This is a genomic window from Pantoea sp. X-Soil-YNGN-844 (genome assembly GCF_059730595.1).
Genome location: NZ_AP036009.1, coordinates 115,343 through 173,013, shown reverse-complemented (window position 1 = coordinate 173,013; position 57,671 = coordinate 115,343). Strand labels below are relative to the sequence as shown.

Sequence of the window (57,671 nt, the reverse complement as noted above, 5' to 3'; positions counted from 1 at the left end):
GGTAGTGCCCGATATTCGTTTTAGTTATGTAATGACAGAAATGCCCAGTCGGCAATCGTAGCCCTTATTTGAGTTGCTGATCATGGTATTTTCATCATGAAAATTTTCTATATATCCATTTATATCAGTATCTTACGAGAATATTTGCTTGGTGAAAATCTGCAGCGAAAATGGGTTTTCATCAAGTATTCTTTTAACTATAAATAGTGGCTTAAACGTTAGTGGAAAGCCTAAGTGGTCACCCTGGCAGTACTCTCTTTTTAGTTATCGACTCTCTTATTGATAATAAAACCTTGCTCCCTCAAAAGAACAGACATCAGCCTTATACATTACCAAACTAACCTTTTCTGACTTTTAAGATCATCGCAATTGAAATCGAAGAATTTCTTTTCTGGCCCTGAGCCGATCTGTCAGCATTGTAAGCTTTGCTAAGAGCCAGGCTAGACATGACTTCTTCGAGAAGGTCTATAAAGGCAAAGCTATAGGATGCGATGCTTTACTCACTTTCTTAATAAATCTGCAAAAGAGAGGAGATGTATCGAGCCAGGCTGGAACCCTACACATCAACTATCGGGCTCTTAGCTTCTGCACGAAAAATGGTTATATGCGTATTGGAGTTACAGCTCCTGTATAGGCAGGACAGAATCTGTCTGTTCCTCTAAGAAATGGTGCTGGTCGTAAGCTTGTCAGAAATTCATATCCTCTTATAACTTTCAATTACGATTTGTTTATAGTCTGTGTGGATGCTTCTCACAGAGTCCTCCAGCATTTGTCACTACATCTGACAGAGATTCTATTCTTATCGCTGACTTACTTTGCTCCTTTTAAAGATGTTTTATTTATACTGTTAGCTTTAGCGGTTTCATAAATACTGTGATGAAATATTGAGCTCTGTGAATGGGGCAGGGGATTGAGAGTAACAAGCCAGATAGTAATGACCAGTAAGACACCGCTTAAGCAGCAAAAGGAAATCCGCATAATTTAAACATCGTCTGTTCGGTTAGTGTAATGGCATGACAATCAACTTTCTTTTTCCCTCGTTATAAACGATCGCCTGCAGTTACCTGATAATGTCACTATGCATAACAGATTTCTTTATGAACTGGGTTCGTCAAGTTGGGGAAAAGTATCAATCGCTACGCTAACTTATCGCTGTCTGAATTCATTCAGGAGCCAGTCGGACTTAATGAGTCGATCTTCAACCTTAAGAAACGTTATTTCTGGGATCATAAGCAGGGTGTTTTCACTATGAAAATATGAAAAAATAACTTATTTATCAAATACATACATTATTAAATTCATGGTGAAAACCTGTTCTTCACTCCTGAAAGTTTACCTAAAGAGCTGGGAGATCTTCGCTCAGAGCTTAAAACCTTTATATCTTTATGGTTATTGGCACATACCCGATTAAATGCTTTGCCTTGTCAGCAACAGATTGCTCCCACACCTAATAACTCGCTCAGAACCTGCTTATAGCATTCTTTATCTCGTATCTGCAGTTGTAAACCCGTTTGACGTCAGCTTTGGTTATCGCTGAATCGTGTCTGTTTTATCCCCGTTATTCACAGGCCAGATCCAATTGGTCGATCCTCAATAGATCAAATTGAGATCCTTAACAGATCCCAACAGGCTCTGAAGCCACGCAGCACAAGGTCTGAAAGGGTGTTGCTATCCACTGTAGCGAGAAGAACAACCACTGAAGAGAGCACAACAACCACTATAGTGAGTAAAGCAACCGCGCTGGCGAGTGCTCAACAACCACTGTAGCGAGTAGATAACACTTTTTCATGTGCATAACCCCCGATTGAGCACATCCGCTGCAGTTTTAGAATCTTTGGCAAGGAAACAAGGTAAAAACGGAGATTCTGATTAACTGGGGGCAGGCTTTTTTAACGGGTTATCCACCGAGCAGATCCAATAACAGATCCACATAAGATCCTTTTTAAGGTCCTTAAAGATCCCTGTGCAGCCTCAGCCCCTGGTATCACTGCGATAAAGAAGGTTAGCTAACCACTGTAGCGAGTAAAACAACCACTGTATCGAGATAAATAACCACTATGGCAAGTAGATTAACCGCTATAGTGAGTGCTAATATCCACTGTATTGAGTAACAGCGGCTCTCGCCTGTTCACATCACGGATCTTCCTAATGCCAAGAAAAGAACCAGATATCCTGAACATAGCTGATGCGTTTAGCGAAACAGATAAGCGTACAGGCGAAGTTGTTACTCTGACGCCCAACAGTAATAACACCGTGCAGCCAGTCGCGTTGATGCGACTTGGCTTGTTTGTTCCAACGCTGAAATCCACAGCGCGCAGTCAGAAAAACCAGATGAATGCGATGGATGTGACTCAGGATCTGAAACAGTTATCTCTGGTCAGATCGGAAGGGTATGACAACATCAAGATTTTGGGTGCCCGGCTGGATATGGATAATGATTTTAAGACCTGGGTCGGGATCATTCGCGCATTCGCCACGCATGAGTGTCTGGGAGACACGGTAACGCTCTCGTTCGTAGAATTTGCAAAACTCTGCGGCATACCTTCTGCGCGCCTCTCATCGAAGCTCAGAAGCCGTCTGGACGCTTCGCTGACGCGGATTGCGTCTAATACCCTGACTTTTACCAGCAAGGGCGGAGAGAATTACACAACGCATCTGGTGCAGTCCGCCAAATACAGCGTCAAAAAGGACACGGTGACCTTACAGGCCGATCCCAAAATCTTTGAGCTGTATCAGTTCGACAGAAAGGTTCTGCTGCAGCTTAAGGCTATTAACGAGCTGGCACGCAAAGAGTCCGCTCAGGCGCTTTATACGTTCATTGAAAGCCTTCCGCCTAAGCCTGCGCCAATATCCATGGCACGCCTGCGTGCAAGGCTTAACCTTACGTCGCGCGTGATCACCCAGAATGCGACAGTCAGGAAAGCGATGGAGCAGTTAAAAGAGATTGGTTATCTCGATTATACCGAGACCCGCCGCGGCTCTTCCGTGTACTTCTGGGTCCATTATCGTCACCCCAAGCTGCGCCCGGCCGAACTGCCGCTCAGCAAGGCAGACCTGATCGATGATGAGATGGACGAGTTTGACGATCTGGACAATGATCCCACTATTATTGATGTCAATCTGCCCGAACCGGTGGGTGAAGATGAAAGCAGTGAACTTGTCATGGTATCGCGCGAGGAAAAAGAGTTACTGAATAAAATCAGGAAACAGAAAAAGCGTTAGTTGCCTGTTCACCACATTGTTCATGGCTCAACAACCCTGCTGCCTGCTAACCACTATAGCGAGAGATGGGCTGTTTAAGGGTATCTGACAGCCCTGACCACTATAGCGAGTAAGACTACTCGCTATAGTGGTTAGTCCTTTCCCGAAAGAGCATCAATATCCACATACGCCTGCCTGAAAAACATCCTGCAATTTGCTGTGTCTTCCATTCCGCCTCCCGGACCCAGAGGGTGCATTAGACTTCACAAAAGATCTGCTTCCTGTAGTGGTTAGCCAGTACGTGGCCTCACTGTAAACGCTGCAATAAGGCGTTATCGTGTTTATCACTCGCTACAGTGGTTAGTCAGGTCTGGTTAACAGAACGCGGATTCTCCTCCCGATGCCATGTGACGTGTTCCGCAGGCGATATTCAGCTCTTCGGCTTCACTCGCTACAGTGGTTATTACCATTCTGGAATGGCTATCTCATCCTGGTTTGCCTCATTCTGCCCAAAAGATTTACACGCTATAGTGGTTTTCTGGTGATTTATTGGCTGATGCGTTCAGATAATGTTCAGGTGACAGACCCGGTTCTTACAACATTCTCGCTACAGTGGTTGTTTTTTTAGATTGAAGGGACGGTATTACTCGCTATAGTGGTTAGCATTATCATTTTACTCTGTCTGTTAAAAATACTCAGTTCGTTAAAGTGAGTGCTTACTATCAATTTATGTCTATCACAGTGCCATGAGAATAAAAAATCAGCATGACGGGGAAGGTATGACAGGCACTCGCTACAGTGGTTGTGTTACAGGATGAGCAGAATGATTTCGTTTACAGAACAAAGCTATTTTAGCGAATAACAGCACAGAACAGGGCAGGGGCTATTATTCTGTTCCTGCTACATGCACATTTTCACATGACCTTTTTACTCGCTACAGTGGTTATCCCCCATGGGAATCGTGCGTGGTGCACTGTTGAGCACAGATAATCTCAGGCTTCTCTTTCTGGATAACTTACTCGATATAGTGGTTATCATCTGAGAACAGAGGTGAGCAGGTACTCGCTACAGTGGTTATCTGAGCGTTTATCGTCTGCCTGAATGATTTATCGGCATAATCCGGATGATTATTGCGCAACATACTGGCTACAGTGGTTGTCATAAACGCTTCTGGCGAACCTTTGCTCGCTATAGTGGATATTTGTCACATTCTATACCCGGATAGTGCAGTTCAGTATCAGATTCACTTCCCATAGTGGTTAACCTGTAAGCGTTACTCGCTATAGTGGTTATCAGGAAATGTATGCCGGAAATGCGTCAGAAACTCATTCAAAAATGCAGTATCGCGTCCAGGATGTTTACAAAAGAAGCTTAGAATGCGCAGATAAATAGAGGGAGGCAGGGGATGCCTGTTAATGATGCTTTTTCCTGAGAGTCGGCAGGGCCATAAATGAAAAAAAGCGGCCGCTCGCTGGCGTACCGCTTTAAGATTATTGAGACCGCGTACGTTACACCGCCTCGCGATATTCCGGCCAGGCGACCGATTGGGCCTCATAGCGGCCCGCAGATGCGAACAGCGTACCCTGGAAATTGATCACGCCTGCAGCTTCCAGCCACATCCACTCTTCTGCCTGTACAATCCCTGCCGCGATAACGGTGATCTCCAGCGCTGAGCAGCACTTGATGATCGCCTGCACCACCGCCTGCTTTGGCCCACTACGATGAACGTCGCGGGTGATACCGGCATCGATACGGATACGGTCGGGCTGAATATGAGTCAGTAATGATAATCCCGCGGAGCCATCTCCAAAATTGTCGATAGACAGGCTGATCCCGAACGCTTTTAACGCGCGTACGGCTTCAGAGAACGCATCCAGCTGTGAAATCACGCCGGTTTCACTCACACCAATAACAACCTGCTCCGGCACCAGACCCGCCTGCTGAATGGCTGCCACAATGTGCTCAACGGCGTCGGGTATGACAACCAGCGTCATTGGCAGCAGACTCACGTAGAGCGTCATACCATCGGGACAGACCAGGCCAGCGTGGGCAAAGGTTTTTTTCACGGTTTCCAGATCGTCAACATAAAGCCGGTCGTCGGAAATTTCACCGGTAAGTGCCGGACGCAGGGTGACAGCTTCAATGGCGGTCACCTTACGTGCCAGCGGATCGACCACCGGCCGGAAGCTCACCCCTTCTGTCTCCGGACGGGACTCCGGCACATTAGTGTGCTCTGAAATAAACTCCCAGTAACCTGGCGGCAGAACCTCGTAGTAGTTTTCTTTCTCGCGTGACTCAACAAAAGTACGCAGGAATTGCAGTGCCCGATCATCATAGGTCAGGCGATATTTAGACGTACCTTTGTCCAGCACCGCCTGTAGCAGTGATGAGCGATCATGTTCGCGCAGATCAAACAGCGACATGCCCGCATTACCAAAACGTCGGGAAGGCGCATAGTCGCGCATTAACTCCACCACATTATGATGCCGGCGATCGGCACAGATTCGCTGATAAACGGCCTGAATGCCCGCTTCCGGGCCTTCAAGTAACTGGAAGAAATGGGTGCCGTTGAATAACAGGATACCGGTTACATCGTGTGTAGTATTGATTTTGCTGGCGTTGTCGACCATTTCCGGAAGGGTTCTGACCGGAAAATCATCTGAAATATGGCTGCGATAGATTATGGTGGTTAGCATGTGCAGCTCCGCTTTACGTGATTGTTGCGGACACGCTATCATTGTTCAAAAAATGTTTCACCTTTACTTGGTTACTTTCGCACAGACTGCATCAGAGCAGGTGGCACTAAGCGAAGCGGCAAATCTGCAGATCTGAATTCAGTCACCGTAACGGTAATAATGCTGCTGGATCTCCGCAGATAAACTCATTTCAGTGCACCATAAATAAGACCGCCATCAGGGCGGCCTTGTGGCTTTAGCGGAAAATTATTCAGCAGCTAAGCAGTGACATGAGCGCAATGTTCAACACCGGTATAGCCCGCAGGTTTAATGACACTCACCACGCAGTTTCCAGTGAAGCCAGTGATCCAGCGCTTCTTCGTTTAGTGGCCTGGAATAGAAGTAGCCCTGAGCCTGATCGCAGCCATATTCCGTCAGGGATGTCACGGCGTCAGGACACTCAACGCCTTCTGCCACCACCGTATAGTCCAGTTCTTTAAGCATGGCGATGATGCTGCGGGCAATAATGCGTGAAGCCGTATCAGAAGAGAGTTCACTGATCAGAGAGCGATCCAGCTTGATAACATCCAGCGGCATACGGCGAAGATAGCTGATATTGCTGTAGCCTGCGCCAAAATCATCAAGTGAAATCGTGAATCCCCGTTCTCTGAGCATCTCCAGTCCGTGAAGGGCGGTGGGGCTTTCCAGGATACGCTCTGTCTCCAGACATTCGATGCCCAGCAGCGAGGTCGGAAGCTTAGCCTTCAGCATTTTGTTTTCCAGCGCGGAAGCAAATCCCACGCATGCAAAATCGCGTACGCTGACGTTGATGGTCAGTGGCAACTGAATACAGTTATTACGCAGTCGTCTGAGACGTTCAACAGCCTGATCGATAATCCAGGCGGTCAGCACCGAGAGCAGATCGGTCTGCTCGGCCAGCGGAATAAAGGCGGCAGGTGAAAGTTCTCCTCTGCTGGGATGTCGCCAGCGGATGAGCGCTTCCAGGCCCACCGGTTTGCCACTCTGCAGGCAAATCTTAGGCTGATAGACCAGATAAAGCCCGATGTTATCGCGCAAAGCGGTTTTCAGATCGGTCATCAGCAGGAAATCTTCTGAGCGCTGTGTTTCCGCCTCAATATCAAAACGCTGAGAGGGCAGCCCGCGCCCGACCGCTTCATTCAGGGCGCTGACCGCGCGGCGTAACACTTCCGACGCTGACATGCTGCCGGCAACAAAGGCCGCCTCACCGGTATGAGGCGTCAGTGCAACTGACAGCCCCTCATCCATGTCTGCACTGATACCTTCCAGGCGACCGGCGACCCAGGCTGCACTCAGTCTGCTATCAGCACGGGTCAGAATGGCAAACCGCCCGGTGGCCACGGTGTAGATCATCTCACCCACTGCCGGGCGCAGACGCAGCGGCAGCAGGGTAGCCATATCCTTCAGCAGGCTTTCAACCGGATTCATTCCCATGGTGCGGGCCAGTTCATAAGCACGTGACATATCGATGCAATCAATCAGCACCAGACGGCGTGGCGTGGTGTCACCAGCCACGGCCAGATATTGCAAATCACGTATCAGACGCTGGCGATTAGGCAATCCGGTCACCGGATCGCAAAAACCAGCTGAATGCCAGGCTTCAAGAAAGGACATGACCAGCGTGGAGAGCAGCGTTAATGTCGTCACCTGCTCAACGGCAAACGCATGCGGCTCGGTGTCGGTAACACAGAGCGTGCCCAGAATAATGCCGTCGCGGGTTTTGAGAGGCACACCGGCATAAAAACGAATAAAAGGTGAGCCGGTGATCAGCGGATGCGTCACGAAACGCGCATCGTGATAGGTATCCGGGACGATCACTGCGCTGTCGCTGTCTACCACATGACGGCAGAGTGAATCCCCACGCGTTGAACGTTGCAGATCAAAGTTATGTGACGCCCGTACGGTCTGGTACTCGTCATCCAGCACCGAGATAAAGCTTCCCGGGATACCCAGGGCCTGACTGGCTAAGCGGACAAATTTTCGCAGAACATCATCGCGACTTTCGTCAGGGTTGCGCAGTGCCTGCAAAGCACGACTTCGGCGTTCATTGTCGCCGTTTAGATTCTTGAGCATGTGTGTGTAACCTCCGCACCGGCTGATTACGGAGCGAAAAAAGAAAACTGTCCTGAGCGAAATTTCATTCGGGCGGCAGGAAATATAGCGTATTTTTTATTTTCATCCTGATGATAAGGGACTATGCGGCAGGTGTCTCTTAATATTTTCTTTAACGCATAAAGGCAATATTTACGATTCGAAAATTTAATCGAAGCGGTGCCTGATTATTTACCTTTTATATTTTCAGCCCGGTGTTTCAGCGCTGTTAAGGTTTATTTTCAGGCAGAAAATCAATAAGCATTCAGGATGGTTACTATTATTTCTAACTCGGTTTTCTGGGAGAACAGTCATGATGCCGGAGGCAGGATCGTTATGCACAGGCTACTCTGCGGGATAACCTCTTCAAACACAACGCAAAAGCCGGGCAGGAACCCGGACCGGCAGAGATGACCTGTCAGCGTGCTCCGGGCTGATGCAGGCCAATCCACCGCAATGCCGGCGTTAACACAGCGTTTCTGTCAGCAATCAGCTTAACGTTTGATGCCATTCAGAGATTGAGCCGGGCGACGTGGGGGCGGGTTCTGTTCCAGCCAGTCACGCACCTGTTCGGTCCGCGCGCCGCTTTCACGGATCGCGCGTGTCAGTCTTTCCTGGGTTGTCCTCAGCTCCTGAGTCCAGTAGGTGATTTGCCACTGTTCGCGAATTTCCACATGCGACAGATCGTCGGGTGAGCGACGCTGGATGGGATTTTTCATTTATTATCCTCCTCTGGTTTCAATGATGCAGCCTGAACAGGAATCTCAGGCTAAACATCTATCCTGATGAAGAAAGCAGCATTGAGGTAGCGGATTAATCCCTGAATGGTTCTTAAGTCAAATAACAGGATAATTCCTGGCGGAAGAAATAAAGCATTCTAAGGAAATAGGAAAAGCGCTGTCAGGACGAAATATGCCGCTTCGCTTACGGGAAAATTTCGCTTAATTGTTGATTCTGAAATTTGACATTTAAGCAAAATAGTCAATTATTCTCTGGTCTTTCGCTCTGAGCGCTTTCAGGCCGCTTCGCTTCAACTGCTGGCGAAGCGCTGTGCTTTTGCGTTTTTAATCATGTTGAAGGAGTCTTTGTTTGGTTAATCGTCCCCCCAAGCCGCCTGTGGTTGTCCAGAGTAATGTGCGTGAACTTCGTCTTGCCGCTGGCCTCTCACAACAGAGCGCCGCTGAGCGTTTTGACCTTAGCCTGAGAGTCTGGCAAACCAAAGAAGCGGCAGGTAATCCGACGCTACTTAGCCAGGGTGAATATGAACTGCTGTTATTACTGGCGGGTTGTCATCCCCATTTCACTCTTGCGCCTCAGAGCAAAAAGTAACGGCTCAGTGAATACCCTGAAATGGTTTTCTGTGATAACCGGCCGTACAGTCACGTTAAAAAAATTCTATTAAGCCACTTGAAAGCGGATAACCGATCCCTATTTTAGCGATGATCGGGAATATCATACCGGTCAGATGAACTTTTGGATGAACCTGTTCAGGAGATTATCACCATGTCAGTACAACAGTTTTCTGTTTTTCCTTCGCTGACGGACTCTGTCTTTTCAGACCGTTTTAACCGTATCGATAAATTGTTCAGCCAGCTGACTGGCGACAATCCGGTGACGTCAGCTCCCGCTTACGATCTGCAGCGGGTTGAGGATAACCAGTACACGCTGACTGTCAGCGTACCCGGCTGGAAAGAGCATGAGCTGGAGATAGAATTACGTGGCGGCCGGCTTTCGGTGGCAGGTCACCGGGATGATGCATCTGGGAAGTCGTCCGGCAAAGCCCGGCAGGAAAACAGCGGCTGGATCCATCGCGGCATTTCCCGGCACGATTTCCAGCTAAGCTTTTCGATTCCGGAGCATATGAAGGTGATCGGTGCCAGTCTGGCAGACGGTTTACTCAGCATTGATTTGATCCAGGAGATACCGGAGAGCGAGAAACCGCGCCGTATCCCGATTGCGATCGGCGGACCACAAACGCTGGAACATCAGTAATGTGAACAGGGCGGAAGCGGCTCAGGCTGTTTCTGCCCTTTTAACTGCTGGCAGGGAAGAAGATCAACCGCGTCAGGCGCTGGCAGACATAGCGCAGACAGGGGTTTGCAATTCGGTATTTGTTCCGGTCAGCATAACGGGATCACCCGCCTCCAGGCTGGCGTGAAATGCCGCCTTCATCGATGCACTGATACCATCGCCACACCACATCAGATGATGCTCAAAGCGTTGAAGCGCTACAGCGGGAACACCGCATGCGGCCGCTGCGACTTCAACCCGAAAGCCCTGTCCGTTGAGCCGTATCGCCTCCATCCAGATCTCGGTTTCATCCGTTACGCTGACCGCTTCAAGAAACAGCGGTACGGTGCTGCGTCGCCGTGCGGCCAGCGACAGGCGATCCCACTGGCCGATGACGGCATTATGAAAACGCTGCTGACGCTGGGCTGCTCCTTCGCTGAGGTCAGAACGCAGCCAGAGGTTAAGCGGCCGCAGATAGCGATTAACATAGTCATCGCCACAGTAGTCGGTATTCATCATCTGCAGTTCACGCTCAACATCTGCGTCCGGATTGTTCGCCAGCAGTTGCAACATGTCCTCTTCCCGGCAGGCCCAGCCGCCGGGCAGCGTGACGCTGGGCCAGTTAAGGGCAGCATGGATATCAAACAGCGTATGGCCTCCTGATGTCATTTCACGAACGCAGAGCGCGCGCGTGAGCTGCTGATCTGAGTAGCCAGCAGGGCCAGGCGGTGTGATCAGCCCGGCCCGGCGCCAGCGACGCAGGGTTTCAGGAAGAACACCGACGAGACCACATATGGTGTCGGTAGAGTGATGAGGCATAGTTGATGTCCGTGAAGCGTAGCGATCCCCCGATCGGGAAAGATGGCCGCAGTATGCGCGCCAGGAATAAATAAATAAAGAAACAATCATTTCCATAATCTGTCTCTGCGACAGGTGCAGAGATGTCAGTGAGTCAATGAACAGATGGAGAGGGAGCTGACAGGCAGGTGCCGGGCGCAGAGACGCCCGGCGATTAAGAACGCTTTACCAGTGGTACTTGTTGGAATCTTCCCACTCTTTCACTTCTTTTTCGGCACGGTCTTTCTCGTAGCCGTAGCGTTCCTGAATTTTACCGACCAGCTGATCGCGCTTCCCTTCTACAACGGTCATATCATCATCCGTAAGATCACCCCATTTTTCCTTGACCTTACCTTTGAACTGCTTCCAGTTGCCGCCAATGCGATCTTCGTTCATGGTGATTCTCCCAATTCCGGTTGTTATCCAGAGACCTGATGAATATCTGTCCTGCCAGAAGGCTGTCAGATGGATCAAGCATGGCACAGCTTTTGCTTTTTGCAGCGAAGCGGTGTGAGCCGCTTCAAACTATAAGCAAAAGGGCAGGTGGGGGAGTGTTTCTGTCGGGCAAATTACGGGTGTCGTGCAGGCCAGCTCACGGCAGGCAGGGCATTAAGGGCAGGGCGGGCAAACAGAAAGCCCTGGTAATAGCGGACCCCGGCACCTTCCAGCCAGAGCCACTCTTCCATTTTCTCGACGCCTTCCGCAATGACTGTGATTTCCAGCGCCTGGCAGCATTTAAGGATGGCCAGCACAATCGCCTGACGCGGGCCGCTGCGATGAATATCGGTTATCAGCTTGCGATCGATCTTAACTTTGTCGGGCTGGAAATCGGCCAGCAGCGACAGGCCGGCAAAACCGGCACCAAAATCATCAAGGGCCAGGCTGATTCCGGCTGCTTTCAGCTGCCGCACAGCAAACTGAAAGGCATCGAAGCGGGAGATGACCTCATCTTCAGTCACCTCAACCACCACCTGCTCAGGGCGCAATCCCTGTTGCCTGATCTGCTGAATGAGATGGTCAACCGCATCGTCGATCACTACCAGCGACATAGGCAGCAGGTTGACGGAGATCGTCTGCTCCCGCAGGCCGAGATGTCTGGCCAGCTGAAACGCGTAGGTTTTAGAATGGAGGTCCGCCTGATAACGCTCACCTTCCGGCAGCTGTGAAAAGTAGTCTGCGGGTGGTGCGCCCTGAAGACCGCGTATCAGAGCTTCGCAGGAGACAATCCGGCGATTCGCTGCGTCTACGATAGGCTGAAGCGCAAATTCACAGCGCTGATCCGCTGCAGGCTGCAGGGGGGGCCGGGCACTGACGGTAAGGGGTGCAGTCAGTGTCCACTCGCTGGCAGGGGCAATCCCGATAAACGTCTCTTTATCTCTGCCTTCGACAAAAGAACGCAGGAACTTCACTACCCGGTCATGTCTGATTCGTTCATCAGTCAGGGTGACCCGTTTAAGCAGGGCTTCCACGACGCTATGTTTCTGATAGTCACGTAAATCAAATAAGGCCATACCGGCATGACCAAAGCGACGTGCAGGGGCATAATCTCGCATCAGTTCAATCAGATTAAAATGCCGCTCATCCCGACTGATACGCTGGAACACCGTGTGAACGTTCTCGACGCTCCCTTCAAGCACCTGAAAAAAGTGCTGCCCGTCATAGAGCAATATTCCGGTGACTTCAGCTTCAGCGTTTTTGATACTGGCGCGCTCCACCAGCGCTTTAAGCTTCTCTGGCGAGACCGAACCCGCAAGCTGGCTACGGTAAATCAGGGTGGAGAGCATAAGCAGACTCACATGGCAGGAAGTTACTTATTAACCATACCACAGAAATATTGATGGTTAAGGGCATAACTGCGGCCAATATATCGTTCTGATTGCGGCATCAAACCGGGCACAGGGCAGGGAAATACTTCAGGCATTAAGCACACACATGTCAGATGGCGTCTCGATAATAAACCGGCGAATAAGCAGAGATAAAAGAAAAGCCCCCGCAAAAGCGGGGGCGAAGAGCGAATATAGCGCATTATTATAACGTCACGACATCCCTGGTGAGGCGCCGGTCATTCGGTTTGTGCCTGATTATTACGCGCTTTATATTCTCCATACCATGTTGTTCTTGCGGGATGATTACGCGGCTAAAAATCAGTTTCTCTGATATTTCAGAAAATTGTCCTGATATTCAATCAACTGGTTTGCGTTTTTAATCATATCAGCGCAGCCATTGAATTATCAGGTTACAAATCCACCACTTTTCCAGTCGTAATCTTAACGTCTTCAGCAGGTTTAACCGGCACGCGTAAACATCACCGGTCTGCAGAGTTAACTGCGTGTCGACATCTGCAGTATCTGAAAAAGTGCCCCCTTTAAAGGGGGGCAAGGGTAGGAGTCAGATCGCTCTGAAACAGAAGTGGATTTCGTTGCAGAGCCATTTAAAGATAGGGCAAAACCGCTGTTATTTCCGCTGCGGTTAACCTTTTTTTTAGTTAGATATCAAATAATTAAAATGCTTACAATATAAAATAATTAGCAGGATCAGTCAGTTAATCAGATATGAAAACGATTACTAAGATTAGGATTAAAGTCCTGATCTGCCTGCGGCTACGGCTATTAATGGCCATAATTCCGGCATCCAAAGCATGTGAATGCAGACTTGACCGCCTGATGGATTAAATATACTGTTCATGCATACAGCACTATTTCAAACAAAAGCCGTTGTGGAGTCTATGTGATGTCACAGGATGATGAGATCTGGCATGCGTTCAGAAACGCGACAAGACAGGATGATGCCGGTCAGTTTACGGTCAGCACCCGGGATTTTGTGGCGGAGCTGCAACAGCGCAACGCACCTCATACACTGCGGGCCGCAAATACCTGGATCGAGATGCATATCACAACCTTCAGTGATATTTCTGTTGAGCCTGGTGAGTGTCGGTTGTTTCAGATGCCTGCGGCGCACAGTTAACACGCGCCGCAGAACGGGAAATAACACCATAGTGCAGGTATTTCAGCCAGGCTGTTCTGGCAGATGCGACTGAATGGCTTCAGAGCCTGGACGAATGACGACCCATATCTGACCGATCCTGATAGTTAGGATTAGCGGGATAGCTCTTCTCGCAGGCCATGCGTGCCAGGTTTAGCGCAACTTTACGCTTTTTAAGCTTTAACTTTGGCAGCCACTCTTTGAACTGCGCCGTCAGCGACGCTGCCTGCTGTTCAGTTGTGACGCGACAGATAAACAGCTTGCTCTTCGTCTGGCGGCTGACATCAATGGCGTAGATTTCAAAGCCAGCACTGCACTCTTCATATTCAACATCTGTAAACTGCATGTGTGGCCAAAGACCGGTTCTGGTTTCAAATGTGGCTAAATCCATGAGAACTACCTTTTTTATTGTAAGCGATATTGCTGCGCGACAGACTTAAGCCTGGTCGGGCCAGTGAGCATAGACCAGAATCAGCATTCCGCCAGTGAATTCCCTGATTTAATCTGGCCCTGACACAAATGGCTAAAATCTCAGAGATGTACCGCCCGTGTTCATCCGGCTACGTTCACACGTATCAGTTAATCTGATGACACGCGCCCATTTCGAATGTTTGTCGCCGGCAACGCCTGTTATTCGCAGCACTGAAGTTGCAGGATCTGTTGCCCTCTCTCATGATGTTGACGTGCCTCTTACCAATAATTATCGTCAGCCATCCTGTTGAATTAGCAGGCTAATCATCAGATCTCAACTGACAGCATCTCAAGCCTGATCCTGACCATCGGGTTGTGTAAACAGCGTGTAAGCAGGCAGGCAGATTTTCGTCAGCATGCGTTATTAAAGGGGAAAGATGAAAGGGGATCACTCACTGAGAACGTCGTGAACTAGTTCATTCTGTTACAGACGCAAGGAAAAATAAAAAAATATATCCTCCACGATTGATTAAAGCCCTGCAGACGAAAGCCGATAAAAACAATCCAGTTCAAACCAGGTTCACACTTATTTTCTTTCCAGGGGACGTTTATGACTATTACACAGCGTCTGGTATTGATTTTCTCACTGCTTGCAATGTCACTGATTGCACTGGTGATTATTTCTTTATCAGTGATTTCGGGCTTTCAATCCCGTTTTGAATACGTACAGATGAATGCGATACCCAGCATTCGTGACCTTAACAAATCGATCAGTGTCACTAATCAGATAGGGATTGCTCTTTATCGCCACCAGAGCACTAACGATGCGACAAAACTCCCTGCTGCGGAAGAGCGCATTGAAAATCTGCTTCAGCAGGTTAAATCACTGAATGATTATTACATGGCGAATGACATCTCCAGTGATGAAGATAAAGCGATGACCGAGCAGGCCTATAAAAATCTGGATGCGGTTCGCAGCGCATTACCGGCATTTCTTGCCGCGTCACGCGCCCATAATGATGCGGTCACGCTTCCGTTACTCCAGAGTGATAATGGTGTAGGGGCTGCTGCCCGTAAAATGGAAGCGGATTTCACCCGTCAGATTCAGCTGAATATTGATATTGGCGAACAGCTCAGGGCTGAGAACAAGCGCATTTATTCGCAAACGCTGTGGGCGATGTCTGGTGGTTCGCTGCTGCTTGTTCTGCTGCTGGCCGGTTTCTCCGCTAAGGTGATCCTCGGCATTAAAAGAAGCCTCTCAGGCATCGTCAACACCATGACACAGGTGAGTCATACGCTTGACCTGACCCATACCGCGGAAGTCAGCAGTAAGGATGAGATCGGCAAAACGGCGATGGCGTTTAACCAGTTGCTGTCACGCGTTTCCGGCACGCTGCTTTCGGTCAGTCACGCCGCGCAATCGGTCAGTGCCGGATCCACGCAGATTGCTGCAGGTAACGAAGATCTTTCCGCGCGTACTGAAGAGCAGGCGGCATCTCTGGAGCAGACAGCAGCCAGCATGGCGACGCTGAGCGAAACGGTTCGTCAGAACTCAGAAGGCGCGCATCAGGCCAGCAGCCTGGCGAATAACGCCAATCACATGTCGATCCAGAATGGCACGTCAGTGAAGCAGATGCTCAACACCATGGATGAAATCCGCGCCAGCTCAGCCAAAATTTCTGAAATCACCGGGCTGATCGAAGGTATCGCTTTCCAGACCAATATCCTGGCACTGAATGCGGCAGTCGAAGCAGCACGTGCAGGTGAACATGGTCGCGGTTTTGCTGTGGTCGCGTCTGAAGTGCGTAATCTGGCGCAGCGTTCCTCGTCTGCCGCACGTGAAATCAAAGACCTTATTTCAACGTCGGTTTCACAGGTGGAGCACGGTTTAGAGCAGGCCAGCGGCGTGGGATCAAACAGTGAAAATGTCCGTCAGGCGATTCAGCAGGTAGCCGATCTGGTCAATGAAATCGCCGCGGCGACGTCTGAGCAGAGCAAGGGCATTGAGCAGGTTCATCAGGCGATCGGCCAGATGGATGAGGTGACGCAACAGAACGCCTCACTGGTAGAAGAGGCTTCATCCGCCTCTAAATCCCTGCAGGAGCAGGCAGAGACGCTGTCAGGGCTGGTAGCGACCTTTACACTGGAGAGCAACCAGCGTGCCGCGCAGTCGCAACAGCCCGCTGGTGTACGCCGTCCGGTACTGCAGGCGAAGCAGCCTGAGCGCCACACCGTCGACATGACTCAGGCAAACTGGGAAAGTTTCTGATAGCTGAGCAGTAAAATCCTGGCCTCCACACTGTGGGGGCTTTTTTTTATCTTTTATGAGCGAAATAAGAATAATTTTTATTCAAATAAAAATGAAATGAAATCGATTTCATTATTAAAATGTCCTGCCGGAATTAACTCTTTAGAGTGAGGTGAGACTGTGTCGATATTTATAAGAAAAGAGTTCGTCAGGGTTAATAGCGTAATGGAAATTGATTCGATACAGTGCGGATGTCTGTTATCGGCGATAGATGCATTAACTTGAATTTCTTTATTTTCATAACGGTGATGCTGAAGTCAGGCTTACGACTAAAAATACCGATATGTGCATTATTATTTTATATTATTGATATATATCATTATTTTAAGATTTAACTTAGGTGAAACTTGCAGTAAATATCGTCATTTTATTCACTGTAAAATAACGTACCGCAATCTATACTCCTTTCTGTTGCGATATGCATTTCTGAATTTTTATACCCAACCCCTTTCTTCATGGCGATATTGCGTTGCATGAGGCGTCTCTGGCTATGTCAAAGAAAGGGTAAAAATAATATGACACGAGCAATTTTGTGCACTACTCACCTGCACGCCCCACACATCAGAGCGGAAAAGAATGAAAAAAATACTCGACCGGATTAATTTGCCAGCAAAATTCCTGTTACTGGGAGCCTTTGCACTGGTGTTATTTATTTTACCTACCTTTCTGTTTATTCAGACAGGCAACCAGCTTATTGATACCAAAAAAGTCGAACTCACCGGTATTCCGGTTGAGAAAAAAGTCCTGCAGCTGCTGAACCTGCTGCAGCGCCATCGGGCGGAAAGCGCTATAGCGATTGGCCAGAACAAAATGGATAATCCGCCGCGCCTGGCCCTGGTCACACAGATCAACAGCTTATCTGACAGCATTGCTGCCGATTTGCGTCAGAGCGATGAGCAGGCTCAGCCATTAAAGCGCCTTGAGCAGGTTAATCAGGAGTGGCGTCAGCTGCAGGAAGATCTCAATGGCGGCCGGCTGACCCTGGCGAGCAGCCTGACGCGGCATACTCATCTGATCCAGGTGCTCCTGGACACCAGTCAGGATGTACTGGATTTTTATCAGCTTTCGCTGGATGCCGATTTAAACACCTATCAGTTGATCGTCAGCATTTACAGCCGCCTGCCGCTGCTCACTGAAACCCTGGGTCAGATTCGCGGGAATGGTGCTTCGCTGATTGCCAGCGGTAAAGCATCGGATGCCGATCGCAGTCGTCTGGCATTCCAGATAGATAATGGCAAAACGGCCTTATCACAGTTCAGCGGCAATATGGATAAGGTGTTCATGATTGAACCCGATCTTAAGACGACCTTTGGTGACCTGGCGGAGAATGCGAAACAGCAGGCTCTGAGTGCATTACAGCTGGCTGAGGGTGCCATTGTAACCGGACAGGTCAGCATTACCCCGGTTGAATATGTACGGGTCTTAACTGAGGCGATCAACCGCTACGGCATGCTGAGTACCCAGAGCAGTGCCCGTTTGCAGGAGTTACTGCAATCGCAAATTGATACACGTCGTCAGGCACAGTATCTGCTGCTGGCGGGCTTGCTGGCGATTGCCGTGCTGTCCATCCTGCTGGCAGCTATGATCACCCGTTCTGTCACCCGCCCGGTCAAAGAAGCGGTCGAAGTGGCCAGTCGCGTCGCGGCGGGCGATCTGACAGCACAGCTGACGATTTCCGGCAGTAATGAAATGGCTGAACTGCTGAATGCGCTGATGCGGATGCAGCAGCGTCTTGCCCAACTGGTTTCGGATATCAAAGGCAACGCCGCCACCATCGCCAACTCTTCGGAAGAGATTGCCCGTGGCAATGGCGACCTTTCGTCACGCACCGAACAGCAGGCGGCTTCACTGGCTGAAACAGCGGCCAGCATGGAACAGCTGGCATCAATTATTCAGCAGAATGCGGATAACACCCGCTTTGCCTCTGATCGCGCAGAATCAGCGACGCAGGCGGCACTGTTAAGCGGCGCGGCGATGGATTCCGTGATGCAGACCATGCACAAAATCCGCGGCAGTTCGGGTCAGATTGAAGAGATCACCTCCGTGATCGACAGCATCGCCTTCCAGACCAATATTCTGGCACTGAACGCAGCGGTTGAAGCGGCGCGCGCCGGTGAGCAGGGCAAAGGTTTTGCGGTTGTCGCATCCGAAGTGCGTGCGCTGGCACAACGTTCAGCCAGTGCAGCAAAAGAGATCAAGAGCCTGATTGAGCAGTCGGTCGGTCACGCGCAGGAAGGGATTGCGATGGCGCAGAACGCAGGCGACAAAGTGAAGCAGAGCGTCAGTGCTATTGAACAGACCTCTCAGCTGATGCGTGATATCTCTTCTTCATCTGAGGAGCAGAGCAGTGGTATTTCGCAGGTCAACATTGCAGTGAACCAGATGGATCAGGTGACGCAGCAGAACGCCGTGCTGGTGGAAGAGTCGGCCTCCTCTGCTGATGAGCTTGCTGCACGCGCAGGGCAGTTGCGTACCATGGTTGCGGTGTTCCAGACGGCATAATGGTGTTAAAACAGCCGCCACCTGTGGGCGGCTGTTATTCTCTCAACGCCTGCTACGCCTGATGATCGCGCAGACAGGCCAGATAGGTTTCTCCCGACTGCATCACTTTCTCTTTCGCCTGCTTACGAATATCCTGACCTTCAAACGCGCCATAAAGCTGCCCGAATGTTACGTCATCAAGCCGATGCAGGATGTCGCCTACAGTGGCGGCGGATAGCGGCAGCATATTTGGGTAGCTCCACATAAACGACACGCCATGCGCACCCGGCGTGACCTGAATGATATCCCCCGCCAGCATCACCCCTTCGCCCTCGTCCCAGTGCAGCACGCTGCCACCGGGAAAGTGGCCGCCCAGCCGTAACAGCGTCACACCCGGCATCAGCGCCAGTGAATCTTCCTCCCAGAACCGGATATGCGGGCTCTCCCGGACAATCCATTGCCGATCGCGGGCGTGCAGATGCAGGGGCGCGTTAAACGCCTCAGCCCATTCCTGCATGGTGGTGTAGTAGTGCGGATGAGAAATTGCGATAGCATCAATGCCGCCCAGCGCGGCGATCAGCGTGTACGTGGCGTCATCAAGGTTAGCGATGCAGTCCCAGAGCACGTTGCCGTGCGGCGTACGCAGCAGAAAGGCACGCTGATTAATGGCAAATTCAGGCACGGTTTTAAGACTTAACAACGCATCGCTGTGGGCCGTCCACTTATTCGCGTGGCTGGCGCGCAGCGCGTCAAACGCGATCCAACCCTGACCCGCAGCCGGAACGTACTGACGTTCATCCTCACAGATTTTACAGTGCTGATTCGGGGCTTCAGAGGGATAAGCCGTCCCGCAGGCGGTACATAACATCGTCATGGTGATCTCCTTTGTCTCACTCAAGCTTATGCATACCTGCGAAAACCGCACTTTCCTGACGTAATTTCGTCAGACGATTACCGCTGGCGGCGCAGCGTAATCCGCGTCAGTTCCGAGGGACGGCCCAGCCTGACCGCCATGCCTGGCCAGAGTGCGGTGCCGTTATTCACATAGAGCTGCATTCCGCCAACCTGATAAAGCCCGGACACAAACCCGGCGTTGGGTTTAGCAAACAGCCGGTCCAGTCCGATAATCAGCCCGCCATGCGTATGCCCTGAAAGCTGCACATCCACGCCCTGCGCTGCGTTCTGGCGGGCATTGCGCGGCTGATGATCCAGCAGGATCACCGGTGCGTTTTCAGGTGCCTGCGCCAGCGCGCGGGCCAGGTCGGGACCGGTTGCATTTCTGCCGGGTGCGGAGGCGTCCGGCAGACCGGCAATCACCAGCTTTGCCGCGCCGCGCTGGATGACGGTATGGCTGTTGAGCAGCGGCTGCAGCCCCAATGACGCCAGATGGGCCGTCCAGACTGTCTGATGGAAGAAATATTCGTGGTTACCGGTAATCGCCCATACGCCGTCAGGAGCGGCCAGCCCGCGCAGCGGTGCGACATCATGCCGCCTGTGTTCCAGGCTGCCATCGATCACATCGCCCGTTACCACAATCAGATCGGCGTTGAGAGACATCGCTCGCTCAACCATCGCGGCGGTCCAGGCCGCATTAAACAACCGCGTGATATGAAGGTCGGTCAGCTGCAACAACTTATAGCCCTCAAACTCAGCAGGCAGGTTGGGCAGGACCAGTGTTACCTCTTTGACTGGCGGCACGCGTATCGCCTGCTGTACCCCAACGGCAGCCAGTACCATCGCCAGCACCACAGCCAGATAGCGAACACCGGGCGCCAGTTCCAGCGGATGCCGCAACAGCAGCGCGATCAGCATGACCGCATCCATCAGCATCTGCAGCAGCGCCAGCAGCAGCACGGTGCTGTACGCCCAGTTAAACAGGATGATGATAATGCGGGGCATCTCGGCGGAGAAAATACCGCCCGACGTAAAGCGGCTTACCAGCAGATATTGTGAGGCCAGTAAAACCAGTGCGGAGAGCAGGATCTTGATTGCCAGTGGCAGGGATAAGGGAATGATGACGCGCGCAATAACATACCAGCTGGGTAAGCTGAAAATCAGGTGAAACATGGCAGTCTTCCGGTAGGGCGCTGAATATCCGCGCAGGCAAATAAGAGACAATCGTTTATGAAGCTGTTTTCAGCACATCAGTGTATACGATGCTGCCGTTCGGGTTACTTCGCGCGGGGTGCTTTACCGTTGATAAAAGAGTTTGAGAGCCTAAAAAAGGATGCCAGCAGGCCGCAAAAACAAAAAACAGCGTGACCGGAACACCGGGCACGCTGGCAATATTAACTGTCTGGCAGGTCAGACTAGCGAAGAATACCTGAGGTGGTGTGCGTCTCGTCGGTTACGCGCGTCATAGCGATCGGAATACTTTTATAGGCGGGAATGCCGCTTTTGGTATCGTGGCTGTCGAGCGGAACCATCACATTAGCCTCCGGGTAGTAAGCGCCGACTGAACCCGGTGCCATATCAATAATCACGATGGTCAGGTTTTTCATCTGACGCGAGGTGGGATTACCCTCCGGATCCAGCGCCATAAGATCGACACGGTCACCCACACGCAGCTCTCGTTTCTCCGCCTCTTCCGCATTGATAAACAGCACATCGCGACGGCCCGTCACCCCACGATAACGGTCGTTCAGTCCATACAGCGTGGTGTTGTACTGATCGTGACTGCGCAGGGTGGTGAGTACCAGATCATGGCATTTCAGCGAGCGGGGATCTTCGTTGATGCCCTGCATCACTTTAAACTGCGCACGACCGGAAGGCGTGAGCCAGACGCGTTCTGATGCGGCGTTATGGAGCCGGAAACCACCCGGATGCTTAATCCGCTCGTTGAAGTTTTCGAAAGCCGGGAACACGGCTTCAATGGCATCACGGATGCGGCTGTAATCGGCGACCATGGCTGACCAGTCAACCACGCTGTCTGGCAGGGTTGCCTTAGCGAGTGAGGCGACCAGCGCCGGTTCAGATTTCAGATGGGGTGAAGCCGGGTTTAGCGAACCGCGCGAGGCGTGTACCATCGACATCGAATCTTCAACGGTCACACTTTGCGCGCCGGTCGCCTGAACATCGGTCTCAGTCCGGCCCAGCACCGGCAGCAGATAGTTATGTTTTCCAAGTAACAGGTGTGAGCGATTAAGCTTGGTGGCCATATGCACCACCAGATCCAGCTTGCGCATGGCCGGGAATGTCACCTGGGGATCGGAGATTGCCTCTGCCAGGTTACCGCCCAGGCAGAGCAGCGCTTTGGCTTTACCATCGCGCATCGCCTTGATCGCCTCGACAGCGCCATGACCATGTTCCTGTGGCGGACGGAAACCAAAGACCTTTTCAATGCTATCCAGCAGCGACTGCGGCGGGATCTCAGTGATGCCCACTGTGCGGTCACCCTGAACATTGGAGTGACCGCGTAACGGACAGATCCCCGCACCCGGCTTACCGATGTTGCCGCGCATCAGCAGTAGGTTCGCGATTTGCTGGACGTTCTGCGTACCGTACTGGTGCTGGGTAATTCCCATGCCATAACAGATGATGGTTCGTTCAGCGCTGGCGTAGAGCCGGGCGATATGCTGGATCTCCTCACGCGCCATGCCCGAGACTTTCAGGATATGCTCCCAGTCCGTGCTTTCCAGGTCGGCTTTCAGGGCGTCAAAGCCTTCAGTGTGCTCAGTAATAAATGCTTCATCAATCACGCCGGGTTCGCCTTTGCTCAGCGCCTCCTCGTGCATAGTGAGCAGGATCTTCATCACCCCTTTCAACATCGCTGCGTCACCGCCAACCCTGACCTTGTAGTAGGTCGATGCCAGCTCAGTGGAGCTCATTGACAGCATCTCAATCGGGCTCTGCGGCGAAGTAAAGCGCTCCAGCCCACGTTCACGCAGCGGATTGATCGCCACAATAGTGGCACCGCGTTTCGACACTTCCCGTAGCGTGCCCAGCATGCGCGGATGGTTGGTACCTGGATTGTGACCGATACAAAGCACCAGGTCGCAGTGATCAAAATCTTCCAGCTCTACCGTTCCTTTGCCGACGCCAATTGACTCCGGCAGCCCGACACTGGTCGGTTCATGGCACATGTTTGAGCAGTCGGGGAAGTTATTGGTGCCATATTCGCGGGCGAAAAGTTGCCACAGAAACGCCGCTTCATTGGAGGCGCGTCCCGAGGTATAAAACTCTACGCTGTCCGGATCGTCGTAGCTGCGCAGATGCTCTCCAATCTCCCGGTACGCCGTCTCCCATTCGATGGGCTGATAGGTATCCGTAGCGGCATCGTACTTCATCGGATGGGTCAGGCGGCCTTCGCCCTCCAGATGCAGTGCGCTGCGCTCCCACAGTTCAGTCACGGTATGAGCGGCAAAAAATTCCGGTGTGGTGCGTTTGCTGGTCGCTTCCCAGGAGACGGCTTTTGCGCCGTTTTCGCAGAACTCAAATGATGAGGCATGTTGCGGGTCGGGCCAGGCGCAGCCCGGACAGTCAAAGCCCTGCGGCTGATTAACTTTAAACAGGGCAATCACATCCTGCTTTACTGACATCTGACCGCGGATCGCATCGGCAACCGCCTTTAGTGCGCCCCAGCCACCGGCGGCACCACCATAAGGGGCGATGCCATTTGTGCGATTTTGCTCTTTCATAATGCTCCACATTGTCTCTATTGTTATTGGCTAAGCCTGGTACATAAAAAGGAACAGCAACGTGGATTCTGGCTATTATTCAGCGAAATTTTTTCTCAAAATGTTTCGGTAGGGCCGTGCGCTCTGTTTTTTTGGTATGAAATAAGCGTGAGAGTCACGGGATAATAAACGAGACGGCCATGCGTAATCCCCTGGGAAATTTATCAGGAACAGAAAGTCTGTTATGACTGGCAATAAAGGGATTTTAAGTAACGTATTGTTATAAGTGAATAATAATGCGGTGGTGATTTTGTGGTATTTAAATAATTTGATTTCTTGCAGGTAAAGTCATTACGGTTAATATTTCCAACTGTACGTTAAAGCAGAAAGAATATTCACAACGGCATTATTAGCGTAACGGGAGTCGGGGAAATATAACGGGTCGTTATTACCGCACAAATTAATAATCCGTTCTGGTATTTAAACTATCGTTCAGCAGGTATCTGTCCACATCATGAGACAGCGCCATTGCCCGGCGCTGCTGGCCGATCAGGAGAGGTCAGTACGATCGCCTCGTGTTGTCGGATGAGAAATCACAATAAATTCTACTGGCGCATCGCTGTTATTTCTGGCCTGGTGTTTAGCGTGTGGCGGAATTTCGATTCCCTGTTGCGCACTGATATCATGCACTTCGCCCTCCAGTTCCATCGACAGCACGCCCTGAAGAACAAAGAAAAACTGCCGGGATGAAGCATGATAGTGTCTTTTTTCACGGGTGCCGGGCGGCATTTTTTCATGAATGACTAACATATCTTTGCGGTTCATCAGATACCAGCCATCACACCCGTCCCCCCAGCTATAGTGTTCTGCATTCTCTTTTGAAATCATCATTCTGCGCTCTGGTTATTATTGAAAAGTCTGAAGCCCAGACTAACTATACAAGGCCAGGTTACTGGCCCTCAATTTTAGTGTCGGTAATAACTTCAATGTACTTTGACTGTGCTGATAACTTAATCGGGGATGACCCGCCAATGGCGTGTCGTGGATTGAGCGGCGCACACCTGACAGGCTGTAACGGAGGATGAGATATGCAATGGTGGGATCAGGAGAGATTTAACGTTCGTCTTGAGTGGGGCGATGCTGCCGTCCGCTACGCGGCAAAAGACGTGGAGTGCATCATCATCGTTGATGTGATGTCCTTCTCTACCTGTGTCAGCCTGGCGGTCGATAATGGCGCACAGGTTTATCCTTATCCATGGAAAGATGCATCTGCCATCGGTTTTGCAAACAACATCGGCGCACGACTCGCCAGCTACGACAGACTGTCTGACGCAGGCGGTTTTAGTCTCTCTCCGGCCTCGATTCAGAAAATAGAACAGGGCAAGAAACTGGTTCTGCCGTCTCCCAATGGATCAACGATTTCATTCCTGGCCCGTGATATGGCTGCGGGCGTCACTGTATTCAGCGGCTGTTTCAGGAATCTCACGCAGACAGCAAAAGCCTGTCGCAACTTCGGGCGTATTCTGGTTATCCCCTGTGGAGAGCGCTGGCCCGATGGCACGCTTCGCCCGGCCATAGAGGACTATGCTGCAGCCGGTGGCATTATTGCAGCCATCGGGCATGACCGTTGCTCCCCGGAAGCAGCAGGCGCGGTTGCCGCCTGGCGGCAGCTGAATCTGTTATCTCTTCGCGAATGCGCTTCAGCCCTGGAACTTCAACAGCGCGGATTTCAGGAGGATGTCGATCTCTGTCTGGATCTGGATAGCGCCACGCGGGCCTGCCAGTTGCAAGGCGATTTTTATGCGGCAGGTCCGGAACGGGGCTGAGCCTGTCAGCTCGTTGTTGTCCTGACAGGCTCAACATTCAACGGTTACTTCTTCTTATTCAGCATCGACTTCAGATCGGCAAACGGATTGTAGGTCGCCTCACCCACATCTTTTTGTGCATCCTCGCCAGCCACCACGCGGGTGCCATACTGGTCAGCCTCGGTGTACTTTGAGTGCTCGTGATCGTGACAATAGAGACACAACAACTCCCAGTTGCTGCCATCTTCCGGATTATTAGTGTGGTCGTGATCGATATGATGAACCGTCAGCTCGCGCAGATTTGAATAAACAAATTCGCGTGAGCAGCGCCCACACACCCACGGATAGATTTTAAGTGCTTTCTCACGGTAGCCGCTTTCCAGCCGCGAATAGTTTTTGGGGATCAGAGCCATTGCAGTTATTACCTGTTTTGCAGATGTGTGTTCACGATAGTGCAGCCACTATATCCCACAACGGAACCCGAGGAGAAATCCTCCTGTTACGTGGGAAGAAAGGCTGACAAGCTTAAAGCGATCACCGGCAACTACCCGCTACTGAAAACTTATCCTGTTGCCCGGGCCAGCCTTACCTATCAGCAGCATAGCGAAAGAAACATGATTATTTACCGCTTTGCTTAAAATTCCACGCTAAATATAGTGCCGCACGCCATAAACCGCCCAGAAAATCGCGTTTGCTCCCAGATAAATCCAGCATCCCCAGTAGGCAATAGGTTCACGGCGGGTGCGGAGTTTGGGCAGGAAGATCAGTAAATAGAGAGCAGAGGCGATAAGCGAAACGAAGTAGAAAAATTTCATTGTTCTCTCCTGGTTAATATCCTTTATTTCAGGATAGTCAGGGATGACCATTTTGCTCAGTGCATCATCAGATGCGTTCCACACCGAGGTTTTTGGCAATCACGCCGGAAGTGACCCGTTCTGGCTGCTACAAAGCGAACTGGCGGCACAATGTCGCGATCGGCCCGGTTCAGGAAAAGATAACGTCAGGATGTTTAACCGGATGTAACAACCTATAATCAACGCTGTTTGTTAGCCTGCAGGAATGCAGGTTTTGCACCCGCCCAAAAGGAAGAGATCCCGCTGATGTTTTCTCGTTTTTTTATTTATCGTCCCGTTTTCGCATGGGTTGTTGCCATTTTAATCATGCTGCTTGGCGCGCTCTCCATTACCCTGTTGCCGGTTGAACAATATCCCGATGTTGCGCCGCCTTCGGTGAATATCAGCGCAACGTACACCGGTGCTTCTGCGGAGACGCTGGAGAACAGCGTCACGCAGGTGATCGAGCAGCAGCTTACCGGGCTGGATAATCTGCTCTATTTTACCTCCAGCAGCAGTTCACAGGGGAATGTGTCGGTTACCGTCACCTTCAGTCAGGGCACCGATCCGGACACGGCTCAGGTGCAGGTGCAGAACAAGGTGCAGCAGGCGCTCTCCCGTCTGCCCAGCGAAGTGCAGCAGCTTGGTGTTACCGTCACCAAATCGCAGTCAAACTTCCTGCTGGTGATGGGGTTGTATGACACCACGGGCAAAAGCAACAGCACGGATATCGGTGACTGGCTGGTCAGTAATATGCAGGAGCCGCTGGCCAGGACCGAAGGGGTAGGTGACATCCAGGTGTTCGGCGGTCAATACGCGATGCGCATCTGGCTCGATCCCTTCAAACTAAACTCCTTTGCGTTGCAGCCCTCCGATGTGTCGGCGGCGATACGCTCGCAGAACATTCAGGTTTCAGCCGGTAAAATCGGCGGCCTGCCATCGCCTGATAATCAGCAGCTCACCGCCACGGTCAGAGCGCAGTCGCGACTGCAGACGCCGGATCAGTTCCGAAACATCATCGTCAAAAGCGACAAAAGCGGTGCCATCGTACGCGTGGGTGATGTGGCGCGGGTGGAGCTGGGCGGCGAATCCTATGACATGACCACCCGACTCAACGGGCATCCTGCGGCGGGTGTCGGTGTGATGCTGGCGCCGGGCGCGAATGCGCTGGCCACCGCGACGCTGGTGAAAAACAAAGTTGAAGAGTATCGCCACTCAATGCCGGAAGGTTATGAGGTGGCTTATGCACTCGACAGTACTGACTTCATCAAAATCTCCGTTGAGGATGTGGTGATCACCCTGATCGAAGCGATTGCGCTGGTGGTAGTGGTGATGTACCTGTTCCTGCAGAATATCCGTGCGACGCTGATCCCGGCGCTGGCGGTGCCGGTGGTACTGCTCGGCACCTTTGGCGTACTGGCGCTGTGCGGCTACACCATCAATACCCTGACGCTGTTTGCTATGGTGCTGGCCATCGGGCTGCTGGTGGATGATGCCATCGTGGTCGTCGAAAACGTCGAACGCATTATGCATGACGAAGGTCTGCCGGCGCGTGAGGCAACGGAAAAGTCGATGAAAGAGATCTCCGGCGCGCTGGTGGCTATCGCGCTGGTGCTCTCCGCAGTATTTCTGCCTATGGCCTTTTTCGCCGGGTCGACCGGTGTGATTTACCGGCAGTTCTCCATCACCATCATCGCCGCCATGACCTTCTCCGTGGTGGTGGCACTGACCCTGACGCCTGCACTGTGTGGCATGTTGCTGCGGTCGACCTCACCCCATCGTAAAGGCTTCTTTGGCGGTTTTAACCGCTTTTATGCCGCCACCGAGCGCCAGTATCGTCACAAAGTGGTGAGCACTCTGCGCCGTCCGCTGATCATGGTATCGCTTTATGCGGCAATGGGCGTTGTGCTGTTTGTAATGTTTACCCGCTTGCCGGGCAGCTTCCTTCCGACTGAAGATCAGGGCAGCATCATGCTTCAGGCAACATTGCCAGCGGGTGCCACGGCCAGCCGCACTGAGGCAGTCAATCAGCAGATTGTTGACTGGTTCCTGACTGAAGAGAAACAGAATATTGATGTGGTCTTCACCATCAACGGTTTTAACTTCAGCGGTGCGGCGCAGAATGCCGGTATGGCGTTTATCAAGCTTAAAAACTGGGACCAGCGACCCGGCAGTGAGAACTCTGCCGAAGCGATTGCTGGACGCGCCACCTATGCGCTTGCATCGATTCGGGATGCACAGATCTTTGCGCTGACGCCGCCGTCGGTGCCGGGGCTGGGGCAAAATAATGGCTTCACCTATGAGCTGCTGGCCAGTGGTGGCACTACGCGTGAGCAGCTGGGCAGCCTGCGCGATCAGCTGTTAAAGAGCGCCGCACAAAGCCCGGATCTGATCGGTGTGCGGGCAAATATCCTGCCACAAACCCCGCAGCTGCAGATTGATATCGATACCAGCAAAGCGGTGGCACTGGGACTCCAGCTGGATGATGTGACCGACACGCTGACCAGCGCCTGGGGCGGAGCCTACATCAATGACTTTATCGATCGTGGCCGGGTGAAACGCGTTTATCTGCAGGGCGATGGTCAGTATCGCTCTGCGCCATCGGATCTGGATAAGTGGTACATCCGTAACAGTGAAGGCACCATGACGCCGTTCTCCGCATTTGCTTCGACCCGCTGGACCATGGGGCCGGAAAGTCTTAACCGCTACAACGGTTCTGCCTCCTATGAAATCCAGGGACAAAACGCCGAAGGCTTCAGCTCCGGTGATGCCATGAGCACCATTGAGCGGCTGGCGAATGAACTACCGGCAGGCACGACGGGTGCGTGGAGCGGACTTTCGCTGCAGGAGAAGCAGGCGGGCGGGCAGTCGACCACGCTTTATGCGATCTCGATTCTGGTGGTTTTCCTCTGCCTGGCGGCGCTGTATGAGAGCTGGTCAGTGCCCTTCTCCGTGCTGTTAGCGGTGCCACTCGGTGTACTGGGTACGGTGCTGGCCGTGGCGCTGCGCGGATTAAGCAACGATATCTACTTCCAGGTGGCGTTACTGACCACGGTCGGGCTGACTTCCAAGAACGCGATTCTGATTATCGAATTTGCCGAGGATGCGGTGCGTCGGGGCAGTTCGCTGAGTGCTGCGGCGTTACTGGCGGCACGAACCCGCCTGCGACCGATTATGATGACCTCACTGGCCTTTATCGCCGGGGTGATCCCGCTGGCGGTGGCGACCGGTGCCGGTGCCAACAGCCGCATCGCTATCGGCACCGGTATCATTGGCGGTACGCTGGCAGGCACGGTACTGGCGCTGTTCTTTGTTCCGCTCTTCTTTGTGCTGGTGAAGCACTACCTGACCCGCCATCGCAAAGGCCAATAACGCAGAAAGCCCGTCTGCAGGCGGCTGCAGACGGGCTGGGATCAATGATTAGCGGAAGATTACAAATGCTGTTTAAAGAAGGCGGTCAGCTTCGCAAACGGGATCAGGTCAGTGCGGTCATAAAGGTCCACATGGCCTGCATCAGGCACGATATAGAGCTCTTTGGGCTGTGCCGCACGCTGGAACGCATCTTCGCTGAACTCGCGTGAATGCGCTTTATCACCCGTGATGAAGAGCATCGGGCGCGGTGAGATGGTCTCAATGTCATTAAACGGATAGAAGTTCATGAATTTCACGTTGCTGGTGAGCGTCGGGTGCGTGGTCAGCGCAGCTGAACTGTTTTTCGGGGTGAACTCACCGCGAGGCGTCCGGTAAAAATCATAGAACTCTTTGGCTATCGGAGGCGAATCAGCATCAATTTTATGTGGTGTACCACTGGTGTACTCAGTTTTACCCCCGGTGAACTCTACATAGCGTTGCTGTGCCGCCGCTTCAATGATTTGCTTACGCTGCGCCAGTGTCTGGCTTTTATTCAGCGCATTACGGTTGGCTGACCCCATGTCATACATGCTGACGGTAGCAATGGCTTTCATGCGGGGATCAATCTTCGCTGCGCTGATGACAAAACTGCCACTGCCACAGATACCCAGCACACCAATCCTGTCGCGATCGACAAATTCGCGGGTACCCAGGTAATCCACGGCGGCGCTGAAGTCTTCGGCATAGATATCCGGAGAGACCGCGTTGCGTGGCTGGCCTTCACTTTCGCCCCAGAATGAAAGATCAATTGCCAGGGTAACAAATCCCTGCTCAGCCATTTTCTGCGCATAGAGGCTGGCGCTCTGCTCTTTGACTGCGCCCATCGGATGACCTACCACAATCGCCGGAAGGCGCGCCGTTTTACCGGCCTCTTTTGGTCTGTACAGCGTGCCGGTCACACCCATCTGATACTGGTTTTTAAAGGTGACTTTCTCGCGGGTGACTTTATCGCTTTGATAAAAGTTATCGGCGCCGCGTGACATATCGGCAGCGCTGGCCGCAAATGAACTGATCAACAGTCCAAACATCAGGGTTAATGCTCTCATAAGAAGATCCTTATCGGGGTTGACGACGTGAGGGCAACGGGTTGCCCGGTTAAACAACACATCTGCTATCAGGCAGCGCTTTCCTTACGGGCGGTGATCATCGCCAGTCCGGCGGCAGTGACCAGTAATGTGGCGCTGATGGCAAAGGTGGTCTGCCAGCCTGCATGGTCAAAGGCCAGGCCACCCAGCGTCGACCCCAAAGCAATCGACAGCTGTACGATGGCCACCATTAATCCGCCGCCGGTCTCGGCATTTTCCGGAAAGGTTCTGGCGATCCAGGCCCACCATCCGGTTGGTGCCGCTGTTGCCACCAGTCCCCAGATGCCAAGCAGTGGCGCCACCAGCCACAGGTGATGACCAAACACCATGAGCAGCACCGCAACCAGCGCCATAATCAACGGGATGATCATCAGGGTCAGATAGAATCCGCGCTGCAAAACAGCACCGATAATCAGCGTGCCGATAAAGCCGGCGACGCCAATGGTCAGCAGCACCAGCGACAGCGCAGAAACGTCAACCTGTGTCACGGTTTCCAGAAACGGGCGGAGATAGGTAAACAGGGTGAACTGGCCCATAAAGAGCAGGCCGCAGGCGGTCAGACCCACCGTAACCAGCGGCGAACGCAGCAGCTGCAGAATTTTTCCGCTGCGCTGCCGGGCCGAATCGACTGGCATTGATGGCAGCGTGAACGCCTGCCAGATCAGGGCGATCAAGGCTACCGGCACCAGGCTGAAAAAAGCCCCGCGCCAGCCAATGACAGAACCGAGATAGCTGCCCAGCGGTGCAGCGATAACCGTCGCCAGCGCATTGCCGCCGTTGAAAATGGCCAGCGCGCGCGGCACCTGCCCGGAGGGGACCAGCCGGATAGCGACCGCCGCTGACATCGACCAGAAACCGCCAATCACCACGCCAATCAATGCCCGGCCAGTCATGTAAGTCAGATAGTTGGGTGCCATCGCCACCATCAATCCGGATAGTGCCATTACCAGCGTGAGCGCCAGCAACAGAATTTTGCGGTCGAGGTTCCCTGCGATGCGGGTTATTGAGAGGCTGGTGATCACTGCCAGTGCGCCGGAGATAGCGATGCCCTGTCCGACCAGACCTTCGCTGACCGCCAGATCTTGTGATAACGGCGATAACAGGCTGACCGGCATGAATTCAGAGGCGATGAGCGCGAATACACACAGCGTCATTGCCCATACACCACCCCAGTGCGCTTCTTTATGCCGGGGGGAACAGTCAGTTGTTTCCGTGGATGTCATGTTGTGTCCTGTTTCATTGTTTGCGGTGCTGATGAACTCAGGAAATTTTACTGTTTCGCTTTATATTGACTAGCTAATGAATCCTTAATGGGGTTATAACCAGACCTTATAAATCTATCGGCGGGAGTGCAGTATGAAGCGCAACATGAATGACCTGCAGGCTTTTATTACCGTGGCGCGTGAGGGCAGCTTTACCCGCGCGGCAGCGCTGCTGGGCGTGACGCAGCCCGCGTTAAGTCAGACCATTACCGCGCTGGAAAACCGGATGGAGATTCGGCTGCTTACCCGCACGACCCGTAACGTTTCACCGACTGCGGCGGGTGAACGGTTAATCCAGGCGATTGGCAACCGGTTCGATGAAATTGAGGCGGAACTGGATATGCTGACCGCGATGCGGGACAAGCCAGCCGGCACGGTACGGATCACCTGCGGGCCGCATATTCTGAGCTCACTCCTGATGCCAAAGCTGACGCCATTGCTGGCGGCTTATCCTGATATCCGGCTTGAGTTCGATGCTAATCATGGCTTACGCAATATCGTGGCCGATCGATTTGATGCAGGGGTCAGGATGGGAGACACCATTGATAAAGACATGGTGGCGATGCCGATAAGCCCGCCATTACGGATGGCTGCGGTGGCCACGCCCGACTACTTTCGTCGTCATGCTGCGCCGCAGGTTCCGCAGGTTCCGCAGGATCTGCTGCATCACAACTGCATTAATATGCGGCAGGCGACAGCGGGTGGGTTGTACGTCTGGGAGTTTGACGGTGAAGAGGGGCCGTTAAATGTACGGGTGGATGGACAGCTAACGTTCAACACTTCGGCACACATTGCAGAAGCGGCTCTCGCCGGGCTGGGGATCGCTTTCCTGCCTGAGCAGGAAGTCGCAGAAGGGCTGGAGCAGGGCACCTTGATCCGCGTGCTGGAGCGCTGGTGCGAGCCGTTTCCCGGCTATTACCTCTACTATCCCAGCCGCAAGCAACATTCACCCGCTTTTACCCTGGTCAGAGAGGCATTAAGGCTAAAAGAGGGGGCATGATGAACCTGATTGGAATAGATGCCATTCCATGGCGTAATACGTCCTAAAGCGCTTTATTCAGAATTACTTAGAAGGACGGCGACTAATTTTGCCTCCTTTCCGACCGGCTTCCCTGGCTTTTTCAGGATCGTTTTTGAAATTGCCCCCACTGGCCTTGCCTCCTGCACTGCCAGCTTCACTCGCCCGTTCTGGATCGTTGGCAAAATTGCCGGCACCACCTCTGTATTTCTGTTGTGTCATAGGAAGACCTCATATCAATGTTCCATTAGATAAAAAGGACTAGCTAGTCACACCTGCAAGCATAGTCGTCCGCTTCGTTTATGCAAATGCACAGAATTAAAGTATTGATAAGACTGATTTTAATTTGTCGCAGGGTGATAGCTGGCAGCAGCTGGATGAGAAAATCACGTTCGCCGCGCAGGATGAACAGCAGGAAGCGAGGGGATCAATAGGCTACGGTTCCGGCGACACGCTCCCAGACTTACGTGACCTGCCTGCCGAAGCTCGGGAGCGCTGCGAACAGCACTGGAACCAGCAGAGTGACAGGTAAACAGGAATAGCGCCGCTTTGTTTGTTAGCGGTGAAGTCTCCTGTTTAAGAGAGACGCCTGGAAGCGGCAGAATAAACCTCTGAGCGCTCTCTTTTCCCGACAGCCACCACAAAAACCACCACCCGGTCATCAATAACCTGGTATACAAGTCGATAACCGGGTGACTTTAGCTTGATCTTATAGCAGTCAGGTATCCCGCTGAGTTTGTTCGCCTCAATTCTGGGTGACTCAAGACACTCAGCCAGCTTCTTTTTAAGCTGTTCACGTACTGTCGGGCCCAGCTTGCGCCACTCTTTCAGTGCCCTCTGATCGAACTCCAGTTGCCAGGTCATTAAAGGTCATCCAGTGTGACCCGGACAGGCTCAGGGTTTCGCAGGCGTTCTTTAACTATGTCTACTAACGCCGCATCTTCGTCACTGAGTAACGTTTGCTTAAAGGGAAGACGTTCATTATCTGCAATATATTCAAGCATCAGGCGCAGCGCATCAGAAGGAGTCACACCCATTTTTTCGAGCGCAGCATAGGATCGTGTCTTCAGGTCATCATCGATTCGAATGTTAATTGTGCCCATAGCGAGTTCCTTTGTATTTACACTTGACATTACAATTGTCGCACTGATGAGTCTGTATCGCAAACAGTAAACATCAGTCACCCGCACAGCCTTATATCTTCCCGGTAAAATCACGCTAAAGCTTATTTTATGCTACGAAAATATAACATCTTCATCCATTAAACCAACTGCAGCAATCGTTAAAGGTTTTCCCGCTACTGGCGATAACCAACAGGCGTTGAGCGCGCCGATCATTGATGAACCCGGCACTCCGCGACGAGTTCTGAACGCGAACGGACCTGCTTTTAGCCCTCCTTCTACACACCAGAAGCGCGAATTTAAGCGCAAATTACTCAAATAAAAGCGAAAATAATAATATGTCGATCATTAAGACGATCAAAAGACACCTGCCTGTTGCCCGTCTTAGGCGTAGCAGCCAGCCGGCGAATGGCACCTGGGATTGTCGTGCGTTGCCAGATTCACTGGCCTCCGTGGGTTTAAGCTCGCGGGCGGGCGGCATCCTGATGACCTTCGTTCCGCCTGAAGCCGATTTTCAGCGGGTCAGTCAGGCCTGGCAGCGATTCAATTCCGCCGACCTGACGGTATTGACGCTCTCTTCCAACGGCGCGCTGAGCAGCAGCAGATCGCAAAGCACCTACTGTGATGGCAATGGCCCGGAGGGAAGCTACCTCTGGCTGCCGGACACACTGATCGCACGCCATGAGACGCATATTGTTGATCTGCATGTCGCCGACACGCAGACGGCCAGCCAGCGCATCACCGCCATCCAGCAGGAGCTGGCGCGCTTGCAAGTGCGGATGCCGCTCTCGGCCGATCGTACTTTCGCCATGATTTACTGCGACGGATTATCGGCATCCGAAGGCTTTCTGATGCAGGCCTGGTATAACAGCGGGCGCTTTCCCTGCCTGGCGATTGGCGGTTCAGCCGGTGGCAAAATTACCTTTGATGGCACCTGGATTGGTGCGGGTGGCAGGGTGCTGCAGGGCAAGGCCGTCATCGTGTTCTGCCAGATGGCAGCAGGAAAATCCTTTGCACCGTTTAAAAGCCAGAACTTCACGCCACGCGAGCAGAGCTGGCTGATTGCTGAAGCCGATCCGATTGCGCGTACGGTCACCTCCGTGTTTAACCGCCAGGGACAGCAGCAGCCGTTTGTGGCGTCGCTGTGTGAGCATCTTAACTGCACCAAGGCGCAGCTGACTGAACGCCTGAAGGGGCTGACCTTTGGTGTCAAAGTCGGCGGCGAATACTTTATTCGCTCAATCGCCAAAATTGAATCGGGTGGCGTGCAGTTTTTCTGTGACCTTGAGTTTGGCGATCGGCTGTTCCTGATGGAAGAAAAAGACTTTAAACAGGCGACACAGCAGGAATGGCAGGCTTTTACCGCCCGGCACGGCAGACCCGCGGCGATTCTGATGAACGACTGTATCCTGCGTCGTGTCGGTAATGCCGATAAGCTGCACAATGCTCATTTCTTCAAAGGGATTGCCGCCGCCGGTTTTTCCAGCTTTGGTGAAATCCTGGGCGTGCCTATCAACCAGACGCTTTCTGCTCTGGTGTTTTTCAATCATGACGTCAAAGCGATGAGCCAGTTCCCGGTGGAGTATGCCGGCTATGCGGCCCACTACGCGCAGCGCGCGTTACGCCGCTGGGAAGCGCTGAACACCATTCAGACGCGGGTGCTGGATCGGGTTATCAACTATCAGCAGGCGCTGACGCCGCTGATGGAGGCGCTACCGGTACTCGAAACGGCGACGCACAGCCAGGGAGAAACGCTGAGCCTTGCAGAAAGCAGTATCCGTAACATCAGCAACATCGCCACTGAGAGTCAGCAGGCGCAGGGCCGGTTGGATGAAGGGCTGGACGATCTGGAAAAAATCTCGAATGGCATTAATGAGATTACACATGGCATCAGCAATATTGCTTTCCAGACCAACATCCTGGCGCTGAATGCCGCTGTCGAAGCAGCACGCGCAGGCGAAGCTGGCCGCGGCTTTGCGGTGGTCGCGGGTGAAGTTCGTCGTCTGGCACATTCGTCGAAAGAGCAGGCCGAAGCCACGGCGAGTAACATTGGCGAGGCGGTCACCACCATCTCACGTATCCGGCTGGTGGCCAGTGACTCGGCGCAGACGGCTGCACAGATGGCGGAGCGCAGCATCAGCGCGGCCGATACGCTGGCGGCCATGAATCAGCAGACCCGACATGAGCGCGCCGACATTGCGAAGCATCTCGGCAGCCTGCGTGAACTGACGCAGGGAATGGATGCGATGCAGGAAGCGGTCGCGCAGCTCAAAGTGTTACAAACGCTTTCCGGGGCGCAGGTTAAAGGCTGATTTATCAGCATAAAAGACAAAAAAATGCGGTGTAAGCGTAACGGCCAGGCAAGGCAGGCTTTCAGTTGTTACACTTGTCGGTGATTAACCACGCAGAGGTACTAATGAAAATCAAAAGTTATGCAGCCATGCAGGCTGGCCAGGCCCTTGAACTCTATGAGTACGATGCCGCCGAACTGGCAGCCGAAGAAGTCGAAGTCCAGGTCGAATATTGTGGCGTCTGCCACTCAGATCTGTCGATGATCGATAACGAGTGGGGCATCTCTCAGTTCCCGGTGATTGCAGGACATGAAGTGATTGGCCGCGTCTCTGCCCTTGGCGAAGCGGCTAAAAGCAAAGGTCTCTCAATCGGCCAGCGTGTAGGAATCGGCTGGACAGCTAAAAGCTGTCAGCACTGCGATGCCTGTATCAACGGCGAGCAGGTTAACTGTCAGCAGGGCAGCATCCCGACCATCATGAATAAGGGTGGCTTTGCCGAGAAGTTGCGCGCCGACTGGCAATGGGTTATCCCGCTGCCGGAAAAACTGGATGCGGCCAGCGCCGGTCCGCTGCTGTGCGGCGGTATTACCGTATTTAAACCGCTGCTGATGAGCAATATCACTGCGACCAGCCGTGTTGGCGTGATTGGTATCGGCGGCCTGGGCCATATCGCGATCAAACTCCTGCACGCGATGGGTGCCGAAGTCGTGGCCTTCAGCTCAACGCCGGATAAGAAGCAATCGATTCTGGATATGGGTGCGGATGAAGTGGTTAACAGCCGTGATCCTGAAGCCCTGAAGAAGCAGGCGGGTCGTTTTGATCTAATCCTGAGCACCGTGGCAGTCGACCTGGACTGGAAACCTTATTTCGCCGCGCTGGCGCCTCAGGGTAAATTCCACACCGTGGGTGCCGTGATGAAGCCGATTGAAGTCAGCGCGTTTGATCTGATCCTGGGTGACAAAGCGGTAACCGGTTCATCAACCGGCTCACCAGGCCAGCTGCGTTCGCTGTTGCGACTCGCTTCTCGTGCAGATATTGCGCCACAGGTTGAGTTCTTCCCGATGTCAGACATCAATAAAGCGCTGGATCACGTCCGCGCCGGTAAAGCCAATTACCGTGTGGTTCTGAAAGCCGATTTCTGATGCGAACCTGAAATGAACATGCCGCAGCCTGCTGCGGCATTTTTTTGTCCTCATGTTGTCAGCCCTGATCCTGAAAATTCGTTTCACATTCAGGTCATGCCCTTTCTTCCATCCCCCCTCAGACTCCAGTCAGCGATACATTCAAAAGTGGCCCGAATCCATCGAACACTGTCCTGTGAGCCTGTCACGTGCAGGTCAGAGAGTGCCGTAAAGTGAATGTATCGCAGCCTGTAAGCCTGGCTGATGTTAAAGAGACCCTTTGCGGAGCACAAAATGAAGCTGACTCAGATTCGTAATGCCACACTGCTGCTGGAGTATGCTGGCAACAAATTCCTGATCGATCCGATGCTGGCAGATAAAGACGCGTGGCCTGGCTTTGCCGGTAATGCCCGTCCCCATCTGCGCAATCCCATGGCTGAACTGCCTCTCCCGGTTGCTTCACTGCTGGCGGTAGACGCAGTGATTGTCACCCATACACATATGGACCACTGGGATGAGGCGGCTCAGCAGCTGATACCAAAGACGATGATGATCTACAGCCAGAATGAAGGTGATGCAGCGCTGATTCGTTCGCAGGGTTTTGCACACGTTCGGATGCTGCAGGATGAAAATCCGTTTGTTGACGGCCTGACGATCCACAAAACGGAGGGTCAGCATGGCAGCAATGCGTTGTATGCCGACAAAGTCATGGGCGATATTCTGGGCGATGCCTGTGGTCTGGTATTTACCCATCCGTCCGAAAAAACGCTCTACATTGCCGGGGATACCGTCTGGGTTAAACCTTATGTCAGAACGCTGCAACGTTTTCAGCCGCAGGTCGTGGTAATCAATGCCGGCAATGCGACTAACGATCTCTATGGCCCCATTATTATGGGAAAGGAGGATACGCTGCGCACCCTCCATATTCTGCCTGAAGCGACTCTGGTGACTTCGCACATGGAAGCGATTAACCATTGTCTGCTGACACGCGCTGAACTGCGCGCTTATACCCTGGAACAGGGTATTGCTGACCGGGTACTGATCCCGGAAGATGGTGAAGCAATGACATTCTGAGCATCGTTGTCCTGAACCGGCACAGCTACGCGGTAAGGGCTAAATCATGCGTTTCATAAAAAGGGGATAAGATGACTGCTCTGAACGTCGCAGTGCTGGCAACGGCCGGTTTTAGTCCGTTTCATTTTTCAGTTCCCTTCATTCTGTTCGGCTCTGCTCTGCCGCAGCAGGATCTGTTTAAGATTGATATCTGCGCAGAAAAATCAGGCCCGGTGCTCTCAGAGATGGGGCTGTCAATTATGGTTGCGCATGGGCTAACGCTGCTTGATCGGGCAGATATCGTTATCGTGCCATACTGGCACAATCCGGACGAAAAACCGTCGCAGGCGCTGCTGGATAAGCTGGTAGCTGCCTGGCAGCGTGGCGCAGAGGTGGTCGGGCTTTGTCTGGGTACATATGTACTGGCTTATGCAGGTCTGATGGATCAGCATCGTGCTGCCACACACTGGGAATTTGAGCGCGATTTCAGCGAACGCTTTCCACAGGTTCATCTCGACAGCAATGCCCTTTATACCCGTGACGAACGTCTGATCACTTCTGCCGGCACCGCGGCGGGTATCGACTGCTGTCTGGACATCATCCGTCAGCACTATGGCAGCGCCGTGGCGAATCGGGTGGCCAGACGTATGGTGGTGCCGCCTTACCGTGAAGGCGGACAGGCGCAGTTTATTGAGCGGCCGGTTCCGGAAACGACCCGCGACGGCAGGATCAATGCGCTGCTGGCATCCCTGCGTCAGAATCTCCATCAGCCGCAGGATCTCGACACCCTCTCACAGTCGCTTGGTATGAGCAGGCGAACGCTGACGCGCCATTTTCACAAGGCGACGGGCATGTCACTGGGTGAGTGGCTGACGGCTGAGCGTCTGCAGCATAGTCAGCAGTTACTCGAAACTACCGGTATCAGCATTGAAAGCGTGGCAGCAAGGGCAGGTTTTGATTCGCCTGTTTCATTCCGGCAGCGTTTCAAATCCCGGTTTGGCGTCACTCCCAGCGAGTGGCGCCGGACGTTTCGCGGTCCACAGCCGGAGATGAACAACGCGAGAGTGGTGGAAGATAATGTGTGATCCGACAGGAATGACTACTGGCATCGCGGGGATTTCCAGGCCGGCATAGTGCCCCGCAATAGCGGTCACTATTCCGGCAGGAATTCTTGCGACTAAAGCAGGAAATCATCCAGCGACTGACCATTTTCAATCGCCGCTTTAATAATGGAAGGAGTACGGCCCTGACCCGTCCAGTCACGAACCTGACCGTTTTCATCGGTGTAACGGTATTTTGCCGGACGTTTCGCGCGTTTCTTTTTCCCGGATACCGCGAGAGCATCGCTATTCACCAGTTCCGCCGGATTGATCCCTTCCTCCATCAACAGTTCATGGTAAAAAGCCAGCTTCTCTGCTTTCTCACGGGCTTCTGCTGCCCGCGCGTTTTCCTCATCACGACGCTCATTTACCACGGTCTCTAATTTCTGGCGCAACTCTTCGAGCATATCCAGAGCCATATTGCGCGCCTCTGCACGAAGCGTACGGATATTATTCAGGCTGCTCAGGTTCTTAATCATAAAATTCCTCAAATACTCAAGTTAATCAATAAAGTGCAAGTTATTCAGCCGGTAAGGGTAACATTTGCCCGCCTGAAAGTTGAGGCTTAAATGGGGTTTTATTTGCTAGTAATGCTGCACTATTGACACTGATTGAGCCAGTTAAGGAAAAGATTTGTGCGAATTCTGCTGGTTTAATGCCGATTGTCATTATGGAAGCGGGATTGCGGGATTTGCATTCTTGCTTTTGACTAACTGTGCTTAAATCAGTCAACAGGGTTTATTAAGGACAGGCATGAAGTTTCGCCGTAAAAATGATGGTTCTGCGTCAGAAATTTCGCCGCTGCTGAGAAGCATTATGCTCTCAGGCGCATTGCTCACCGTGGCGGTAATTGGATTAAATGTGTGGACGCTGCGGGAAGACTGGAATGAAACCGTCCGTAAAGCTGAGGATACGGCCGTGAATCTCTCACTGTCGCAGGCGCGGCAAGCTGACGATACGTTTCTGCAAACCGAACTTTCATTGCGCGAAGTGCAACGCGAGCTTGAGAAGCAGCTCGCCACCACCGGTGCAGAGGGTAAGGCGCTGAGTCAGACAATGCATCTGTTGCAGAGCCGCCTGCCGCAACTTCACGGCCTGTTCTACTATGATGAGCGGGGCCGGTGGATAGCGACCTCGATGAGCAGGATACCGCCAGGCGTTGATAATTCCGATCGTGAGTATTTCGATTATCATCGCGCCAGCCCGCGCAATAACCTGCATATCGGCCCGGTCATTCGCAGCCGCACTACGCATGAACTGGTCATTCCGGTTACCCTGCGCGTCAATGATGCTTACAACGGTTTTAAAGGTGTTTTGCTCGCCACCATCAAAGTAGACTACTTTCGCCGTTTCTATAGCTACTACGAACTCAGCGATGGGGATGTGCTGGTGCTGATGCTGGCAGACAGTACGGTCCTTTACGCCCGGCCAATGCCCGATAGCTATATCGGCAAAAATCTTTCAGTGAGTCCGCTGTTCCTGAAGATTCTGGCGAATTCGGATAAAGGCAGCGGTCAGTGGACGGCTGCGCTTGATGGTAAAAAACGCATCTTCGGCTTTGTCCGCTCACAGCGATATCCGCTGGTGGTAGCCGCGGGCTACGACAAGCGAGCGCTGTTTAACCACTGGCTAAAGAGCTGGGTACAGGATTTGATTCTGAGCCTCGCTCTGTTACTTGTTATTCTTTTACTGGGTACGTTTTTGCTGCGTCAGGCGCGCCATACGCTGCGTTATCAGCGTGAACTGACACGGTTACGTGATGAGCTGACTGCAGCGAATCGCTCCCTGGAAAATCAGGCACAGAGTGACGGGCTGACAGGGGTGGCTAACCGCCGCCATTTCGACCACATGCTGACAGAAAGCCTGCTGAATGCGGAACTGAGTGGCCTGCCCGTATCACTGATTCTGTTTGATATCGACTATTTCAAACGTTACAACGACACTTACGGCCATGTTGCCGGTGACGACTGCCTGAAAAAAGTCGCCACCGTTCTGAAGCACGCCGCCCGGCGCAAAAACGAGCTCACCGCCCGCTATGGAGGCGAAGAGTTTGCCATCATTCTTTCTGAACAACCGCTGTCCGCTGCAGTAGACCTGGCGGAGTCCATCATCGCAGCCGTTAATCGGCTTGCTATTCCGCATATGACTACTGAGCTGCCGCAAAAGCACGTAACCCTGAGTGCTGGCTGTGCCATGTATCTCGCTACTGATTTACAGCAGGGGAAACAGGCGCTGATAGAGCGCGCGGATGAGGCTTTGTATCGTGCGAAACGGGCAGGGCGCAACCGGGTAATGTGTGAAGAGCGTCCGACTAAGCACGCGCGATGAAATTCTGAACTGCCCTGTGGCACGGTAATCGCTCAAACTCAGCCGAGAGCGATCATGTCGGACGATACCGGTTCCTCTCCTTTTGCACTGGTACGCGATTGAATAAAAAGCGTTGATGTTTATCGGTGTTATGCCGGATGCGGGTAATACATCGGCGAGAACCGGGCGTTGTGGACGTGCAGAAAGTCGCGTAGATGTCAGAATTGACCCGACCTTTTGCTCTGGTGCTGGTGCAATCAGATAACAGTAACAGTACGCCGCTGGGGCCTTTTGGTCGTATTGGCGTAGCCTGCGACCGTCGCGAAGAGACAGATGTAAAGGTGGCAATTTCGCGGCGCGAAGGTGTATTACGCAGCAATCTGAAATAGCCGTTAGTTACCGGGCATTCTTTGCCGATCCTGATGGTACTACGCCCGAACTTTCATTTGGCCTGCAGAACGGGTTAGAAATCATCATCGCACGTGTTTCCCGGTCTGTTGTGAAATGATAAAACGGCTAAGGTAAGTGAATGAAACCTTTTATCTGCAACGAAATTGCGCAGAGCATTTCCGATATTACATTCAGGTTAGTGTCTGTGCATGATTGTGTATAAAGATGGATAAGCAGCGTATGTACAGGCAGGGGAAGTATGAAGTTGGTGTTTTTCTTCTGTTGCTGATAAAGAACCGCCTGAGCAACGTCAGGCGGTTATCATCCAGGCATCCTGAATTAGATCAGGAAATCATCCAGCGATTTACCTGCATCGATGGCTGATTTAATCGCCGAAGGGGTACGGCCCTGACCTGTCCACTGCTTAACGTCACCATTCTCATCGGTATACTGATATTTAGCCGGACGAGGCGCACGTTTTTTCTTCTCAGCGGGCGCAGTCGGCATACCATTTAACAGTTCGTTAGGGTCGATACCTTCCTGCAACAGTAATTCACGATATTTTGCCAGCTTCTCAGCTTTTTCACGATTAGCCGCTTCAGAAGCCTGAGCTTCTTCACGTCGCTCACTGACCACAACCGACAGTTTTTCCAGCATTTCTTCCAGGGCAGCAAGGTCAAGCTCGCGAGCATTTGCGCGGAGGGTACGGATATTATTCAAGCTGTTGAGAGTGTCACTCATCAAAGTCACCATAGTCATGTTCAGATAATAAAATACAGAGCGGGTTCACGCTGATGCTTTTCGTCGGACCTGCTTTTTTTAAAATGCTTGCCTTCGAAGAATCATAATACAGAACCAATAGTTCAACCTTAACATATTAATCTGTTTCTGAGAGAGTTGAAACTCTATTTAACGCATGCTGGTTAAACAAAAGTAAATTTATGCCATTTTTTTACTCGCTTCACTCAAAATGGCTAAAACCCGTATCACCTGAGACGCGGGGGGTAATTTAGCAGGGCTATGGATTAATCGTGCTGGTTTTTCTGCAGTGGTAGCGGAGTCGCTTCGCTATTCGCATGCTTGTCCTGAGAAAGAGGATAATGTCAGCTGCAAAGCTCACACGCAGCTACCGCTCAGAGCATTGATGCTGTGCGTAATTTCGCTGTAAAGATCCTGCTATGAATTATTTCGCTAATTTATTGTCAGAAAAGCTGATTCAGAATCATAGTGGTAAGTTCATGATAATAACTTAATTTATTTATACAGCCCTCTGTTTTCAGGAACGTAACATGACGCATAACAGCGCTGCAAAATTTTCTGCCGGTTGGTTTAAATATGCGTGAAATGTGCCGTGCACTCACACAGCGGGATCCGGGTTAAGCAGAATCATCGCCTGCCTGCTGCCATTAAAATGATTATTTACGGTAATAATTACCCTTTGTTCATTCAGCGTCTGCAGCTAATAAGCCCACGACATACTATGGATTCAAGCCTGGATGCCATTTTTCTCCAGAATTATGCTTAAGTTGCATTAAATCCAGCGTTTAGTTGCACAATCCCGACCAGTTTGATAAGTGGTTTGACAACCTCTTCTTTTTTCAAATCCACCACGTAACGCATAGATGAACAGAGTAATCAATAACCGGCGTGACGAGTGCGGGTATGAACGGCGCTGGACTGTTGCCTGATGTAATTAACCCTGTGGATTCATACTTACGCAGGGCTCATTCTCAGGATTCAAAGAGCAACGCAAGTTTAAATAGTTGCTAACGATAAATTCGCATTATAAATCCGTTCAGGGGCGGGCAAGGGCAGGCATCGGCATTACCTGTTCTGAACACTATGCACGTAGCTATCGCAAAGATGGGGAGGAATTACCGCAGGCTAAGCTACACTTGACAACAGATGCGTTAACGTCAGCGCGATGATTACTTCTGCAGAGGTCTGAAGTGTTTAAAGGCAATAAAAAGTCATTACCGGTTCGTTACTGTAAAACCTGTAACAAACCGATGTCATGGCGTAAAAAGTGGGAGAAGTGCTGGAATGAAGTTTTGTATTGCTCAGAGCGTTGCCGGCGTCAGCGTTCTGCGCAGCATAAAGATGATGCAGAAATAAACGCTGAGCGGAACAAGTAAAACTCACAGGAAAAGGCCAGGTTTTGACCTGGCCTCGTAGACTGCTATTGCTGAACCTCAATCTGTTGCCAGCCTTTTTTAAACATGCAATCTTTCACCAGTATCTCGCGCTGACTTTCATTGGCATCACTGGTTGAGTAGTCGGTATCAGTCGTTTTATATTTACTGTCTTTCGAGGTGTATTTACCGCTGACGATATTATCAGGCGGTAAATCCCGCAGCGCCTGAGCCTGACAGGCTGTTTCCGCTACGGTTTCCTGCTGCTCAGATGCATCGGGCTTAACCCATTTGTATTGCACGCATCCGGTCAGACAAAGAGTGAATAACATCAGCATTAGAGATTTCATCATCTGTTTCTCAGCAATACCCGCCAGCGTTCAGGCAAGTTGTTCAGTAAGGATGCCAGTCTGGTTATCTGAATGGGCTTACTCACTGGCAAAGAAGAAATTGTCATCCGACATTAAAATGTCAGACCGCCACCGATGTAGGGACCATCGATCAGCGTATGACCCGGACGTCCATCTTTACCGTCGACACCCGCGTAACGGTAGCCCACTTTTAAAACCAATGGACCCAGAGGTGACCAGCTGACGCCAGCATTTGCTTCCACAAAATTCTTAACGCTGTTGGTCAGCTGTTCCGGCGCGGAATACCCTTCACCGTAAATCGCAAAATCGGCAGGCAGATTGAGTTTCACACCGCCGCCGACAGGAAACGCGACGCCGTTATCCCCTTTTTTGCCACCGATGTAAGTCGCTTTAACGCCAGCGGTCAGCATCACCGGACCAATTTCCAGGTTATAGCCTGTACCCGCCTGACCAATCTGCACACCATCTGCCGTATTTTTAATCCACTGGCTGTCCAGATAGAGTCCGCCGGATGAACGACCAATTTCAGCATCCAGTGCAGAGGTGTTTTTACCTTGTTCAGCATTCAGGCCAATGGCCATTGCAGACGAAGAGACACACAGCAGTAAGCCAAGGCTAATTAAGGAAATTTTCATTGCTTATTTCTTCCACATCAGGAGATTTTCAGGAGGTTAATCAGGATCGTTGCTAAAAGCGATTTACTTTTGCACCATTTCTTTAACATCGCGCTGCTGCAACTGATGTATGTTTCCGTCTGCATCTCTATAGGAGAGCATGCCGGTTTCTTTATCTCTGATGGGTTTACCCTGCGTCGTTATCATGTGGCCGTCATTGGTCGAGATGACATAATTGCCAGAGCAGGCGGAAATAGACATAACTGAAGCCATCATCACGAAAGCGAAGGCGAATTTTCTGCCATGATTGAAAGAGGTCATTTTACTTTCCAGTCGTTGTTCTTTAAGAAGATGCGGCATTATTAGCTGTGTTTGTTAAACGACATGATAACAATCTGGGAGTACGGCTACGAATGCATAAAAAAATGATCTGGATCATTTCACAGGTTGTTCAGAAGAGGGTTAAGAATTACGCATTGTTTAAAAGCTAAGTTATTCAAATAAACTCATTGCACTTTTCGGGTTTGCAGAAGTCATATGCATGAAGGATGTTATCAAGTGCTAACCAATGATTTAACAACAGCTCCTTAATGACAGGATAATTTGATGTTTCAAATTTTATGTTGTGGCTGTTTTCCTTTTCTCTATATTCAACCGGCAATATCATTCTGAATGGTGTAATTTAACAAGGATTTAATATGGCTATGAAAACCACAGTTATCGCTTTTATTTTTTTTGCTTTACCATTAACCGTGTTCGCTGCAACTGATTCCTGCAAAGATCAACTGGCAGATATTTCAGCTAAAAGCGAAATGGCTAGAATCCATGGAAATAGTGCAGAAGTTGCACGGCTCAATATTGCGCGTAACAAAATTGAAACTTATTGTACTGATGAGCGTCAGGCAATGCGTGCCTCTCATGATGTCAGTAAACGTGAGATGAAAGTCAAAAAAGCGGAACTTGAACTTCAGGAAGCACAGCAGGAACTGGCTGAAGCCAAAGCCGATGGACGTAGTGATAAAATCAGGAAAAAAACGACAAGGGTAGAAGAGAAGAAGCTGAAGCTTGAATCTGCAAAAATGGATTTAAAAGAAGCTGAGGCAGATGCTCAGAGACTGAACTGATATCCCACTATTTTCAGGCTCACTATGTGAGCCTGAAAACGTTTTGATGATCTCTGCCTCTTTCGTTATTAGTCACAACACCATTTTTAAAAGTATTGCAATGTTATAAAACACAGATAGCTACTTGCTCAGATGAGCAGTCTCTACCTGTCACCACTCCCTATCCCCGTTGTGCCAGAAAAGCCCTCCCTGCAATCGGGGCATGTATAATCAGCGTAACAGGTTTAAGTTAACTTGCTGAAATGAGGCATAAAAAAAACCACTCAATCGAGTGGTTATAAACATTGAAAAATACTTCATGAGCAAAGCTGCGATACAGAATAATTTAATACTGGGATATATCTATGCCAGAAAATGATAGCTATCAACATGCAGGTGAGCTAAGTAATTCGTGCGGAAATAAGTAGATTTTATTTATTGGTATTGCCATATTACATACATTGTTAAATAGGTTATTCCCAATAAGAAGGTTTTAAATTATTGTTATACTTTGTTGGTGGTTAACATAGATTCAACTTCGATTATTATTTTGATGGTTCTATGGTGCGTGCACCTTACGGATGACATTTTTAAAACACGTGCAGACAATAAAACTTCTTAAGATCCCGTTAAGATGTGGGATGTAAATTACCCTGGAAATTTAACGGAGATAAAAATATGAAAAAGATTATGTTGGCGGTGTTATTAGCAGGTATGAGTCTGAGTGTTTCTGCGCAGGAAGGATTTATTAATCCGACAGGGCAGGGTTCTTCACAGGGCGGTTTTAAAGGCCCGACACCGGGTGTCGCTTCAGTGGCTCAGGCTAAAACACTACGTGACGACGCATGGGTCGTTCTTGAAGGCAATATCATCCGACAGATTGGTCATGAACTTTATGAATTTAAAGATGCCACTGGAACGATTTACGTCGATATCGACGACAAGCGCTGGATGGGACAATCATTGTCACCGGCTGACAAAGTCCGCATAGAAGGCGAAGTCGATAAAGACTGGAACAGCGTTGAAATTGATGTGAAAACTGTCCGTGTTCTGAAGTAACCTGTCTTTACCACTGTTATGGCAGTAACCTGAAGCCGGGCTACTGCCATTTTTATATGTATGTTCCCGATTGATTATTCCAGGGTAAGTAATAAATATTCACGAAGCCTGTCCGGCAAGATAGCGAAGACAAAAACGTCAAGGCTTAACATCTGATGCGACAGTGCATTCACAACTTATAAAATTGTGCTGAATCAGTCCTGAGACTGATATAAATTAGTTACAACACACTAATGTGTGGGTATCTGAACAGGAGATCTTCCTATAAAATGTGCACGTTTTTGGCCAAATCTAACCGAGCCGTTCTGAAAATCCGAGTGCTCATTGACAAGCCGCCCGGCACGGCCCGAAGGGCCGTAATGGTTCTTTACAGCAAAATTGAATGATGTAACTAAAAATCCTGTTATCTTCTTTTCGGATTTTAAAAATGCGGGACCGTAACGCCTGGAATAAATGAGAAGCAGATGCTTTGCACCTGGGTTCACTCAGGCAGGTATGGCTATTGTGCGTAATTTCGTTATGACATATTTGTCATACCTGAACTCTGAGACCGGTTTGTAAACTGAGACATGTTTTACATGCCACCTAGCGGGTCTGATAGTCCCTCACAGGTGAGTATTAAAGATAAAAAAGGTTTCTGAATCTGGATAGTTTCAGAAACCTTTTATCGATCACAGTTACGTCTGGCTAAGTAACCGTGTTAGCCGCTTTAAATCAGCCAATCTGGAAAGCCATAAAGACACCGTTGTTGAACCATGTTACTTTTTCGCCCGCGCTATTAAGCATCCAGCCAGCCTCACCAATGGATGAGTTATTCCAGTCTTTATTCTCTGTTGCGCTGGCAAAACCCAGTGCATTAATACTTTTAGCGGCACGGTCATAGTTAAAATAGCCTTGCGAGTTCAGACCCGCATCATTCCACAAGCTAAGAAGTTTCGAGTAACCGATGTCGGCACCACTTACGGTAATCACTTCTGACACGTTCAATTCACGCATTTTAACATCCTTTTATGTCTGTATAATTTAATCAGTAATGCAGGGGGATTTTAGCAAAAAGTACTGGGGTTGTAGCTGCTCTGAATGTCAATTATCATTATCAAAAGAAAGTTAAAAATAAATCGTAAATGGATTTTGTTTGATTGACTTGATAAGAGTTAAGATGGATTCATGCAAAACCCGTCAGAAGTGGCATACATAAAAGTTTATATTTTCATATTATAAAAAATCTTTTGTTTATATCATTACTGATTTGTAAAATAAATTATACTGCGCATGGTGATTCTCCTGTTACTCCTTTATCTAAGTAACGGAGTCAGTGATTACTTTTCTATAAGAATCAGAACGTTTACCGCCTGATGTGCCTTCAGGCGGGCCTGGAGATTGATCATTTATAACGAGTAAATATTTCACTTATTTAATGCGCATGGTTTTGATGTAATAGCGGCATTTGTCCATGTTGGTATTAACAGAACTCCTGAAGTATTAATATTTTTTACGGCAGAAATCCTCCACCTTTGAAAATTCTTTACTGATTAAAACAGTGTATGCCGCCACACCAGAGTTTGAGTAAAAAGACATCAGGAAAGATATTCAGTCAGGACAGGATAAAGCGGCAAAACAGCATCGCTGGCGATACCGTTTACTCCGCGTAAAACTATAATTATCGGGTAAAAGAATCCCCTACTTGTGCGCGAGCATACCATTCCATTAGCTCCCCAGCACCCGGCTCATTTTCGGCAGGTGCCCATGGCGCTGAGTCTTGTTCAGTTACAGGCTGGTAACCCCCGTGTTTAACCTCAAAAATAACGCCACCTTTATCCATCGATAACACTGCATGCCAGGTGCCTGCTTCCGTCTCCATGACCTTGCACCCATCTCCTAACTCCACCCGTTGGGTCACATAACCATTTTCATCAAAATGTAACACCTGAAACCGGCCACAGAGCGAGGTCAGCAATTCAAAAGTATGCGGATGTCGGTGAGGGCGGACATAAGTGCCCGGCTCCATAGCGATGGCCAGCCGCTGTACCGGCTCGCTCAATTCAGGGTGTAAATTACGATTGACTCGCAAGCGAGGGGATTTCGCAGCCTCCTCGCTGAGTTGCTGGAGGTCAGTAACAGTAATTTGTTTCATATAAGCCTTCTGGATTTTGGACAACTTACGACAATCAGGTTGCCGTAAGGTTTGTTGCCCTTTTCAACGGATGAATAACCTCTGCATTCGCGGAACAAATCACTGTCCGGATTATCGCTGCCCAAAGCCAAAAACTGACGACGGGAGACATCACAAACATCGCCTGTATCGCGTGATACCAGGTTACAGAAAGATGTTCTCTGTTTCCTAAACGAAAGCCATTCAGAGCGCTTTTCCACTGTCTGCATGAAGCCAGATCAAAAACCGAAACGCTTATCATTTATAGAATGAGTGCTTCTTACTCAGAGGCAGAGCGTGGTATGGCAATTAACATGGGTAGCACTTACCGGATTCTAGGTTATCAGCCATCGGTAAATTCCGCCTGGCGGCAGAAATTACTGACAATGGGCATGCTGCCTGGGGCAGTGGTGGAGGTTATTCGCGTGGCACCTATGGGCGATCCGGTTCAGATTCGTACCCGCCGTGTCAGCCTGGCGGTGCGGCAGCGTGATCTGGCCGACATCATTCTGGAGGAGATCGTCTGATGAAAAAGATCACCATCGGGTTGATAGGCAATCCCAACACCGGCAAAACCACGCTGTTTAATCAGCTGACCGGTGCCCGCCAGCGGGTCGGTAACTGGGCTGGCGTCACGGTTGAACGTAAAGAGGGCCAGTTCTTTACTGCACAGTCTGACGTCCGGCTCATCGATCTGCCTGGCACTCGCTCGCTGACTACGCTATCCGCTGAAAGCTCGATTGATGAGAGCATCGCCTGTCAGTATCTCTTTCAGGATCACGCCGATGTGGTGATTAACGTCGTTGATGCCTCCCGTCTGGAAAGTAACCTGTTCCTGACCTTTCAGCTGCTTGAGCTCGGCGTACCCTGTATTGTCGCCCTGAACATGCAGGATATTGCCGCAAGCCAGAACATCACTATTGATGCCGCAGCGCTGTCAGCCCGCCTGGGATGTCCGGTGGTTTCACTGACCTCAACCAAAGGCGACGGTATCGCTCAGCTAAAAGCACTGATTGACCAGCCGCATATTTATCGCGCTCCGGAAAGGGTGCAATATCCGGCTGCGATTGAAACTGCGATTGAGCAGCTCAGCCTGCAGATGTCCGCGACGCTGGCTCCGCAGAAAAGATACTGGCTGGCATTGCAGTTGCTGGAAGGCGATATTAACAGCCAGAAACTTTGCCCGGAACTGCTTCCATCCCTGCCTGAGATTATGCATCGGGCGGGTGACGATACGGGCGTACAGATTGCCGATTATCGCTATCGTGCCATTAACGCGGTCTGCGCAGCCGTCAGTAACATTCATCAGGCCATCCCGGCCAGTCTTACCCGCCAGATTGATAACATTGTGCTGGACCGCTGGCTGGGCATTCCGATATTCCTGGCAGTGATGTATGTGATGTTTGTGCTCTCAATTAACATTGGTGCCGCGCTTCAGCCGCTGTTCGACGGCAGTTCGGTGGCGATATTCATTCATGGCGCACAATGGCTGGGATATGTCTGTCACTTCCCGGCCTGGCTGACGGTTTTTCTGGCGCAGGGACTCGGCGCCGGAATCAATACCGTACTGCCAATCATTCCACAGATTGGCCTGATGTTCCTATTCCTCTCTCTCCTTGAGGATTCAGGTTATATGGCGCGTGCCGCCTTTGTGATGGATCGGCTGATGCAGTCACTGGGCCTGCCGGGAAAATCTTTTGTGCCGCTGATTGTCGGCTTTGGCTGTAATGTGCCGGCGGTAATGGGTACGAGGACGCTGGACACGCCGCGTGAGCGTCTGCTTACAGTTCTGATAGCGCCTTTTATGTCCTGCGGCGCGCGGCTGGCAATCTTTGCGGTGTTCGCCGCGGCATTCTTCGATGCTCACAGCTCCAGCCTGGTCTTCTCTCTCTATCTGCTGGGCATTGCAGTGGCGATTGCGACCGGACTGGTGCTCAAGCATACCCTGCTGGGTGGCGAAGCTTCGCCTTTTATCATGGAGTTGCCGGTCTATCACCGGCCTCATCTTAAAAGCCTGCTGCTACAGACCTGGCAACGGCTGAAAATGTTTGTGGTGCGTGCCGGTCAGGTCATCATCCTGGTGAGTATGCTGATTGGTGTGCTGAGCAGCTTTGCATTCAATGGCCAGCTGGTTGATGACATAAACCACTCTGCGCTGGCGGCGACCAGTAAAGCCATCACGCCTGTGCTTCTGCCAATCGGGGTGACGCAGGATAACTGGCAGGCGACAGTGGGGCTGGTGAGCGGCATTATGGCAAAAGAGGTCGTGGTCGGTACGCTTAACAGCCTTTACACCACTGAGGCGATTCAAAGCAGCGTATTTGATCCGCAGGCTTTTAACCTGGCGGACGAATTGAAAGAGGCGCTGACAGAGACCTGGGCGGGCCTGACGGCTGCATTCAGAATTGATGCGCTGGCCCATCCCATCGATGCCAGTAAAGGCGATGGTGAGATGGCATCCGGTTCGATGGGCGTGATGTCAGCCAAGTTTGGCAGCGGCTTTGCCGCTTACAGCTACTTAATCTTTGTCCTGCTCTACGTTCCCTGTGTCTCAGTAATGGGTGCGATCGCGCGAGAGGCCGGGAAAAAATGGATGATGTTCTCATTCTTCTGGGGGCTTAATATCGCCTATACCATGGCGACACTCTTTTATCAGACCGTCACGTTTAACGAGCATCCTGCATTCAGTGCAGTCTGCCTGATAAGTGTGCTGGTGCTGAATGGAATCATCCTGCTGACACTGCGTAAAGCGGGAAACAGGGTGCAGGCAATACCGGTTATGCTCACAGAGGAAAATAGGGGTTGTCGCGGCTGCCACGGAAGCTGTGATAAACAGAAAGGCTTCGCGCAGTAACAATAAGCACCGCGATGCTATCCGTTGCGATGCTGATTTATCAGCGACGCAGCGGATAGTCATGCGATCGTCCTGTTGCTGACAGTGATAAATCAGAAACATTAGTGAAGGGCGTTGGTTAATCTCGCCTGGCACACCGCGCGTTTCGGCCATTCCTTTTAAACTGGCAGCTGCTGTCTCAGAGACAGATTCGCAGCAGGTGGTATGGCAGCACCAAGAAAGCAATGAAATCAGCCGCCTGAACCTGACACAGACATACAACAGCGATAATCCGTACCGGCTTACACACAGGCTGTCCACTTTTTCTGTGGATAACTCTGGCCTGAAAACCGATCAAACTCGCGCTTTATAAAGCCATCAGCCGGGAATATCGGGTTCCGCATATTGTTCCATGAACTCGACCATAGCGCCTTTATGCGCATCCACATGACGGATATAACGCATCAATGTCTCCGGTTTTTTCCATGTGCCTTCCTGCATGATACGGGCGACAGGGTAGCCTTTATCAGCCATATCCTGAGCTGCGCCCACCCTTGCACTGTGGCCACTCCAGCCGGTATAGCGATTCTTGTTAGCCTTTATTGCGCTACCTTTTCCAGCCGTTCGCCAGGCACGATTAAAAATCTGTTCCAGTGCCCGGGTGCTCATCGGTTTTTCTGTAATCAGTACCCGGCCTGAGCGGTGTACTGCATTGAACAGCCAGGCATCAGGCTGACTGGAAAGGCCGGTCGCCTCGAGCCACTCTTCAAGTCGCCGGGTTGAATGAGCGCTGAGCGCCTTGATCAATCCGCCAGTCTGCACAATCGTTTTTGTCCACGCCACATCCAGAATGATACGACCATCACCGGCACGCATCACATCACGCACCCGCAACCGTGACAGTTCACTGATACGCAGTAGCGTTGCATAGGCGACATGCAAAAAAGCCAGATCACGAAGCACCTGGAGATTGTCAGAACCTGACCACTGTTTATCCAGCACCATCAGGTCTGTCAGCCTGAAGGGCACGGCCTGGCCTGCACGCTCGCCATTCACAACGGCAACCCGGTTAATCTTCTTCATGGTACGGAAAACCAGCGGAGAAACATTGGGTACAGGCAACCCGGCGTTACGGTGTAACATCGAAATTAACGCTGCATGGGACGTGACGGTCGAAGATGCCCGTCCGCTTTCAGCCAGAAAAGAGAGATAGTCACGCAAATCCTCTGCGCTCATCGGCAGAAAAGTACGCTGGTTATCTTCTGACCACTGATTGCAGATTCGCATGACGCTAAGCAGCTGTCGCCAGGTATTAGGGGAAAAGGCCTCTTTGTCCTGGACGAACTGTCTGAGCCGTTCGGTGATATCACTGTTCCGGGTCACCGTCAGACGGGTTAACGGCACTATCTCACTCATCTTTGCTCACTTAATAATCAGAAAACGCGATGATCGCGCTACGTGAATTCTGATAATTCAGCAGGGGGATTACCGGTCAGAATTTACGTAGCGTTGCCATTTTGCAGCTTCATCTTTGCTGCCCATTATCATAACCCGTCAATTTTCCTGTGTCATGACTTCGTATAAGAACAATTATACGAAGTTATAAATCCTTAGTCTTTCGGCAAGATCTTTGCCGACCGGTCTGGCGCAGAATCGTGTGGGGTAGGGTGTCATCCTGACCACGCATCTACCGGCCAGGATTGCTGAAGGATACAGGCTGTGCAGAGCATGAGATTTGAATCAGACATCTGAATAAACCTTCTCAGCTTCCGCTTAATAAAATTATTCACCCAAATAACAGTAGTAGTGATTTCCCTCAGCCTGAATTGATAAGACGCGCATTAATAGTTTATGAATGATCAAACACGAAGCTCGCTTGAACATAAACCAGAAAAGATCCCAAATGACATTCACGTTCCGGCAGCGAATAAACATTATATATTGTCAGCGTCTAAATTGACCAGATTTTCCTGCTATTTCCTTTATCGCCCGGCCAGAAAACCGCTCACTCCCACTATCAGGAAGCGTTCAGAGGCCATACGCCAGAATAAAAAACTAAATATTAATATTTTAAAGATTTAAATATCACCCAGTAATCGCAAGTCGGTATCCTGCACTCGTCAATATGAGTAGCAGTGTCACCCTTTTATCCGCTTTTAATCAAAACGAGACGGACAGTTAATTTACTGACCGAAGCAGATTAATAATGAATCGGATGATATTGGGGTCATTGAGAACCCACTAATTATGCACATTTTTATGCCGGCGTCTGTTGTAAACCTGTAACGCCGGCATTCATCAGGGTAAAAAGAGGATTTTTTCATGAAAAAAAGTTTATTATCGCTGTGTCTTTTAGGTCTTTCCTGCGCGCCGGCTATTACACTGGCACAACAGCCGGTTAGCTGTGTCAAAGCGTCTGAGCAGGATGTAGCCAGCCTGTTTGATACCTGGAATAATACGCTGGCAACCGGCGATGCTACTAAAGTCTCTGAATTATATGTCAGCGATGCCGTGCTGCTGCCAACTATTTCAAACCATGTGCGCCTGACAGACCAGGAACGCATTGATTATTTCAAAGACTTCCTGAAAAAAGGTCCGAGCGGTAAAATTGATTCCCGCACTATCCGGATTGGCTGTAATAAAGCGATTGATGCCGGCGTTTATACCTTTACCTTCAAAGATAATACGCACGTCACTGCACGTTATACCTTCACTTACGTCTGGGATGGCAAGGGCTGGAAAATCTCAACCCATCACTCTTCAGCTATGCCAGAGCCAGTGAGCAAGTAATATTCTTTCACATTAGTACCGACTTTTTTAATATCAGCCTCTGAATATTTCAGGGGCTGATTGTTATGGTCAAAAAAATATTTTTTATTTTTTATAGTACCAGCCAGAACCCCCTGAAAAAACCAAAGCTATATTGTGAATTAGCTTTGCGAATATTGTAATAACCACGCTATTTACTTCGTTCTGACCAACTGCCTATTATCGCTTTCATCGTAAATAAATGTGACGCGCTCAATATCAGCCAGTCTGCTTTGACGCTGTCTCTTTTTCCGGAAGCGCTATGAAACTCATCTCAGATCCTCCCGAAACTTGCCTGGCAGCCGTCATTACCCGACGCGATCAGGCTATTCAGGCTGCCCATTCGCTGGCTGAACAGGCGAAACCTGGTGCCATCGAACGCGATCAGCAACGACTTTACCCCCGCGACCTTCTCGACAAGTTTACCCGGCTCGGACTGGGCAGCATCAGTGTTCCACGCCGCTTTGGTGGTGGGGGACTGGATTTTCAGACAGTGGCGGAGGTATTCCGCATCATCTCAGCCAGCGATCCCTCTCTGGGCCAGATTCCGCAAAATCACTTTGGTCTGATTCAGTTCATTCTTGGCGAAGGCAACTCGCTACAACAGACAACATTGCTGCAGGCGGTGGTCAGTGGCAAACGACTGGGCAATGGGGGCCCCGAGAAGAACACCCGCCATACGCGGGACATTCAGGCACGGCTGGTCAATGACGGTCTGGAGCACCATCTGACCGGAGAGAAATTCTATTCTACCGGTGCATTGTTCGCAGACATTCTGGTGACCACCGCTCTGCAGCAGGGTGACCAGCCTGCAATGGCTTTTATCCCGCTGCCTGCCAACGGCGTAGAGATTATTGATGACTGGTCTGGCATGGGTCAGCGTACCACGGCCAGCGGCACAGTAAGGCTTGATCGGGTTGCCGTAGATCCTGCATTGCTTGTCCCCTTGCCGCCAGCAGAAAAACCGACCTTGCGCGGTGCTGTCTCGCAGCTGATTCAGGCGGCGATTGATGCCGGTATCGCCCAGGGCGCGCTGGATGATGCGCTGGAGTTTGTCCGCAGCAGCTCACGTCCCTGGGTGGACGCAGGCGTGGAGCGCAACGCTGACGATCCCTACATCCTTGCTGACATCGGTCGTATCAGTACTGAACTGAGCGCCGCAAATGCCTTACTGCGCCGGGCCGCAAAGGTGCTTGATTCACTCGATCAGCAGGCACTGACAGCGGAAAACAGCGCAGCCGCCTCTATTGCGGTAGCGGAAGCCAAAGTGCTGACCACCGATATTGCGCTGCGTGCCAGTGAAAAACTGCTGGAGTGGGGCGGCAGTCGCGCCACGCTCCTGCAGCATGGGCTGGATCGCCACTGGCGCAATGCGCGCACTCACACGCTGCACGACCCGGTGCGCTGGAAAACACACGCTATCGGCAATTACTACCTCAATGCGATCTACCCCGCGCGTCATGCATGGATTTAAGGAGAAAGAATGAGTCAGGTTCAGCCCAAACAGCACGCTTCCCGTATTCGCAGCGAGCAGCATGCGCTGGAAGTGGCTGCGCACCTGGCGCAGCGGTTCCGTGAGGGGGCCGCAGCGCGAGATCGTGAACGTGAACTGCCGCATTCCGCTCTGCAGACCCTGTTTCAATCAGGATTAGGGGCGATTACCGTGCCGCAGGCGTATGGAGGCATTGCCGTATCAACTGCCACACTCGTCTCTGTGATCACGCTAATCAGCGAGGCTGATGCAGCGATTGGTCAGGTTCCGCAAAATCACTACTACGCGCTGGAAGTGCTGCGCGTTAACGGCAGTGAATCACAAAAACAACGGTTGTATCGGGAAGTCCTGACAGGCGTACATCTGGGCAATGCGCTGGCAGAGTTCTCCTCCCGTGCCGCACATCAGCGGACCACGCAGATTCGGTGCAATATTCTCAACGGCAGCAAGTTCTACGCTACCGGTGCGCTGTTTGCTGACCGCATTCCCACGGCTGCGCGCGATGAAGAGGATAAAGAGCAACTGGTATTTGTACCACGTCATCAGGCGGGTGTGACCGTTATTGATGACTGGAGCGGGTTTGGTCAGCGCACCACAGGCAGCGGCAGTGTCCTCTTCGAAAACGTCACGGTGGATGCTGCAGATGTGGTGCCGTTTCA

50 protein-coding genes and 1 pseudogene (1 of these 51 cut by a window edge) are annotated in these 57,671 nt (G+C 51.2%); 25 read left to right on the top strand and 26 right to left on the bottom strand.

Annotation, left to right across the window (positions count from 1 at the left end; all coding sequences use genetic code 11):
• The first annotated feature begins 2,148 nt into the window (after positions 1-2,148).
• Entirely contained in the window at positions 2,149-3,222 is a 1,074-nt protein-coding gene (locus tag AC6I8C_RS22005; RefSeq protein ID WP_266306721.1) for a RepB family plasmid replication initiator protein, read from the top strand.
• A gap of 1,487 nt (positions 3,223-4,709) precedes the next feature.
• On the opposite strand, the gene AC6I8C_RS22000 is transcribed toward AC6I8C_RS22005, so the two are convergent.
• The 3 genes from AC6I8C_RS22000 to AC6I8C_RS21990 all read right to left on the bottom strand — a co-directional run bounded on the left by AC6I8C_RS22000 (position 4,710) and on the right by AC6I8C_RS21990 (position 8,725).
• Positions 4,710-5,897 carry a diguanylate phosphodiesterase gene (locus AC6I8C_RS22000; protein WP_497823880.1) on the bottom strand — a complete coding sequence of 396 codons (1,188 nt, stop codon included), beginning with the start codon at positions 5,895-5,897 and terminating at the stop codon, positions 4,710-4,712.
• Positions 5,898-6,203: 306 nt separating this feature from the next.
• Positions 6,204-7,988, bottom strand: a complete 1,785-nt coding sequence (locus AC6I8C_RS21995) for an EAL domain-containing protein (protein ID WP_497823879.1) — start codon at positions 7,986-7,988, stop codon at positions 6,204-6,206.
• 512 nt (positions 7,989-8,500) lie between these two features.
• The gene (locus AC6I8C_RS21990) at positions 8,501-8,725 is read right to left on the bottom strand and encodes a DUF3606 domain-containing protein (RefSeq protein ID WP_013356498.1); all 225 of its coding nucleotides are present in this window, start codon (positions 8,723-8,725) and stop codon (positions 8,501-8,503) included.
• A 370-nt stretch (positions 8,726-9,095) separates the two neighbouring features.
• On the opposite strand from AC6I8C_RS21990, the gene AC6I8C_RS21985 reads away from it, so the two are divergent.
• Together AC6I8C_RS21985 and AC6I8C_RS21980 are read left to right on the top strand one after the other, a co-directional pair.
• Complete coding sequence (locus tag AC6I8C_RS21985) at positions 9,096-9,335, top strand: hypothetical protein (RefSeq protein ID WP_013356499.1); 240 nt, start codon at positions 9,096-9,098, stop codon at positions 9,333-9,335.
• Between the two features lie 174 nt (positions 9,336-9,509).
• Entirely contained in the window at positions 9,510-9,998 is a 489-nt protein-coding gene (locus AC6I8C_RS21980) for an Hsp20 family protein (protein ID WP_497823878.1), read from the top strand.
• A 72-nt stretch (positions 9,999-10,070) separates the two neighbouring features.
• On the opposite strand, the gene AC6I8C_RS21975 is transcribed toward AC6I8C_RS21980, so the two are convergent.
• The 3 genes from AC6I8C_RS21975 to AC6I8C_RS21965 form a co-directional block, all read right to left on the bottom strand.
• Entirely contained in the window at positions 10,071-10,835 is a 765-nt protein-coding gene (locus AC6I8C_RS21975; protein ID WP_497823877.1) for a MerR family transcriptional regulator, read from the bottom strand.
• Positions 10,836-11,039: 204 nt separating this feature from the next.
• A complete protein-coding gene (locus AC6I8C_RS21970) occupies positions 11,040-11,249 on the bottom strand; it encodes a CsbD family protein (protein ID WP_010256969.1) in 210 nt (69 codons plus the stop codon).
• A 173-nt stretch (positions 11,250-11,422) separates the two neighbouring features.
• Positions 11,423-12,637 carry a diguanylate phosphodiesterase gene (locus AC6I8C_RS21965; RefSeq protein ID WP_497823876.1) on the bottom strand — a complete coding sequence of 405 codons (1,215 nt, stop codon included), beginning with the start codon at positions 12,635-12,637 and terminating at the stop codon, positions 11,423-11,425.
• Positions 12,638-13,583: 946 nt separating this feature from the next.
• Here AC6I8C_RS21965 and AC6I8C_RS21960 point away from each other — a divergent pair.
• Positions 13,584-13,817 (top strand): DNA polymerase V subunit, encoded by a 234-nt coding sequence (locus tag AC6I8C_RS21960; protein ID WP_497823875.1) that lies wholly within the window; start codon positions 13,584-13,586, stop codon positions 13,815-13,817.
• A gap of 79 nt (positions 13,818-13,896) precedes the next feature.
• On the opposite strand, the gene AC6I8C_RS21955 is transcribed toward AC6I8C_RS21960, so the two are convergent.
• Positions 13,897-14,226: a hypothetical protein gene (locus tag AC6I8C_RS21955; protein WP_135911163.1), complete on the bottom strand. Its 330-nt coding sequence runs from the start codon at positions 14,224-14,226 to the stop codon at positions 13,897-13,899.
• A gap of 630 nt (positions 14,227-14,856) precedes the next feature.
• Between AC6I8C_RS21955 and AC6I8C_RS21950 the strand changes: the two genes are divergently transcribed.
• Positions 14,857-16,515 (top strand): methyl-accepting chemotaxis protein, encoded by a 1,659-nt coding sequence (locus AC6I8C_RS21950; RefSeq protein ID WP_497823874.1) that lies wholly within the window; start codon positions 14,857-14,859, stop codon positions 16,513-16,515.
• Positions 16,516-17,130: 615 nt separating this feature from the next.
• Positions 17,131-19,056 (top strand): methyl-accepting chemotaxis protein, encoded by a 1,926-nt coding sequence (locus tag AC6I8C_RS21945; protein ID WP_497823873.1) that lies wholly within the window; start codon positions 17,131-17,133, stop codon positions 19,054-19,056.
• Between the two features lie 52 nt (positions 19,057-19,108).
• Here AC6I8C_RS21945 and AC6I8C_RS21940 read toward each other — a convergent pair whose 3' ends face one another.
• From AC6I8C_RS21940 to AC6I8C_RS21925, 4 genes are all read right to left on the bottom strand, one after another.
• Entirely contained in the window at positions 19,109-19,909 is an 801-nt protein-coding gene (locus tag AC6I8C_RS21940; RefSeq protein ID WP_497823872.1) for an MBL fold metallo-hydrolase, read from the bottom strand.
• Positions 19,910-19,986: 77 nt separating this feature from the next.
• The gene (locus tag AC6I8C_RS21935) at positions 19,987-21,102 is read right to left on the bottom strand and encodes a metallophosphoesterase (RefSeq protein WP_497823871.1); all 1,116 of its coding nucleotides are present in this window, start codon (positions 21,100-21,102) and stop codon (positions 19,987-19,989) included.
• A gap of 242 nt (positions 21,103-21,344) precedes the next feature.
• Positions 21,345-23,672, bottom strand: a complete 2,328-nt coding sequence (locus AC6I8C_RS21930) for an FdhF/YdeP family oxidoreductase (protein WP_497823870.1) — start codon at positions 23,670-23,672, stop codon at positions 21,345-21,347.
• Positions 23,673-24,200: 528 nt separating this feature from the next.
• Positions 24,201-24,539, bottom strand: a complete 339-nt coding sequence (locus AC6I8C_RS21925; protein ID WP_033785317.1) for a cupin domain-containing protein — start codon at positions 24,537-24,539, stop codon at positions 24,201-24,203.
• A gap of 200 nt (positions 24,540-24,739) precedes the next feature.
• On the opposite strand from AC6I8C_RS21925, the gene AC6I8C_RS21920 reads away from it, so the two are divergent.
• Positions 24,740-25,477, top strand: coding sequence for a 2-phosphosulfolactate phosphatase (locus AC6I8C_RS21920; RefSeq protein WP_497823869.1), 738 nt, complete (start codon positions 24,740-24,742; stop codon positions 25,475-25,477).
• A 44-nt stretch (positions 25,478-25,521) separates the two neighbouring features.
• Here the strand turns inward: AC6I8C_RS21920 and yajD are convergent, their stop codons facing one another.
• Positions 25,522-25,869 (bottom strand): HNH nuclease YajD, encoded by a 348-nt coding sequence (gene yajD / locus AC6I8C_RS21915; protein WP_013356513.1) that lies wholly within the window; start codon positions 25,867-25,869, stop codon positions 25,522-25,524.
• A 234-nt stretch (positions 25,870-26,103) separates the two neighbouring features.
• A complete protein-coding gene (locus AC6I8C_RS21910) occupies positions 26,104-26,271 on the bottom strand; it encodes a hypothetical protein (RefSeq protein ID WP_167493470.1) in 168 nt (55 codons plus the stop codon).
• A gap of 43 nt (positions 26,272-26,314) precedes the next feature.
• Between AC6I8C_RS21910 and AC6I8C_RS21905 the strand changes: the two genes are divergently transcribed.
• Together AC6I8C_RS21905 and AC6I8C_RS21900 are read left to right on the top strand one after the other, a co-directional pair.
• Entirely contained in the window at positions 26,315-26,479 is a 165-nt protein-coding gene (locus tag AC6I8C_RS21905; protein ID WP_156105749.1) for a hypothetical protein, read from the top strand.
• Positions 26,480-26,556: 77 nt separating this feature from the next.
• Positions 26,557-29,661 carry an efflux RND transporter permease subunit gene (locus AC6I8C_RS21900; RefSeq protein WP_497823868.1) on the top strand — a complete coding sequence of 1,035 codons (3,105 nt, stop codon included), beginning with the start codon at positions 26,557-26,559 and terminating at the stop codon, positions 29,659-29,661.
• 59 nt (positions 29,662-29,720) lie between these two features.
• Here AC6I8C_RS21900 and AC6I8C_RS21895 read toward each other — a convergent pair whose 3' ends face one another.
• On the bottom strand, positions 29,721-30,746 hold the full coding sequence (locus AC6I8C_RS21895) for an alpha/beta hydrolase (protein ID WP_033759924.1): 1,026 nt from the start codon (positions 30,744-30,746) through the stop codon (positions 29,721-29,723).
• Between the two features lie 68 nt (positions 30,747-30,814).
• A complete protein-coding gene (locus tag AC6I8C_RS21890) occupies positions 30,815-31,939 on the bottom strand; it encodes an MFS transporter (RefSeq protein ID WP_080694267.1) in 1,125 nt (374 codons plus the stop codon).
• A gap of 202 nt (positions 31,940-32,141) precedes the next feature.
• Here AC6I8C_RS21890 and AC6I8C_RS21885 point away from each other — a divergent pair, with 202 nt between their 5' ends.
• Positions 32,142-33,047 (top strand): LysR family transcriptional regulator, encoded by a 906-nt coding sequence (locus tag AC6I8C_RS21885; protein ID WP_045139849.1) that lies wholly within the window; start codon positions 32,142-32,144, stop codon positions 33,045-33,047.
• 63 nt (positions 33,048-33,110) lie between these two features.
• Here AC6I8C_RS21885 and AC6I8C_RS21880 read toward each other — a convergent pair whose 3' ends face one another.
• Entirely contained in the window at positions 33,111-33,287 is a 177-nt protein-coding gene (locus AC6I8C_RS21880) for a con-10 family general stress protein (RefSeq protein ID WP_010257023.1), read from the bottom strand.
• 124 nt (positions 33,288-33,411) lie between these two features.
• Between AC6I8C_RS21880 and AC6I8C_RS21875 the strand changes: the two genes are divergently transcribed.
• Positions 33,412-33,597 (top strand): hypothetical protein, encoded by a 186-nt coding sequence (locus AC6I8C_RS21875; RefSeq protein WP_033786345.1) that lies wholly within the window; start codon positions 33,412-33,414, stop codon positions 33,595-33,597.
• A gap of 44 nt (positions 33,598-33,641) precedes the next feature.
• On the opposite strand, the gene AC6I8C_RS21870 is transcribed toward AC6I8C_RS21875, so the two are convergent.
• A complete protein-coding gene (locus tag AC6I8C_RS21870) occupies positions 33,642-33,929 on the bottom strand; it encodes a type II toxin-antitoxin system RelE family toxin (protein WP_497823867.1) in 288 nt (95 codons plus the stop codon).
• Complete coding sequence (locus tag AC6I8C_RS21865; protein ID WP_010257033.1) at positions 33,929-34,168, bottom strand: type II toxin-antitoxin system RelB/DinJ family antitoxin; 240 nt, start codon at positions 34,166-34,168, stop codon at positions 33,929-33,931. Before AC6I8C_RS21865 ends, AC6I8C_RS21870 begins: the two co-directional genes overlap by 1 nt.
• A gap of 356 nt (positions 34,169-34,524) precedes the next feature.
• Here AC6I8C_RS21865 and AC6I8C_RS21860 point away from each other — a divergent pair, with 356 nt between their 5' ends.
• The 4 genes from AC6I8C_RS21860 to AC6I8C_RS21845 all read left to right on the top strand — a co-directional run bounded on the left by AC6I8C_RS21860 (position 34,525) and on the right by AC6I8C_RS21845 (position 39,736).
• Positions 34,525-36,498, top strand: coding sequence for a methyl-accepting chemotaxis protein (locus tag AC6I8C_RS21860; RefSeq protein WP_497823866.1), 1,974 nt, complete (start codon positions 34,525-34,527; stop codon positions 36,496-36,498).
• A 104-nt stretch (positions 36,499-36,602) separates the two neighbouring features.
• The gene (gene ahr / locus AC6I8C_RS21855; RefSeq protein WP_107320469.1) at positions 36,603-37,619 is read left to right on the top strand and encodes an NADPH-dependent aldehyde reductase Ahr; all 1,017 of its coding nucleotides are present in this window, start codon (positions 36,603-36,605) and stop codon (positions 37,617-37,619) included.
• A 273-nt stretch (positions 37,620-37,892) separates the two neighbouring features.
• Positions 37,893-38,672, top strand: coding sequence for an MBL fold metallo-hydrolase (locus tag AC6I8C_RS21850; protein WP_497823865.1), 780 nt, complete (start codon positions 37,893-37,895; stop codon positions 38,670-38,672).
• 71 nt (positions 38,673-38,743) lie between these two features.
• On the top strand, positions 38,744-39,736 hold the full coding sequence (locus tag AC6I8C_RS21845) for a GlxA family transcriptional regulator (RefSeq protein ID WP_497823864.1): 993 nt from the start codon (positions 38,744-38,746) through the stop codon (positions 39,734-39,736).
• 92 nt (positions 39,737-39,828) lie between these two features.
• Here the strand turns inward: AC6I8C_RS21845 and AC6I8C_RS21840 are convergent, their stop codons facing one another.
• The gene (locus AC6I8C_RS21840; RefSeq protein WP_497823863.1) at positions 39,829-40,230 is read right to left on the bottom strand and encodes an H-NS family histone-like protein; all 402 of its coding nucleotides are present in this window, start codon (positions 40,228-40,230) and stop codon (positions 39,829-39,831) included.
• Positions 40,231-40,504: 274 nt separating this feature from the next.
• Between AC6I8C_RS21840 and AC6I8C_RS21835 the strand changes: the two genes are divergently transcribed.
• Complete coding sequence (locus AC6I8C_RS21835) at positions 40,505-42,079, top strand: sensor domain-containing diguanylate cyclase (protein ID WP_497823862.1); 1,575 nt, start codon at positions 40,505-40,507, stop codon at positions 42,077-42,079.
• Between the two features lie 137 nt (positions 42,080-42,216).
• Positions 42,217-42,566: pseudogene (locus AC6I8C_RS21830) on the top strand (VOC family protein); the annotation flags it as partial.
• A 221-nt stretch (positions 42,567-42,787) separates the two neighbouring features.
• Here the strand turns inward: AC6I8C_RS21830 and AC6I8C_RS21825 are convergent.
• The gene (locus AC6I8C_RS21825) at positions 42,788-43,189 is read right to left on the bottom strand and encodes an H-NS family histone-like protein (RefSeq protein ID WP_098049800.1); all 402 of its coding nucleotides are present in this window, start codon (positions 43,187-43,189) and stop codon (positions 42,788-42,790) included.
• A gap of 1,208 nt (positions 43,190-44,397) precedes the next feature.
• Between AC6I8C_RS21825 and AC6I8C_RS21820 the strand changes: the two genes are divergently transcribed.
• Positions 44,398-44,583 carry a DUF2256 domain-containing protein gene (locus AC6I8C_RS21820; RefSeq protein ID WP_135911148.1) on the top strand — a complete coding sequence of 62 codons (186 nt, stop codon included), beginning with the start codon at positions 44,398-44,400 and terminating at the stop codon, positions 44,581-44,583.
• A 44-nt stretch (positions 44,584-44,627) separates the two neighbouring features.
• On the opposite strand, the gene AC6I8C_RS21815 is transcribed toward AC6I8C_RS21820, so the two are convergent.
• The 3 genes from AC6I8C_RS21815 to AC6I8C_RS21805 form a co-directional block, all read right to left on the bottom strand.
• Positions 44,628-44,933, bottom strand: coding sequence for a hypothetical protein (locus AC6I8C_RS21815; RefSeq protein ID WP_497823861.1), 306 nt, complete (start codon positions 44,931-44,933; stop codon positions 44,628-44,630).
• 110 nt (positions 44,934-45,043) lie between these two features.
• Entirely contained in the window at positions 45,044-45,586 is a 543-nt protein-coding gene (locus AC6I8C_RS21810; RefSeq protein ID WP_497823860.1) for a YfaZ family outer membrane protein, read from the bottom strand.
• 63 nt (positions 45,587-45,649) lie between these two features.
• Positions 45,650-45,886 carry a YgdI/YgdR family lipoprotein gene (locus AC6I8C_RS21805; RefSeq protein ID WP_497823859.1) on the bottom strand — a complete coding sequence of 79 codons (237 nt, stop codon included), beginning with the start codon at positions 45,884-45,886 and terminating at the stop codon, positions 45,650-45,652.
• A 377-nt stretch (positions 45,887-46,263) separates the two neighbouring features.
• On the opposite strand from AC6I8C_RS21805, the gene AC6I8C_RS21800 reads away from it, so the two are divergent.
• Positions 46,264-46,689, top strand: a complete 426-nt coding sequence (locus AC6I8C_RS21800) for a DUF1090 family protein (RefSeq protein ID WP_497823858.1) — start codon at positions 46,264-46,266, stop codon at positions 46,687-46,689.
• 657 nt (positions 46,690-47,346) lie between these two features.
• Positions 47,347-47,727 carry a YgiW/YdeI family stress tolerance OB fold protein gene (locus AC6I8C_RS21795; protein WP_497823857.1) on the top strand — a complete coding sequence of 127 codons (381 nt, stop codon included), beginning with the start codon at positions 47,347-47,349 and terminating at the stop codon, positions 47,725-47,727.
• 714 nt (positions 47,728-48,441) lie between these two features.
• Here AC6I8C_RS21795 and AC6I8C_RS21790 read toward each other — a convergent pair.
• Together AC6I8C_RS21790 and AC6I8C_RS21785 are read right to left on the bottom strand one after the other, a co-directional pair.
• Positions 48,442-48,723, bottom strand: a complete 282-nt coding sequence (locus AC6I8C_RS21790) for a hypothetical protein (RefSeq protein WP_497823856.1) — start codon at positions 48,721-48,723, stop codon at positions 48,442-48,444.
• 664 nt (positions 48,724-49,387) lie between these two features.
• Positions 49,388-49,861: a WbuC family cupin fold metalloprotein gene (locus AC6I8C_RS21785; protein WP_497823855.1), complete on the bottom strand. Its 474-nt coding sequence runs from the start codon at positions 49,859-49,861 to the stop codon at positions 49,388-49,390.
• 320 nt (positions 49,862-50,181) lie between these two features.
• Here AC6I8C_RS21785 and AC6I8C_RS21780 point away from each other — a divergent pair, with 320 nt between their 5' ends.
• Both AC6I8C_RS21780 and feoB read left to right on the top strand, forming a co-directional pair.
• A complete protein-coding gene (locus tag AC6I8C_RS21780; protein WP_013356535.1) occupies positions 50,182-50,406 on the top strand; it encodes a FeoA domain-containing protein in 225 nt (74 codons plus the stop codon).
• Positions 50,406-52,733 carry a Fe(2+) transporter permease subunit FeoB gene (gene feoB, locus AC6I8C_RS21775; RefSeq protein WP_497823854.1) on the top strand — a complete coding sequence of 776 codons (2,328 nt, stop codon included), beginning with the start codon at positions 50,406-50,408 and terminating at the stop codon, positions 52,731-52,733. The genes AC6I8C_RS21780 and feoB overlap by 1 nt, the downstream gene beginning before the upstream one ends.
• Positions 52,734-53,090: 357 nt before the next feature.
• Here the strand turns inward: feoB and AC6I8C_RS21770 are convergent, their stop codons facing one another.
• Positions 53,091-54,128: a tyrosine-type recombinase/integrase gene (locus tag AC6I8C_RS21770; protein ID WP_497823853.1), complete on the bottom strand. Its 1,038-nt coding sequence runs from the start codon at positions 54,126-54,128 to the stop codon at positions 53,091-53,093.
• A 906-nt stretch (positions 54,129-55,034) separates the two neighbouring features.
• Between AC6I8C_RS21770 and AC6I8C_RS21765 the strand changes: the two genes are divergently transcribed.
• The 3 genes from AC6I8C_RS21765 to AC6I8C_RS21755 all read left to right on the top strand — a co-directional run.
• Positions 55,035-55,502 (top strand): SgcJ/EcaC family oxidoreductase, encoded by a 468-nt coding sequence (locus AC6I8C_RS21765; protein WP_033785285.1) that lies wholly within the window; start codon positions 55,035-55,037, stop codon positions 55,500-55,502.
• 280 nt (positions 55,503-55,782) lie between these two features.
• Positions 55,783-56,994, top strand: coding sequence for an SfnB family sulfur acquisition oxidoreductase (locus AC6I8C_RS21760; protein ID WP_497823852.1), 1,212 nt, complete (start codon positions 55,783-55,785; stop codon positions 56,992-56,994).
• 9 nt (positions 56,995-57,003) lie between these two features.
• Positions 57,004-57,671, top strand: the 5' portion of a protein-coding gene (locus AC6I8C_RS21755; RefSeq protein WP_497823851.1) for an SfnB family sulfur acquisition oxidoreductase. The gene runs 523 nt beyond the window's last position; only the first 668 of its 1,191 coding nucleotides appear in the window; it begins with the start codon at positions 57,004-57,006; its stop codon lies off the right edge, out of view.

Bases quoted from the DNA above. Each gene is read 5' to 3' on its own strand.
- AC6I8C_RS22005 (WP_266306721.1), top strand. From the start codon at position 2,149: ATGCCAAGAAAAGAACCAGATATCCTGAACATAGCTGATGCGTTTAGC.
- AC6I8C_RS22000 (WP_497823880.1), bottom strand. From the start codon at position 5,897: ATGCTAACCACCATAATCTATCGCAGCCATATTTCAGATGATTTTCCG.
- AC6I8C_RS21995 (WP_497823879.1), bottom strand. From the start codon at position 7,988: ATGCTCAAGAATCTAAACGGCGACAATGAACGCCGAAGTCGTGCTTTG.
- AC6I8C_RS21990 (WP_013356498.1), bottom strand. From the start codon at position 8,725: ATGAAAAATCCCATCCAGCGTCGCTCACCCGACGATCTGTCGCATGTG.
- AC6I8C_RS21980 (WP_497823878.1), top strand. From the start codon at position 9,510: ATGTCAGTACAACAGTTTTCTGTTTTTCCTTCGCTGACGGACTCTGTC.
- AC6I8C_RS21975 (WP_497823877.1), bottom strand. From the start codon at position 10,835: ATGCCTCATCACTCTACCGACACCATATGTGGTCTCGTCGGTGTTCTT.
- AC6I8C_RS21970 (WP_010256969.1), bottom strand. From the start codon at position 11,249: ATGAACGAAGATCGCATTGGCGGCAACTGGAAGCAGTTCAAAGGTAAG.
- AC6I8C_RS21965 (WP_497823876.1), bottom strand. From the start codon at position 12,637: ATGCTCTCCACCCTGATTTACCGTAGCCAGCTTGCGGGTTCGGTCTCG.
- AC6I8C_RS21960 (WP_497823875.1), top strand. From the start codon at position 13,584: ATGTCACAGGATGATGAGATCTGGCATGCGTTCAGAAACGCGACAAGA.
- AC6I8C_RS21955 (WP_135911163.1), bottom strand. From the start codon at position 14,226: ATGGATTTAGCCACATTTGAAACCAGAACCGGTCTTTGGCCACACATG.
- AC6I8C_RS21950 (WP_497823874.1), top strand. From the start codon at position 14,857: ATGACTATTACACAGCGTCTGGTATTGATTTTCTCACTGCTTGCAATG.
- AC6I8C_RS21945 (WP_497823873.1), top strand. From the start codon at position 17,131: ATGAAAAAAATACTCGACCGGATTAATTTGCCAGCAAAATTCCTGTTA.
- AC6I8C_RS21940 (WP_497823872.1), bottom strand. From the start codon at position 19,909: ATGACGATGTTATGTACCGCCTGCGGGACGGCTTATCCCTCTGAAGCC.
- AC6I8C_RS21935 (WP_497823871.1), bottom strand. From the start codon at position 21,102: ATGTTTCACCTGATTTTCAGCTTACCCAGCTGGTATGTTATTGCGCGC.
- AC6I8C_RS21930 (WP_497823870.1), bottom strand. From the start codon at position 23,672: ATGAAAGAGCAAAATCGCACAAATGGCATCGCCCCTTATGGTGGTGCC.
- AC6I8C_RS21925 (WP_033785317.1), bottom strand. From the start codon at position 24,539: ATGATTTCAAAAGAGAATGCAGAACACTATAGCTGGGGGGACGGGTGT.
- AC6I8C_RS21920 (WP_497823869.1), top strand. From the start codon at position 24,740: ATGCAATGGTGGGATCAGGAGAGATTTAACGTTCGTCTTGAGTGGGGC.
- yajD (WP_013356513.1), bottom strand. From the start codon at position 25,869: ATGGCTCTGATCCCCAAAAACTATTCGCGGCTGGAAAGCGGCTACCGT.
- AC6I8C_RS21910 (WP_167493470.1), bottom strand. From the start codon at position 26,271: ATGAAATTTTTCTACTTCGTTTCGCTTATCGCCTCTGCTCTCTATTTA.
- AC6I8C_RS21905 (WP_156105749.1), top strand. From the start codon at position 26,315: ATGACCATTTTGCTCAGTGCATCATCAGATGCGTTCCACACCGAGGTT.
- AC6I8C_RS21900 (WP_497823868.1), top strand. From the start codon at position 26,557: ATGTTTTCTCGTTTTTTTATTTATCGTCCCGTTTTCGCATGGGTTGTT.
- AC6I8C_RS21895 (WP_033759924.1), bottom strand. From the start codon at position 30,746: ATGAGAGCATTAACCCTGATGTTTGGACTGTTGATCAGTTCATTTGCG.
- AC6I8C_RS21890 (WP_080694267.1), bottom strand. From the start codon at position 31,939: ATGACGCTGTGTGTATTCGCGCTCATCGCCTCTGAATTCATGCCGGTC.
- AC6I8C_RS21885 (WP_045139849.1), top strand. From the start codon at position 32,142: ATGAAGCGCAACATGAATGACCTGCAGGCTTTTATTACCGTGGCGCGT.
- AC6I8C_RS21880 (WP_010257023.1), bottom strand. From the start codon at position 33,287: ATGACACAACAGAAATACAGAGGTGGTGCCGGCAATTTTGCCAACGAT.
- AC6I8C_RS21870 (WP_497823867.1), bottom strand. From the start codon at position 33,929: ATGACCTGGCAACTGGAGTTCGATCAGAGGGCACTGAAAGAGTGGCGC.
- AC6I8C_RS21865 (WP_010257033.1), bottom strand. From the start codon at position 34,168: ATGGGCACAATTAACATTCGAATCGATGATGACCTGAAGACACGATCC.
- AC6I8C_RS21860 (WP_497823866.1), top strand. From the start codon at position 34,525: ATGTCGATCATTAAGACGATCAAAAGACACCTGCCTGTTGCCCGTCTT.
- ahr (WP_107320469.1), top strand. From the start codon at position 36,603: ATGAAAATCAAAAGTTATGCAGCCATGCAGGCTGGCCAGGCCCTTGAA.
- AC6I8C_RS21850 (WP_497823865.1), top strand. From the start codon at position 37,893: ATGAAGCTGACTCAGATTCGTAATGCCACACTGCTGCTGGAGTATGCT.
- AC6I8C_RS21845 (WP_497823864.1), top strand. From the start codon at position 38,744: ATGACTGCTCTGAACGTCGCAGTGCTGGCAACGGCCGGTTTTAGTCCG.
- AC6I8C_RS21840 (WP_497823863.1), bottom strand. From the start codon at position 40,230: ATGATTAAGAACCTGAGCAGCCTGAATAATATCCGTACGCTTCGTGCA.
- AC6I8C_RS21835 (WP_497823862.1), top strand. From the start codon at position 40,505: ATGAAGTTTCGCCGTAAAAATGATGGTTCTGCGTCAGAAATTTCGCCG.
- AC6I8C_RS21825 (WP_098049800.1), bottom strand. From the start codon at position 43,189: ATGAGTGACACTCTCAACAGCTTGAATAATATCCGTACCCTCCGCGCA.
- AC6I8C_RS21815 (WP_497823861.1), bottom strand. From the start codon at position 44,933: ATGATGAAATCTCTAATGCTGATGTTATTCACTCTTTGTCTGACCGGA.
- AC6I8C_RS21810 (WP_497823860.1), bottom strand. From the start codon at position 45,586: ATGAAAATTTCCTTAATTAGCCTTGGCTTACTGCTGTGTGTCTCTTCG.
- AC6I8C_RS21805 (WP_497823859.1), bottom strand. From the start codon at position 45,886: ATGACCTCTTTCAATCATGGCAGAAAATTCGCCTTCGCTTTCGTGATG.
- AC6I8C_RS21800 (WP_497823858.1), top strand. From the start codon at position 46,264: ATGGCTATGAAAACCACAGTTATCGCTTTTATTTTTTTTGCTTTACCA.
- AC6I8C_RS21795 (WP_497823857.1), top strand. From the start codon at position 47,347: ATGAAAAAGATTATGTTGGCGGTGTTATTAGCAGGTATGAGTCTGAGT.
- AC6I8C_RS21790 (WP_497823856.1), bottom strand. From the start codon at position 48,723: ATGCGTGAATTGAACGTGTCAGAAGTGATTACCGTAAGTGGTGCCGAC.
- AC6I8C_RS21785 (WP_497823855.1), bottom strand. From the start codon at position 49,861: ATGAAACAAATTACTGTTACTGACCTCCAGCAACTCAGCGAGGAGGCT.
- AC6I8C_RS21780 (WP_013356535.1), top strand. From the start codon at position 50,182: ATGGCAATTAACATGGGTAGCACTTACCGGATTCTAGGTTATCAGCCA.
- feoB (WP_497823854.1), top strand. From the start codon at position 50,406: ATGAAAAAGATCACCATCGGGTTGATAGGCAATCCCAACACCGGCAAA.
- AC6I8C_RS21770 (WP_497823853.1), bottom strand. From the start codon at position 54,128: ATGAGTGAGATAGTGCCGTTAACCCGTCTGACGGTGACCCGGAACAGT.
- AC6I8C_RS21765 (WP_033785285.1), top strand. From the start codon at position 55,035: ATGAAAAAAAGTTTATTATCGCTGTGTCTTTTAGGTCTTTCCTGCGCG.
- AC6I8C_RS21760 (WP_497823852.1), top strand. From the start codon at position 55,783: ATGAAACTCATCTCAGATCCTCCCGAAACTTGCCTGGCAGCCGTCATT.